General features: G+C 64.7%; 51 protein-coding genes and 1 pseudogene (2 of these 52 cut by a window edge). 22 read left to right on the top strand and 30 right to left on the bottom strand.

Annotated features, from left to right (window positions below; all coding sequences use genetic code 11):
- From FNV92_RS12235 to fliL, 5 genes and pseudogenes are all read right to left on the bottom strand, one after another.
- Window positions 1-1162 (bottom strand): annotated as a pseudogene (locus FNV92_RS12235) (tetratricopeptide repeat protein) (it extends 2572 nt beyond the left edge of the window).
- Between the two features lie 102 nt (window positions 1163-1264).
- Entirely contained in the window at window positions 1265-2020 is a 756-nt protein-coding gene (locus FNV92_RS12230) for a MotE family protein (RefSeq protein WP_143840781.1), read from the bottom strand.
- A 9-nt stretch (window positions 2021-2029) separates the two neighbouring features.
- Entirely contained in the window at window positions 2030-2479 is a 450-nt protein-coding gene (locus FNV92_RS12225; protein ID WP_015684962.1) for a DUF6468 domain-containing protein, read from the bottom strand.
- Window positions 2476-3678: a flagellar motor switch protein FliM gene (gene fliM / locus FNV92_RS12220; protein ID WP_015684961.1), complete on the bottom strand. Its 1203-nt coding sequence runs from the start codon at window positions 3676-3678 to the stop codon at window positions 2476-2478. Before fliM ends, FNV92_RS12225 begins: the two co-directional genes overlap by 4 nt.
- Window positions 3679-3697: 19 nt before the next feature.
- Window positions 3698-4198, bottom strand: coding sequence for a flagellar basal body-associated protein FliL (gene fliL, locus FNV92_RS12215; protein ID WP_015684960.1), 501 nt, complete (start codon window positions 4196-4198; stop codon window positions 3698-3700).
- Between the two features lie 381 nt (window positions 4199-4579).
- Here fliL and flgF point away from each other — a divergent pair, with 381 nt between their 5' ends.
- From flgF to flgH, 4 genes are read left to right on the top strand one after another with little or no spacing between them, the layout of a single operon-like run.
- Window positions 4580-5341, top strand: coding sequence for a flagellar basal-body rod protein FlgF (gene flgF, locus FNV92_RS12210; protein ID WP_015684959.1), 762 nt, complete (start codon window positions 4580-4582; stop codon window positions 5339-5341).
- A 17-nt stretch (window positions 5342-5358) separates the two neighbouring features.
- Window positions 5359-6147, top strand: coding sequence for a flagellar basal-body rod protein FlgG (gene flgG / locus FNV92_RS12205; RefSeq protein WP_015684958.1), 789 nt, complete (start codon window positions 5359-5361; stop codon window positions 6145-6147).
- Window positions 6148-6157: 10 nt separating this feature from the next.
- Window positions 6158-7297: a flagellar basal body P-ring formation chaperone FlgA gene (gene flgA, locus FNV92_RS12200; RefSeq protein ID WP_168213737.1), complete on the top strand. Its 1140-nt coding sequence runs from the start codon at window positions 6158-6160 to the stop codon at window positions 7295-7297.
- A gap of 3 nt (window positions 7298-7300) precedes the next feature.
- Complete coding sequence (gene flgH, locus FNV92_RS12195) at window positions 7301-8065, top strand: flagellar basal body L-ring protein FlgH (RefSeq protein ID WP_015684956.1); 765 nt, start codon at window positions 7301-7303, stop codon at window positions 8063-8065.
- Window positions 8066-8209: 144 nt separating this feature from the next.
- Here flgH and FNV92_RS12190 read toward each other — a convergent pair whose 3' ends face one another.
- A complete protein-coding gene (locus FNV92_RS12190) occupies window positions 8210-8989 on the bottom strand; it encodes a 2-keto-4-pentenoate hydratase (RefSeq protein WP_015684955.1) in 780 nt (259 codons plus the stop codon).
- Window positions 8990-9067: 78 nt separating this feature from the next.
- Complete coding sequence (locus FNV92_RS12185; protein ID WP_143840783.1) at window positions 9068-10096, bottom strand: SDR family oxidoreductase; 1029 nt, start codon at window positions 10094-10096, stop codon at window positions 9068-9070.
- A 95-nt stretch (window positions 10097-10191) separates the two neighbouring features.
- On the opposite strand from FNV92_RS12185, the gene FNV92_RS12180 reads away from it, so the two are divergent.
- Window positions 10192-10590, top strand: coding sequence for a winged helix-turn-helix transcriptional regulator (locus FNV92_RS12180; protein ID WP_186355491.1), 399 nt, complete (start codon window positions 10192-10194; stop codon window positions 10588-10590).
- A 280-nt stretch (window positions 10591-10870) separates the two neighbouring features.
- Here the strand turns inward: FNV92_RS12180 and dksA are convergent, their stop codons facing one another.
- Window positions 10871-11236, bottom strand: coding sequence for an RNA polymerase-binding protein DksA (gene dksA, locus FNV92_RS12175; protein WP_008554760.1), 366 nt, complete (start codon window positions 11234-11236; stop codon window positions 10871-10873).
- A 215-nt stretch (window positions 11237-11451) separates the two neighbouring features.
- A complete protein-coding gene (locus FNV92_RS12170) occupies window positions 11452-12063 on the bottom strand; it encodes an NAD(P)-dependent oxidoreductase (RefSeq protein WP_143840784.1) in 612 nt (203 codons plus the stop codon).
- A 140-nt stretch (window positions 12064-12203) separates the two neighbouring features.
- Between FNV92_RS12170 and FNV92_RS12165 the strand changes: the two genes are divergently transcribed.
- Window positions 12204-12575 carry a winged helix-turn-helix transcriptional regulator gene (locus tag FNV92_RS12165; protein WP_041748793.1) on the top strand — a complete coding sequence of 124 codons (372 nt, stop codon included), beginning with the start codon at window positions 12204-12206 and terminating at the stop codon, window positions 12573-12575.
- An 8-nt stretch (window positions 12576-12583) separates the two neighbouring features.
- On the opposite strand, the gene FNV92_RS12160 is transcribed toward FNV92_RS12165, so the two are convergent.
- Window positions 12584-12997: a flagellar assembly protein FliX gene (locus tag FNV92_RS12160; RefSeq protein ID WP_143840785.1), complete on the bottom strand. Its 414-nt coding sequence runs from the start codon at window positions 12995-12997 to the stop codon at window positions 12584-12586.
- Between the two features lie 281 nt (window positions 12998-13278).
- On the opposite strand from FNV92_RS12160, the gene FNV92_RS12155 reads away from it, so the two are divergent.
- The 4 genes from FNV92_RS12155 (at window position 13279) to FNV92_RS12140 (ending at window position 15796) form a co-directional block, all read left to right on the top strand.
- A complete protein-coding gene (locus FNV92_RS12155) occupies window positions 13279-14403 on the top strand; it encodes a flagellar basal body P-ring protein FlgI (protein ID WP_041748190.1) in 1125 nt (374 codons plus the stop codon).
- Complete coding sequence (gene flgJ / locus FNV92_RS12150; RefSeq protein WP_168213244.1) at window positions 14403-14771, top strand: flagellar assembly peptidoglycan hydrolase FlgJ; 369 nt, start codon at window positions 14403-14405, stop codon at window positions 14769-14771. Before FNV92_RS12155 ends, flgJ begins: the two co-directional genes overlap by 1 nt.
- 11 nt (window positions 14772-14782) lie before the next feature.
- Window positions 14783-15280 (top strand): hypothetical protein, encoded by a 498-nt coding sequence (locus FNV92_RS12145; protein WP_143840787.1) that lies wholly within the window; start codon window positions 14783-14785, stop codon window positions 15278-15280.
- A gap of 156 nt (window positions 15281-15436) precedes the next feature.
- Entirely contained in the window at window positions 15437-15796 is a 360-nt protein-coding gene (locus FNV92_RS12140; RefSeq protein ID WP_015684946.1) for a hypothetical protein, read from the top strand.
- 3 nt (window positions 15797-15799) lie between these two features.
- Here FNV92_RS12140 and FNV92_RS12135 read toward each other — a convergent pair whose 3' ends face one another.
- The 6 genes from FNV92_RS12135 to FNV92_RS12110 form a co-directional block, all read right to left on the bottom strand.
- A complete protein-coding gene (locus FNV92_RS12135) occupies window positions 15800-16168 on the bottom strand; it encodes a hypothetical protein (protein ID WP_143840788.1) in 369 nt (122 codons plus the stop codon).
- Between the two features lie 12 nt (window positions 16169-16180).
- Entirely contained in the window at window positions 16181-16549 is a 369-nt protein-coding gene (flaF, locus tag FNV92_RS12130) for a flagellar biosynthesis regulator FlaF (RefSeq protein WP_143840789.1), read from the bottom strand.
- Between the two features lie 289 nt (window positions 16550-16838).
- Window positions 16839-19121, bottom strand: coding sequence for a DUF1522 domain-containing protein (locus tag FNV92_RS12125; protein WP_143840790.1), 2283 nt, complete (start codon window positions 19119-19121; stop codon window positions 16839-16841).
- 231 nt (window positions 19122-19352) lie between these two features.
- The gene (locus FNV92_RS12120) at window positions 19353-21596 is read right to left on the bottom strand and encodes a DUF1522 domain-containing protein (RefSeq protein ID WP_143840791.1); all 2244 of its coding nucleotides are present in this window, start codon (window positions 21594-21596) and stop codon (window positions 19353-19355) included.
- A 338-nt stretch (window positions 21597-21934) separates the two neighbouring features.
- Window positions 21935-24181, bottom strand: a complete 2247-nt coding sequence (locus tag FNV92_RS12115) for a DUF1522 domain-containing protein (protein WP_143840792.1) — start codon at window positions 24179-24181, stop codon at window positions 21935-21937.
- A 373-nt stretch (window positions 24182-24554) separates the two neighbouring features.
- Entirely contained in the window at window positions 24555-26801 is a 2247-nt protein-coding gene (locus FNV92_RS12110) for a DUF1522 domain-containing protein (protein WP_143840793.1), read from the bottom strand.
- A 320-nt stretch (window positions 26802-27121) separates the two neighbouring features.
- On the opposite strand from FNV92_RS12110, the gene flbT reads away from it, so the two are divergent.
- Window positions 27122-27559 carry a flagellar biosynthesis repressor FlbT gene (gene flbT / locus FNV92_RS12105; RefSeq protein ID WP_143840794.1) on the top strand — a complete coding sequence of 146 codons (438 nt, stop codon included), beginning with the start codon at window positions 27122-27124 and terminating at the stop codon, window positions 27557-27559.
- Between the two features lie 83 nt (window positions 27560-27642).
- On the opposite strand, the gene FNV92_RS12100 is transcribed toward flbT, so the two are convergent.
- The 9 genes from FNV92_RS12100 to FNV92_RS12060 all read right to left on the bottom strand — a co-directional run bounded on the left by FNV92_RS12100 (window position 27643) and on the right by FNV92_RS12060 (window position 41255).
- A complete protein-coding gene (locus FNV92_RS12100; protein WP_143840795.1) occupies window positions 27643-29142 on the bottom strand; it encodes a pyridoxal phosphate-dependent decarboxylase family protein in 1500 nt (499 codons plus the stop codon).
- Entirely contained in the window at window positions 29139-30392 is a 1254-nt protein-coding gene (locus tag FNV92_RS12095; protein WP_168213245.1) for an ATP-grasp domain-containing protein, read from the bottom strand. The genes FNV92_RS12100 and FNV92_RS12095 overlap by 4 nt, the downstream gene beginning before the upstream one ends.
- A gap of 1 nt (window position 30393) precedes the next feature.
- The gene (locus FNV92_RS12090) at window positions 30394-32040 is read right to left on the bottom strand and encodes a hypothetical protein (RefSeq protein ID WP_168213246.1); all 1647 of its coding nucleotides are present in this window, start codon (window positions 32038-32040) and stop codon (window positions 30394-30396) included.
- The gene (locus FNV92_RS12085) at window positions 32030-32812 is read right to left on the bottom strand and encodes a hypothetical protein (RefSeq protein WP_143840796.1); all 783 of its coding nucleotides are present in this window, start codon (window positions 32810-32812) and stop codon (window positions 32030-32032) included. The genes FNV92_RS12090 and FNV92_RS12085 overlap by 11 nt, the downstream gene beginning before the upstream one ends.
- A gap of 71 nt (window positions 32813-32883) precedes the next feature.
- Window positions 32884-34767: a flagellar protein gene (locus FNV92_RS12080; protein WP_143840797.1), complete on the bottom strand. Its 1884-nt coding sequence runs from the start codon at window positions 34765-34767 to the stop codon at window positions 32884-32886.
- A gap of 20 nt (window positions 34768-34787) precedes the next feature.
- Complete coding sequence (gene flgK / locus FNV92_RS12075) at window positions 34788-36671, bottom strand: flagellar hook-associated protein FlgK (RefSeq protein WP_143840798.1); 1884 nt, start codon at window positions 36669-36671, stop codon at window positions 34788-34790.
- A gap of 36 nt (window positions 36672-36707) precedes the next feature.
- Window positions 36708-38960, bottom strand: a complete 2253-nt coding sequence (locus FNV92_RS12070; RefSeq protein WP_143840799.1) for a flagellar hook-basal body complex protein — start codon at window positions 38958-38960, stop codon at window positions 36708-36710.
- Window positions 38961-39196: 236 nt separating this feature from the next.
- The gene (msrB, locus tag FNV92_RS12065; RefSeq protein WP_143840800.1) at window positions 39197-39709 is read right to left on the bottom strand and encodes a peptide-methionine (R)-S-oxide reductase MsrB; all 513 of its coding nucleotides are present in this window, start codon (window positions 39707-39709) and stop codon (window positions 39197-39199) included.
- Between the two features lie 88 nt (window positions 39710-39797).
- Window positions 39798-41255 (bottom strand): NAD(P)/FAD-dependent oxidoreductase, encoded by a 1458-nt coding sequence (locus tag FNV92_RS12060; protein WP_143840801.1) that lies wholly within the window; start codon window positions 41253-41255, stop codon window positions 39798-39800.
- A 208-nt stretch (window positions 41256-41463) separates the two neighbouring features.
- On the opposite strand from FNV92_RS12060, the gene FNV92_RS12055 reads away from it, so the two are divergent.
- Both FNV92_RS12055 and FNV92_RS12050 read left to right on the top strand, forming a co-directional pair.
- Window positions 41464-41994 carry a SixA phosphatase family protein gene (locus FNV92_RS12055; protein WP_143840802.1) on the top strand — a complete coding sequence of 177 codons (531 nt, stop codon included), beginning with the start codon at window positions 41464-41466 and terminating at the stop codon, window positions 41992-41994.
- A gap of 75 nt (window positions 41995-42069) precedes the next feature.
- Window positions 42070-42495 carry a universal stress protein gene (locus FNV92_RS12050; protein ID WP_015684929.1) on the top strand — a complete coding sequence of 142 codons (426 nt, stop codon included), beginning with the start codon at window positions 42070-42072 and terminating at the stop codon, window positions 42493-42495.
- 1038 nt (window positions 42496-43533) lie between these two features.
- Here the strand turns inward: FNV92_RS12050 and FNV92_RS12045 are convergent.
- Entirely contained in the window at window positions 43534-43770 is a 237-nt protein-coding gene (locus FNV92_RS12045) for a DUF1127 domain-containing protein (protein WP_143840803.1), read from the bottom strand.
- A 184-nt stretch (window positions 43771-43954) separates the two neighbouring features.
- Between FNV92_RS12045 and FNV92_RS12040 the strand changes: the two genes are divergently transcribed.
- On the top strand, window positions 43955-45298 hold the full coding sequence (locus FNV92_RS12040; protein ID WP_143840804.1) for an aminotransferase-like domain-containing protein: 1344 nt from the start codon (window positions 43955-43957) through the stop codon (window positions 45296-45298).
- Window positions 45299-45300: 2 nt separating this feature from the next.
- Here FNV92_RS12040 and FNV92_RS12035 read toward each other — a convergent pair whose 3' ends face one another.
- On the bottom strand, window positions 45301-45888 hold the full coding sequence (locus FNV92_RS12035) for a hypothetical protein (protein ID WP_015684925.1): 588 nt from the start codon (window positions 45886-45888) through the stop codon (window positions 45301-45303).
- A 92-nt stretch (window positions 45889-45980) separates the two neighbouring features.
- On the opposite strand from FNV92_RS12035, the gene FNV92_RS12030 reads away from it, so the two are divergent.
- Window positions 45981-46415 carry a hypothetical protein gene (locus FNV92_RS12030; RefSeq protein WP_015684924.1) on the top strand — a complete coding sequence of 145 codons (435 nt, stop codon included), beginning with the start codon at window positions 45981-45983 and terminating at the stop codon, window positions 46413-46415.
- Window positions 46416-46468: 53 nt separating this feature from the next.
- Here FNV92_RS12030 and FNV92_RS12025 read toward each other — a convergent pair whose 3' ends face one another.
- Window positions 46469-46975, bottom strand: a complete 507-nt coding sequence (locus tag FNV92_RS12025) for a YciE/YciF ferroxidase family protein (RefSeq protein WP_015684923.1) — start codon at window positions 46973-46975, stop codon at window positions 46469-46471.
- A 425-nt stretch (window positions 46976-47400) separates the two neighbouring features.
- Here FNV92_RS12025 and FNV92_RS12020 point away from each other — a divergent pair, with 425 nt between their 5' ends.
- Together FNV92_RS12020 and FNV92_RS12015 are read left to right on the top strand one after the other, a co-directional pair.
- Window positions 47401-48483 (top strand): lysylphosphatidylglycerol synthase transmembrane domain-containing protein, encoded by a 1083-nt coding sequence (locus tag FNV92_RS12020; RefSeq protein WP_143840805.1) that lies wholly within the window; start codon window positions 47401-47403, stop codon window positions 48481-48483.
- Between the two features lie 87 nt (window positions 48484-48570).
- Entirely contained in the window at window positions 48571-50523 is a 1953-nt protein-coding gene (locus tag FNV92_RS12015) for an SGNH/GDSL hydrolase family protein (RefSeq protein WP_143840806.1), read from the top strand.
- A 36-nt stretch (window positions 50524-50559) separates the two neighbouring features.
- On the opposite strand, the gene FNV92_RS12010 is transcribed toward FNV92_RS12015, so the two are convergent.
- Window positions 50560-50799: a hypothetical protein gene (locus tag FNV92_RS12010; protein ID WP_143840807.1), complete on the bottom strand. Its 240-nt coding sequence runs from the start codon at window positions 50797-50799 to the stop codon at window positions 50560-50562.
- Between the two features lies 1 nt (window position 50800).
- Window positions 50801-50938 (bottom strand): hypothetical protein, encoded by a 138-nt coding sequence (locus tag FNV92_RS12005; protein WP_168213247.1) that lies wholly within the window; start codon window positions 50936-50938, stop codon window positions 50801-50803.
- Between the two features lie 66 nt (window positions 50939-51004).
- Here FNV92_RS12005 and FNV92_RS12000 point away from each other — a divergent pair, with 66 nt between their 5' ends.
- The 5 genes from FNV92_RS12000 to FNV92_RS11980 all read left to right on the top strand — a co-directional run.
- On the top strand, window positions 51005-51154 hold the full coding sequence (locus tag FNV92_RS12000; protein WP_168213216.1) for a hypothetical protein: 150 nt from the start codon (window positions 51005-51007) through the stop codon (window positions 51152-51154).
- 125 nt (window positions 51155-51279) lie between these two features.
- Window positions 51280-52185, top strand: coding sequence for a LysR family transcriptional regulator (locus FNV92_RS11995; RefSeq protein ID WP_143840808.1), 906 nt, complete (start codon window positions 51280-51282; stop codon window positions 52183-52185).
- A 123-nt stretch (window positions 52186-52308) separates the two neighbouring features.
- Window positions 52309-53253 (top strand): 5-dehydro-4-deoxyglucarate dehydratase, encoded by a 945-nt coding sequence (gene kdgD / locus FNV92_RS11990; protein ID WP_143840809.1) that lies wholly within the window; start codon window positions 52309-52311, stop codon window positions 53251-53253.
- 26 nt (window positions 53254-53279) lie between these two features.
- Window positions 53280-54623: a glucarate dehydratase gene (gene gudD, locus FNV92_RS11985; protein WP_143840810.1), complete on the top strand. Its 1344-nt coding sequence runs from the start codon at window positions 53280-53282 to the stop codon at window positions 54621-54623.
- Window positions 54624-54641: 18 nt separating this feature from the next.
- Window positions 54642-55608 carry the 5' portion of an aldehyde dehydrogenase family protein gene (locus tag FNV92_RS11980; protein WP_143840811.1) on the top strand. The gene runs 482 nt beyond the window's last position, so only the first 967 of its 1449 coding nucleotides appear in the window; it begins with the start codon at window positions 54642-54644; its stop codon lies beyond the right edge, outside the window.

Raw genomic sequence — 55608 nt, 5'->3', positions numbered from 1 at the left:
TTGACTGTTTCCTTGGGCGCTTCCGCAGCGGGCGGCGCTTCGACCACGGGAGCCGGCGCCGGCTTGGGTGCTTCCTTGAGTACTTCCTTGGGTGCTTCGCCGGGCGGCGCCGCGGCGGGTGCTTCCATCTTCGCCTCGGGCTTCACCTCGATCCTGGCTTCGCGGGCGATCGTCTCCGAGGTCGGCGGTGAGATCTCGCGCTGGGCCTCCCTCGGCTTCTCCGCCGCCGGCTTTTCCGGCGCCGGTGCACGAGCTTGGGCAGCAGGCTTCGCCTGCGCGAGCACGGATTCGGCGGTTGCGGCGGTCTTGCCCTTGTCCGGCTGGAAGGCGATGTCGACGACGTAGTTCTTCTCGTCGCGGAAGGAGTGCACGTCGGAATCACCGATCAGAGCGATCTCGACGCTGGTCTGGTCGACGTCGCCCTTCTGCTTGATCGAAGCGACGTTCGGGGGGCGGCGACGACGGCGTCCGCCAGATCGAAATTGAGGTTGGCGTTGAAGGCCAGCGTGAGCTTCTGCTCGTTGAGAACGGAGGACACACCGACGCCGTCGGGCATCTCGAACACGAAACGCACGAAGGTCGGCTGCACCGAAGCGCGAACGCGGATCGGCGGACGCTTCTTGCTCTCGACCGAGGCGCGCTGGGCGCGCAAGGCGCGCTCGGCCACGCGCGCGCGCTCGGCGAGTTCCTTGACCACGTCCATGGGCAGGCTCGGCGGCGGCCCCTTCCAGCCGTCCGGCAACAGATCGATGAAGGTGCGCTCGCCGGCATTCATGGTGTTGACGGTGACGCGCCGCGCCAGCGACAGCCGGATGGCACCGCCATCGGGATCGCGCCGGGCGGAATTGACGTAGTCGGGCGCGCCTTCCGGGACGCGGTCGACGGGAACGTCGACCGGCCGGTCGAAGCGGATGATGAGAATGGAGCCCGCCGTCGTGACCTCGGAGGGAACGTCCTCGCCAAGCTTGATGACCAGCCGGGCGAAGCCGCCCGCGGACGAGAAAATCGCCTCGCCCCGGACCGGGTCGGCCGCCCTGGCGGGCGCACTGAAGCCGATCAGCAGGCAGGCCGCCAGCGTGGCGGCCTTGCGGACATGGCGCGACGGCACCCGCGCCAAGGCGCGGGCTCGCGACACAAATCCGGCGGCAGCCTTCTGCGCCATTGGCGGCATTTCTTCCGGTTCGACGGTCCATGCCGGCACTGGCGCCGGCCCGTGCCGTCGATTGTAGGTTTTGCCAATTAAGGGCTTCTTAAGTATGAGCCCTCAGTTCGGTTTTTGCGTCGGCTTGCCGTCGATCTTGGGCAGATCGCCGGCCGAGGCCGATTGATCGCCGCCGCCATTGGCGCGGCGGGCCATCTCGACCGTCAGCCGCTCGGCGGCTTCCGGCGACATCAGGCCCATGATGTCCGACATCTTTCGCGGCGCGATGGCCGAGGCGATCTCGATCAGAACACCCATCTCGAGCCGGTCGAACACCCGCGCGGCGTCCTTGGGCTTCATGCCCTCATACATGGTCACGAGGCCCTTCATGCGCTGGGCTTCGGCGGCCTTCTGCTCGGCCTGGCCTGCGGAAATGCGGGATTCCACCGCCTTCATCTCGTCGACCTTGTTCTCGATGCGCTTTTCGGCCGACTTGAGCAGGCTCTCGCGAATGTCGATCTCGCGCTGGCGGGCCTCGATCTCCTGCCGGCGTGCCTGCAGCCGTTCCAGGATCGCGCGCTCCGAGGCCGAGATCTGCGGCTCATCGATTTTGATCGGGGTGCCCCCCTCCATCTTGGTCTCGGGAGCAGCGGGCTTCGGTGCCTCCTTCGGCGCGCCATGGGTCGAGCCGGTGATGTCGGGGTCTTCCCGTCCCGGAAAATTCAGATTCTCCTGCGCCCAGGATTTTTTGAGCTTGTTCGGCTGGTAGTCGAAGACATAGCCGCCATTGATCACGAGGCCCGCGACCTTGAGCGTGGTGAGGCCTGCGACGGCGACCAGGACGATCGGAATGACGCGGATGTTACGAAAGGACTTCATACCCTGACTTTATGCGGCAAGGCCGCCGTTGGATCGTCGGCGCTCGGAGAAGGCTTCGGCCGCGGCAGCCACCGCCTTCGCCGAGGATGGCTTGGCCACGGGTGCGGCAACCGTTTCCTGACCGGTCATGGGGCGCGCGGCGATCGCGATCTTGGACAGGCGCCGCACCACGTTGTCGGCTTCGCCGAGCTGCTTGTAGAGCTGGTCCGACATCTGTGTTGCCGCCGCGAGCTGGCTGCCGAGGTTCTCGTTGACGTCGCGCACCGCGAGCTTCAGCCCGCCGATCGCGCGCTCGGCGATCTCGGTCGCCGTGATCAGTTCACCGATGACCGCCTTCAGCGAATGCTCGTCCGCCTTCAGCCGCGTCAGCCGCTTGTTGAGCATGACGCAGTAGAAGATCGTCAGCATCAGCAGGATAGCCACCAGCGTCTCGATCGCCATTCCCAGGGAGTGGTTCATGGGGCCTCCATCATCTTGTTCTGCTCGTCGACCTTCTCGAACATGGCAAGTGTCGTACTTGGCTTGCGCAAGGGTTTCGTCACCCGAATCGCGACGCGATCGCCGACCCGGCCCATCCGCCCCTCGGTCAGGGTGACGTCGCCGCAGCGCACGGTCACGTTGGCATCCGCGCGCATGTCGAGCGGCAGGGTGTCGCCGACCTTGAGCCGCATCAGCTGCTTGAGCGGGATGTCGGCCTCGTAGAGCACGGCGTCGACCGAGATCTCGGCCTGGTTGATCTCGGTGGCGAAATGGCCCTCCCAGACCGTATCCCGGCCGAATTTCTCGCCCATGAACATCTGGAGCAGGACGCCCCGGATTGGCTCAATGGTCGCATAAGGCAGCAGCAGCTCGATATTGCCGCCGCGATCTTCCATGTCGATGCGCAGGCGCACCAGGATCGCGGCGTTGGCGGGGCGGCTGATCGCGGCGAAACGCGGATTGGTCTCGAGCCGGTCGATCGTGAAGGTCACCGGCGACAGCGGCCGGAACGCCTGCTCGGCGTCGGTCAGCACCACCTCGACCAGCCGCTTCACCAGTTCGGTCTCGATCGTGGTGTAGGGCCGGCCCTCGATGCGGAGCTGGCTCGAGCCGCGGCGGCCGCCGAGCAGCACGTCGATCATCGAATAGATCAGGCTGGAATCGACCACCGCCATGCCGAAGTTTTCCCACTCCTCGGCCTTGAACACCGTGAGCACGGCGGGCAGCGGGATCGAGTTCATGTAGTCGCCGAAGCGCACCGACGTGATGCGGTCGAGCGAGACTTCGACGTTGTCCGAGGTGAAATTGCGCAAGCTTGTCGTCAGCAACCGCACCAGGCGGTCGAAGACGATTTCGAGCATCGGCAGACGCTCGTAGGAGACCATCGCCGAATCGATGATCGCGCGAATGCCGGAATGATCGTCGAGCGTGACGTCGCCGACCGTGAAGCCGAGGAGGTTGTCGATCTCCTCCTGCGACAGCACCCGCTCGCCGGAGTTCTTGCCGGTGCCCAGATCGCGGCTGCCGTCCTCGACCATGGCCGCCCATTGCAGGGCCATGGTCTCGGATAGTTCGTTTTCGGCAGCAGCCTTCGCGGCCTCGGCGGGATCCTCGGAATCGAGCGAGGCCTCCCATTGGGCGGCAATTGCGTCCTGGTCTGGTTGGTCGGTGCCCGCCATGATCCCTAGCCCGCCATGCTCACTGGATCACGACTTCCTTGAACAGCACCGCGCTGACCTGGACCGGCGCGACCGCCGCGTTGACGCGCTTGGTCAGCTCTTCCTTGAGGCGGAAGATGCCGGCGGAACCGTTGAGGTCGGACGAGCGCAATTCGCGCACATAGGTCTGGAAGATGTCGGTGATGCGCGGCATCGTCGGCTTGATCGTCTCGATCTGCTTCTCTTCCTTCAGCTCCAGCACGACCTTCAGCTTCAGGTATTGCACGCGCTCACCGGGCGAGCCGGCAAGGTTGACCATGATGTCGGGCACCTCGACGAAGGCCGGCGGCTTCGGCGGGGGCGCCGCCTCGGCGTGATGCTCGTCCTCGCCATGGCGGAAGAACAGGAACCAGGTCGCAGCGCCGCCCCCGAGCAGGACGAGTGCGCCGACGATGATCAGGATCAGCTTGAACTTGCTCTTGGGGGCAGCGGCTTCCGCGCCTTCGGCGGCTGCGCCGCCTTCCGCTTCATTCTCTGCCATGGTCGATCAGGCTCGCTCATCTTAAACGGATCGAAAGAGCGAAGCCTCCTGGCAGACAATGACGCGATACAAATGCCCCAGCGCAATGCGCTCCTCTTGCTCGCAAACGCTACGGTAATAATGGTTAACGGAACCTTTCGATCGGGCCTGCACTAGGAAAAATCTGCCGGGCAAACATGGCTAACAGAACCTTTCTGCCGCCTTCCCGCGCCCTCGAAAAATCAACAAACCATTGAAATTTCAAAACTTCCCACGTTGGCACGGCTTTCGCTGAGACAGGGATGAGACCGGAGGGTTTGGGAGAACCTGACAGTCTCGATCACGGGGTCGGCCAAGGCGCTTGGGAGAGCGAGGTGGCGGCTCGCTCAGGGGAGATCTCCGATGCAGAACGCGCTTCTGATCGGCTTGTCACGGCAGATGACGTTGGAGCGGCAGATGGATGTCATCGCCAACAACGTTGCCAACGCCAACACCAACGGCTTCAAGGCCGACCATTCGCTGTTCGAGGAATTCCTCAATTCGAACGCGCGTGAGGACAATTTCATCGCCTCCGACCGCCGGGTCTCCTATGTGCAGGACCGCGGCACCTTCCGCGACGTCGGCCAGGGGCCGATGGAGCCGACCAACAATCCGCTCGACATGGCGATCGACGGCAACGCGTTTTTCGCTGTGCAGGCCGGCGGCGGCGAGCGCTACACCCGCGACGGCAAATTCTCGCTCAACAGCACCGGCCAGCTCGTCACCTCCGACGGCAACCTCGTGCTCGGCACCGGCGGCCCGATCACCTTCCAGCCGACCGACCACGACATCAACGTCGCCCCCGACGGCACCGTCACCGTGCTCGAGGGCACGGCCAGGACCGACTCGATCCGCGGCAAGATCCGCATGGCCTCGTTCGACGATCCGGCCAAGCTGACCAAGCTCGGCGCCAACCTCTATGACGCCGGCTCCGCCGTCATCCAGGCCGACGCCAAGTCCGTGGTCCGCCAGGGCTACATCGAGAAATCGAACGTCAACTCGGTCGGCGAGATGAGCCGCATGGTCGAAGTCATGCGCAGCTACACCGCCATCGCCAATCTGCTCCAGCAGCAGAGCGACCTCCACAAATCGGCGATCGAGAAGCTCGCCGACGTTCCGGCCTGATGTAAGGGATTACTGACATGCAAGCGCTCCACACCGCTGCGACCGGAATGGCGGCCCAGGAACTCAACGTCCAGGTCATCTCCAACAACATCGCCAACTTGCGCACCACCGGCTTCAAGAAGCAGACGGCGGCGTTCCAGGACCTGATCTACGAACACGTGCGCCGCGTCGGCGCACAGGCCTCGGACCAGGGCACCATCCTGCCCGTCGGCGTCGACGTCGGCGGCGGCGTCAAGACCGTCGGCACGCCGCGCAGCATGACGCAGGGCACCCTGTCGCAGACCGGCAACGACCTTGATCTCGCGATCTCGGGCGAAGGCTTCTTCAAGATCCTGATGCCCGACGGCACCTACCAGTACACCCGCGACGGCACCTTCCAGATGGACAATCAGGGCCGCATCGTCACGGCGCAGGGCAACCCTGTGCAGCCGACCATCACCATCCCGAACAACGCCTCTGGCATCGCGGTGAGCGAGCAGGGCCAGGTCTCGGTGACGCTGCCGGGCTCGTCGACCTCCTCGATCATCGGCCAGATCGGCGTGACCCGTTTCATCAACAAGGCCGGCCTGCAGCCGGTCGGCAGCAACCTGTTCACCGAAACGCCGGCCTCCGGCTCGCCGCAGGACGGCACGGCGAACTCCGAAGGCTACGGCAAGGTCACTCAGGGAAGCCTGGAGCAGGCCAATGTCGACGTCGTTTCGGAGATGAGCGATCTGATCGCCGCGCAGCGCGCCTATGAGATGAACGCCAAGGTCATCAGCGCCGCCGACCAGATGATGCAATCAACCACGGCGCTGTTCCGCTGAGGTCATGATGATGATCCGCACCACTCTTGCCACGATCTCCGTCCTCCTCGCGCTGGCGCTACCGGCGCGGGCCGCCGACGATTTCATCGCGGCGCCGACGCTGCGCGCCAGCGTCACCGTCACCTCGGACGTGGTGCGGGTCGGCGATCTCATCGACAATGCCGGCTCGGCCGCAATGATCCCGGTCTACCGCTCGCCCGATCTCGGCACCACCGGCGCACTGCCGGTCGCGCAGGTGCTGTCGGTGCTGCGCGGAAAACAGGTGATCGGCGTGATGACCGGCGACATCAAGGAAGTCCAGGTCACCCGCCTCGCCCGCACGCTCGTTCACAAGGACCTCGAAAACGCGGTCGCCTCGGCGCTGGAGCGCCGGTTCGGACTTGGGGACGCCGCCAACATCACCGTCACCTTCGACCGCGGCATCTCCGACATGCGGCTGGACGCTTCCAACAGCGGCGCGCTGCAGCCGGTCGCGACCCGCTACGACGCCCGCAGCGGCCGCTTCGACGTCGCCTTCGAGATCGTCAACGACAGCAATCCGACGCCGACCAAGCTGCGCTTCACCGGCAACGCGATCGAGACGGTGGAAGTGGCCGTGCTGGCGCGCGACATCGACCGCGCCGACATCCTGAAATCCTCCGACCTTGCGCTGGAGCGCCGGCCTAAGGCCGAGGTCGCCGGCGAGGCCGCCTCGCGCGACCGCGTCATCGGCATGCAGCTGCGCCGGCCGATGCGGGCGGGCACGCCGATCCGCGTCGCCGATATCGTCAAGCCCGACTTCGTGTCGCGCGACCAGAGCGTCACCGTGATCTACCAGGTTCCCGGGATCTACCTCACCACCCGCGGCAAGGCGCTCGAGAGCGGCGCCGAGGGCGACACCGTGAGCGTTCTCAATCTGCAGACCAAGCGCACGCTGACCGGGACCGTCACCGCCCGCGGCCAGATCACCGTCCAGGGCGCCAGCCAGTCCGCGCCGACGCCGGCTGCGGTCGAGCAGACCTCCTCGCTCAAGCGCGACGAAGCGCCCGCCCCCGTCGACACTGCTGCCCTGCTCCGGAACCTGGTCCAGGCCCCCGCGTCTCCGGCCCAGATCGCACAGGCCCAGATCCCGCAAGTTCGCGTCACGCAAGCTCCAGCCAAGTCAGAGTAAGTCATGTCCAGTTTCAGTTCGGCTTTCCGTCTTCGTCGCATAGCGATCTCTGCCCTGCTGCTGGCCACCTGCGCGCTGGCGAGCGGCTGCTCCTCGATCGACCGCCTGTCGCAGATCGGCGAGCAGCCGAAACTGTCGGCGATCGACAATCCGACGACGCAGCCCGGCTACAAGCCGGTGCAGATGCCGATGCCGAAGCCGGAAGTCGCCTCCTACAATCCGAACTCGCTGTGGCGCAACGGCAGCCGCGCCTTCTTCAAGGACCAGCGCGCCCACCAGATCGGCGACCTCCTGACCGTGACCGTGAACATCACCGACAAGGCCAACCTCTCCAACGAGACCCAGCGCAGCCGAACCGCCAAGGAAGATTCGGGAATTACCGACTTCATCGGCAGTCAGACCGTCACACAGCCGCTCAAGGTCCTGCCCGGTCGCCTTCTCACCACCGACTCGACGTCCTCCGCCGACGGCAAGGGTTCGGTCAATCGCACGGAAGCGTTGCAGACCAACGTCGCCGCGGTTGTCACCCAGGTGCTGCCGAACGGCAACCTCGTGGTCGAAGGTAAGCAGGAGATCCGCGTCAACTACGAGATCCGCGAGCTCGTGGTCGCCGGCATCGTCCGGCCCGAAGACATCCAGAGCGACAACACCATCGATTCCAGCAAGATCGCGCAAGCCCGCATCGCCTACGGCGGCCGCGGCCAGATCACGGACGTGCAGCAGCCGCGCTACGGCCAGCAAGTCATGGACGTTCTGCTGCCCTTCTAAGTCTCTCCCGAGCTCCCACATCGTGTTCGCGAACCTAGGCGCGAACGACGATGTACGACGCGGCCCTCGCTAGCTCCCCTGGCGAGGGCCGCATGTATTTTGGCGAAGGCGTTGCTCCGCGCTCGCAATGACGATGGAGTGAGTTTACGTAAACTCCGCCTCCACCACGCCCAGCCCGTCCAGCTCCATCCGCACCTTGTCGCCGGCCTTCAGCCACAGCGTCTTGACCAGGCTCCCGGTCAACACGAGCTGGCCGGCGTGCAGGCCCTTGCCCTCGGCGGCGAGATGGTTGGCGAGCCAGGCGAGCGCGTTGTGGGGATGGCCGAGCACGTCGGCGCCGGTGCCGTGGCTGACCTCCTCGCCGTTGACGATGGCGCGGCCCTTGACCGCCTTGAGGTCCGGCACCGATGAGCGCGGCACGGACGGCCCAAGCACGCAGCCGGCGGCGAAGAAGTCGTCGGCGATCAGCGTCGGCGCGCCCATCGTCTCCCACTTCACGTAGCGGTCGTCGACGATCTCGATCGCAGGATGATAGGCCTCGACGGCTTCGCCGACCCATTCGGCCGTGAACGGCGCCTCGCCGGCGGCAAGGTCGCGCTTCAGCCGCACCGCGATTTCGCATTCGACGCCGACGCGGACATAGTCGGCGGCCGCGAGCTTGACGCCGCTGTCGTGCACGCCCTTCTGGAACACGCCGCCGCCGCAGGGGTGCGGAATGCCGATATATTCCTGCATCACCGGGCTGGTGCAGCCGATCTTGTAGCCGACCAGCGGCCCGGCATGCGGCAGCAGCAGATCGTGCAGCGCGCGCTGGACTTCGTAGCCTTCGTCCTCGTCGGCGGGAGGAACCTCAAGCGCGGCAAGCGGCGCGTGGTTGCGCCGCGCCAGCGCGATCGCCTTTGCGGCTTTGAGAATATTGTCCATCGGCGCCGCCTCCCACGCAACACAATCGAGGACGGCACTTCAGCATTCCCGCCGGGGCGTGACAAGGACGGGGCGGCCTCACGCCTTGACGAGACCGAGCCGGATCAGGCTCTCGGCCGTCGCCAGGATCGCCTCTTCATTGGAGCGGGCCTGCCAGCCGAGCAGCGACCTTGCCTTGGCGCTGGTGGAATGCCTGACCTTGCCGAGCATCGGCACCACCGCACGCAGCAGCGGAATCCGGTTGGCGGCCAGCCGCACCAGCCAGTCCGGGGCCTGGAGCCGCGGAACCCGCCGCGCGGCCGGACCGAGTTCCCGCCGCAGCACCCTGGCGATGTCAAGGATCGACATCGCCTCGCCGGACACCGCGATGAAGCGCTCGCCTTTCGCCTCGGGCGCAATCATGGCCCGCAGATGCAGATCGGCGACGTCGCGCACGTCGACCACGCCGAAATAGACCCGCGGCACCGCCGGCATGGCACCGTCGAGCAGCGATTTGACGATCTCGATCGAGCCGGAGAAGTCTGGCCCCAGCACCGAACCGAAAATGCCAGCGGGATTGACCACCGACAGTTCCAGCCCGCCGCCCTCACGCGCGACGAAATCCCAGGCCGCCCGCTCGGCCAGCGTCTTGGACTTGATGTAGGGCTGCACGTCGGCGCCTTCGAGATTAGTCCAGTCGGTCTCGTCGAACGGCTTTTCGCGCGGCGAATGGCCATAGCCGATGGCGCCCAGCGAGGAGGTGATGACGACCCGCCTGACGCCGGCATCCCGCGCGGCACGCAACACCCGCAGCGTCCCGTCACGCGCCGGGATGATCATCTCGTTCTCCTCCTTGGGAACGCTGGTCGACAGGGGCGAGGCGACATGGAGCACGTAGTCGCAACCGGCAACCGCCTCGCGCCAGCCCGCGTCCCCGGTGAGGTCGGCGGTCAGGAAGGACAGGCTTTCCGGCGAAGTCACCCCACCCTCGCGCAGCATCGCCAACACGTCGTCCCTCCGGTCCGGCCGGCGCACCGTCGTCCGCACCGCGTGACCGGCGGCCAGAAGTTGCAGGACGACGTGGCTGCCGACGAAGCCGGACCCGCCGGTGACCAGAACGGTGCTCATTGCCAAATTCCCCTTCGCTGCGCGGCCAGGCGAATGGGTTCCGCCGGCCCTGCTCAAGGCCGCATCTGGTCACTATCTCCCGGGGGACAAGTAGAATGGATTTCGAGACCGGTATGGAAAACCTGACCAGCATTTGCGAGGGCGACTGCGATTGCAGCCCCGACCCCGCCCTACTCACCGACTTCAAGCGGGCGATCCACGCGCTCGGCGGCAAGTGGAAACTGGAGATCCTGTTCGCGCTGATGAACGGCGCAGTTCGCTTCGGCGCCTTGCGGCGATCGATTGGCGGCATCACCCAGCACATGCTGACCACGCAACTGCGCGAACTCGAGCAGGATGGCCTGGTGTCGCGCACCGTCTTCGCGGAGAAACCGCTGCGGGTGGAGTACGAGCTGACGGATGCGGCCTACGGCCTGCTGCCGGCGTTTAAGGAAATATTGAGCTGGTCCAGGCTTTATGGGGATGCGCGCCTCGTGGCGTCGCAGCAGGCCTGATTGCAGCGATGTGTGATGCTGCTGGATCGGTGTCTCAGCATCCGGGTCGATCCCGTTGATGCGACTCGCAAAAAGTCCCGCACCTGAAGTGAAGGCTTTTTCTCATCCGAACTCACGTGAGCTCGGAGGAGTCGAGTCTAGCCCATTGATCGCGATTCACTTTTCGCGATCATAGCCGCGCGTTGAAGCGCGGCGGCAAGCGACAGGCAATATGCTGATCACAGCGCGAAGCGGCGCCTTTCGTCCAAAAACAAAGAGCCGCATCGCTGCGGCTCGAACTCTATTCGTCGCGATAGACCTTCTCGCGTTTCTCGTGGCGCTCCTGCGCTTCCACCGAGAGCGTCGCGATGGGCCGGGCTTCGAGCCGCTTCAAAGAGATCGGCTCGCCGGTATCCTCGCAATAGCCGTAGGTGTTGTCCTCGATGCGCTGAAGCGCGGCGTCGATCTTGGCGATCAACTTGCGCTGGCGGTCGCGGGCGCGGAGTTCGATGGCGCGGTCGGTTTCGGACGATGCCCGATCGGCGAGATCGGGGTGGTTGACGTTCTCCTCCTGCAGCGCTTGCAGGGTGAGCTTGGACTCTTTGAGGATCTCATCCTTCCAGGCGAGGAGCTTCAAACGGAAGTACTCCTTCTGCCGGTCGTTCATGAAAGGCTCTTTTTCGGTCGGTCGGTAGTTTTTCAACTTTTCCAAGGGCGGCCTATCTTCTTAAGCAACGACTCGTGAACGGAACGACGTCCGTTGAGCCGGGGCTTATATAGCGACCTCCTGTGACAGACAATATTTCCTTAATCGCTGGGTTACCGCCCCCAAACCCTTGCACAGGAAGGTTTATCCTGGAGGGTCCGGAGGCGGCCAAAAGCCTAGTAACCGACCGTGAAACGCTGCCGCGCATGGGCCGGCCGCTCGATCTCGTCGGCGAGCGCGATGGCGTAGTCGGCGAAGCTGATCCAGCTCTTCCCGCTCGCATCTGCGAGAAGCTGGTCGGTCCCGAGCCGGAACTTACCGGTCCGCTCCCCCTCGATGAACAGGGCCGAAGGCGAGATGAAGGTCCAGTTCAGGTCCTTCTCCTGCCGCAGCAGGTCGAGGAATGCCCCGCCTTTTTCCGCTTCCGCCTTGTATTCGGCCGGAAAACCGGGGGTTGTAACCAATTTCACGCCCGGAGCGACTTCCAGGCTGCCGGCTCCGCCGACGACGAGGTAGCGGCCGACCTTGGATTCCTTTGCCGCGCCGATCAGCCTGAGCGGGTCGCTGGCCAGGAAGTGCACGGAACTCACGGCCGCGTCGTGTCCGGCCCACAGCTTGGCAAGGCCCGCCTGGTCGAGCACGTCGCCCTTGGTGGGCGTGACATTCGGCAGGGCCGCAATGTTCTCGGGGTTCCGGGCGATGGCCGTAACCGTGTGGCCACGACGGGCCAGTTCCTTGGTAATTTCCGACCCGGCCCGGCCGGAGGCGCCGGCGACTGCGATCTTCATGGAAGGCTTCCTTTGCTTCTGTGGTAACTAATGGTGACTAGATATCGCAAAGGATGCTGGTGTTAAGAGAGCACTTTGTGCTTACCTGCTTACACAGGAGTAACCGGCAAGCGGCCAACATGGATCGTGAGGACCCGACGATGAAGCCAGACGTCTATGCAGCGAACTGCCCCACACGCCAGATCCTCGATCGCGTCGGCGACAAATGGGCGGTGCTGATCCTGCTGCTGCTGCGCGAGGAGCCGATGCGCTTCAATCAGTTGCGCCGCACGATTGAAGGCATTTCGCAGAAGATGCTGAGCCAGGTTCTCAAATCACTCGAGCGCGACGGATTGATCAAGCGTCACGCCATCGCAACCGTTCCGGTGACGGTAGAATATTCGATCACGCAACTCGGCGTGACGCTCGCCGCCGCGGTCGATCCGCTGCGCGACTGGGCCGAGCAGAATTTGAAAGACGTGCTCGCTGCCCAGCGCCGTTACGACTCGCAGCTGAAGGATGTGGCGGCGTAGCGCAGACGCTACGCCTGCCCTGCCTTGGCGAGTTCGACCTCGACGCGCAGCTCGATCTCGGACAGCACGGAATCGAGACCGGGATCACCGGAGGACGATTTCAGATTCGTCGCGGCATCCCGCAGCCGCATCACCGTCGACGCGTCCAGATTGCCGGACAGCAGACCCATCTTGAGATCGTCGAGCACGTCGAGCGCGGTCCTGCCGCGGGCGACCGAGCGCTTGCGGCGCTCGACCGGATCCTCCTCGATGCCCTGCAGTGCGAGCAGCGCATCGATGTTGGCGGCGGCCTTCGGTGCGGCAGCGCTCCGCGTCTCCTGAGCCGACGAGGCGTCGGGCAGGACGAAGGTGCCGGAGCCCGTCCGCTTGGCCTGGCTGGCCGGCGTTCCAAGCGTTGTGCCGTTCGGTCCGTAGATGCGCATCGCAGCAATCCGGGTGATCGATGCGCCACATTCGCCGTCTTATGGTTAACGGCGCGTAAACAGCCCGGCAAAATCTGCCGAGGGGCGGCAGTTTCGCTCCTCAGAGAGAACGCCGGCTGACACCGGTCGAAACAGGTTTATTCAACCTATTCAATCGCCTACCCCGTTATCCCGTGTTGGCACAGCGCTCGCAAGGACAGCGTCAGACCAGCTCGTCATGGGAGTGTCAAGTTTGGTCCGAGATTTGAGGAGGCTTTCTCGGGAGCCTTGGGGAGCAGAGGATGCCAGGCGTTCGTTGGGTAAGGATTCTTGGGGTGGCTTGCGCCGCGCTGTCAGCGCTGGCGCTCTCGGTCGCGCCCGCAAGCGCGACGTCGCGCATCAAGGATCTCGCCAATATCGAGGGCGTGCGGCAGAACCAGCTCATCGGCTACGGCCTCGTCGTCGGCCTCAACGGCACCGGCGACACGCTCAACAACATCCCCTTCACGAAGCAGTCGCTGCAGGCGATGCTCGAGCGCATGGGCGTCAACATCCGCGGCGCCACCATCCGCACCGGCAACGTCGCAGCCGTGATGGTGACGGGCAATCTGCCGGCCTTCGCCACCCAGGGCACGCGCATGGATGTCACGGTTTCCGCGCTCGGCGACGCCAAGGATCTGCGCGGCGGCACGCTGCTGGTCACGCCGCTGCTCGGCGCCGACGGCAACGTCTACGCGGTCGCACAGGGCTCGGTCGCGATCTCCGGCTTCCAGGCCGAAGGTGAAGCGGCCAAGATCGTGCGCGGCGTCCCGACCGTGGGCCGCATCGTCAACGGCGCCATCATCGAGCGCGAGATCGAGTTCGCGCTTAATCGGCTGCCGACCGTCCGGCTGGCGCTGCGCAACGCCGATTTCACCACGGCCAAGCGGATCGCGGCCGCGATCAACGACTATCTCGGCCTCAAGACCGCCGAGCCGATCGACCCTTCGACGGTGCAGTTGTCGATCCCGCCGGACTTCAAGGGCAACGTCGTCGCCTTCCTCACCGAGATCGAGCAGCTCCAGGTCGATCCCGACCTCGCCGCCAAGATCATCATCGACGAGCGCAGCGGCATCATCGTGATGGGCCGCGACGTCCGCGTCGCCACCGTCGCGGTGGCGCAGGGCAACCTGACCGTCACCATCTCCGAGAGCCCGCAGGTCAGCCAGCCCAACCCGCTGTCACGCGGCCGTACCGTAGTCACGCCACGCACCGGCGTCAGCGTCACCGAGGACGGCAAGAAACTCGCCGTCGTCAAGGACGGCGTCTCGCTGCAACAGCTCGTCGACGGCCTCAACGGCCTCGGCATCGGCCCCCGCGACCTCATCAGCATCCTGCAGGCGATCAAGGCCGCCGGCGCGATCGAAGCCGACATCGAGGTGATGTGATGCAGACCGGCATGATCAATACCCCGCACGTCGCGACGTCCCCAGCGTTCTCCGTCGAGAGCCGTAACGGCCGCCCCGACTTCGAGCTCGCCGCCGCGCTGCAAAAAGTTCCGCCGAAGCAACAGGCGAAGGCGCAGAAGACCGCCACCGATTTCGAGGCGATGTTCCTCAACAGCATGTTCTCGCAGATGACCTCGGGCCTGAAGGGTGAAGGTCCGTTCGGCGACACGACGGGCACCGGCGTGTGGCGCTCGATGCTGACCGAGCAATATTCCAGGAACTTCGCCAAGGCCGGCGGCGTCGGCGTCGCAACCGAGGTCTACCGCACCCTCATCATGCAGCAGGCGAAAACCATCCGCACGGCATAAGGTCAAACGAGATGAACCACTTCAATGCCTCACGACAGCCGGTGCAAGCGCAGCGCCCGAACCCTGCTCCCGGCAATGCCGAAGGGCGCAAGGTCGCCGAGCAGTTGATGGACGCGATGAGCGCCTTGCTCGGACTGATCGAGCGCGAGACCGAGCTCGTTCGCGCCGGCAAGGTCCGGGAGGCGATGACCTTCGAGAGCAAGAAGCAGGAGCTGTCGCGGAACTATGTCAGTGCCGTCAGCGCATTGAAGGCGAACCAGCCCCAGCTCGCCAAATCCGCGCCCGAGCTGCTCTCGACGCTGCATCGGCACCACGATGCGTTCCGCGCGATGCTCCAGGTCAATCTCACCGTGCTCGCGACCGCACATGCGGTCTCCGAGAGCGTCGTGCGCGGCGTCAATGCCGAGATCCAGAAGCGCAACGTGCCGAACACCTATACGGCCGCGGGCCGCCGCGCCACGCCGGGCCCGCGCCACATCACCCCGCTCGCGGTCAGCCGCTCGCTCTGAGCGCACGCAAAAACCAGCGACAATTTTACGAAAAACCGCGCCGCGATCTCGCCGCGCGGTTAGGCACGTTTCCTTACCCGATGTTCAAACCTGGTGTTCCATGGTTGCGTATCGAGAGGGGTTGGGATTTGACTCACGTGAGGCCAGGAGGCTGCCATGAGTACAGATTTCAGCATCAGGCCGGTGGGGATACCGGCCCCCGTGCAGACCGTAACGACGTCGAATTCGGCGGCGAACGAGGCCGTGCAAACTGATTTGCCGGTGAGCCAGACGGTGGCCGCAAGCGATACCAGTGCGGCCGTGCGCAGTGATCTGCCGAAGAACGAGAACGTCTCGCGTCAGGTCGTGTTCGACCAGGCCGCCGCATCTTTCGTCTTTCAGGTGGTCAACGACAAGACCGACGCGGTGGTCAACCAGTTCCCCGACGAAGCGATGCTGCGCCGGCGGGCCTATTTCCATGCAGAGGATTTGAAGTCCCAGCCCTCGCGTCCGCTCAATACGGACGTCAGCGCCTGAGCATCAGGTGTCGAGCGTGGCTTGCGCGGTATCGAGATAGGTCGAGCCGGTCGCGGGATCGGTGACGACGTTCTTGACTTGCGCCTTGCCGACATCTGTCAGCGTGAACTTGGTATTCCCGAAGCGGAACGAACCGTCCTTGATCAGCACCTGCTGGTACTGTGACGTGCCTTCGCTCTGGTAGTGGACCTGCGCGCGGAAGCCGCTGACCTGCGAGACGTTCAACGAGAACTTCTTGCCGTCCGGATAGCTGCCGGTCCAGCTGCCCTGATAGAGCGATGAATCGACTGAAACATATTTCGATGAGCCCGATGTGCTCGACAGCACGTTCGACTTGTACGCGGTCGACAGGATGCTCATGATGTCGGCCATGACGGGTTTCCGTCAGGGACGACCGGACAGACCGGCGGCGATATTGCGGTTGATCTCGATCAGCGGACGGAAGTGATCGAACTGCGGGCTCATCTGGAGCGCCGCGGTCTGGCTCAACACGAACACGCTGATGTTGGCGATCTTCTGCCGGACGTCCAGCGGCTGCGGATTGTTGTCGCGCATCGCCTCGCTGAGGAAGATCGTCCAGAGCTTGCGGTTGAACATCAGCGCGTGTGTGGTCTGCTCGCTGAACGGGTCGGCGCTGTTGATCGCGTCCTGCAGCTTGTTGGCGGCCTTGAGCAGGGTCTGCGCCTCGACGTCGCGAGGAGATGCGGTGGTCGTTGCAACACGCGCGTAAGCCGAGGCAGCGGAATTCGACATCAATCACACCTTGGAGGTTACCTAGCCCGTTGAACGCGCTTAAGGATTTCTTTCCCGACCCTAGGCAGCACCGCTTAAGATTTGCTTACGTGTGTGCTTGGAAGGCACTCCGGATTATTACGGGGCTCGGAGCTCTTCTCAGCGCAATGCTAGATGCACACACGCACGCTGTAAACTTGCTTGGGATGATGCGTGTCGGTCTCAGCTAATCCTGCCTTAGCGATCTCCCTCAAAACAACGGCGGAGCATTAGCCCCGCCGCGACGTCTTAGCGATCTTGCGTTGGGAAATTAGCGCAGCAGCTGCAGCACGCTCTGCTGCGACTGGTTGGCGAGCGATAGCGCGGAGACCGCGATCGACTGGCGGGTCGACAGCGCCTGGCTGTTGGCCGCTTCCTCGTTGGTGTCGGCGAGCGTCAGGTTGGACGAGCCGGTCTGCAGCACGTTGATCAGGTTCTTGGAGAAGTCCTGACGCACCTGCACGATCGAGAGGTTCGAACCGAGCGCCGAGCCTTCCGAGCGCAGCGTGCTCGAGGCGGCATTCAGGCTCTGCAGCACCTTGTTGGTGGCGCCGTTGTCGATGAAGTCCGTGCCCGGGACGAGATTGCTGAGGCCGAGACCCGCCGCGTTGAAGACTACGCCGTTGATGCCGAGCGTCGAGCTGCCGGTCTCGTTGAACACCAGCTTCAGCGTGTCGCCGTTCAGCAGGTTGACGCCGTTAAAGGACGAGTCCTGAGACGTGGTGTCGATCTGCGCCAGGATGTTGTTGAACTGGCTGACCAGGCCGGAGCGTGCCGTCTGCGCGACCGGATCTTGAATCGGCGGCTGCGCGGTCGTGAAGGCCAGCACACCCGTGAGCGTGCCGCCAACCGCGCCGCCCGCTGCAGTTGAACCGAGGGTCGAAGAGGCGTACTCGTTGACCGTGGTCACCGTGAGCACGCCGTTGGCGTCGATCGTTGCCGTTAGGTGGTTGGCCTGAAGCTGCACATTGAGCTGATCCAGCGTCTTGACGGTCCCGTTGGTACCGTCACCGAAGGTAACATTCACCGGCGTTCCGCCGTTGAACGAGCTGAAGGTGAGCGTCTTGCCGCTGACGCCGCCGACGCCCGAGGTGCGCGCCGCGCTGAATGCCGTCGCCGTTCCTGTGTTGCCGCTGAGACCGAACGCGGACAGCGCGTTGCCGGTGCCGGTAATCGAGAGATCGGCGTTGATGCCGGTCGAAAGCGCCAGCTGACCGCTGGAATTCACAGACGATGGGATCTGGCCCGCGGTGGTCGAAAGAGTCGCGGCGCCAAGGAAGATGCTGGCGGTCTTCACGCCGGTGGCAAGGTCGATCGAGTTGAGCAGATCGGTCAACGTCGCGCTCTGGAGATAGACCGTCGAGTTGCCGTTGCCGTCGGTGACGATGTTGCCGTTGACGCCACCGGAGGTCACGCTCGTCGCCGATTGCGGCGTCTCGGCGTTCTTGAAGGTGATGGTGTGGCCGTCGATGTTCAGCGTCGAGCCATCCTTGACCAGGCTGCCGAGCGAACCCGCGGTGGTCTGCCGGTTGGCGCTGATGCTGGCATTGCCAGCGCCGGTCGCCGAGGTCAGGCCGAGCGCCTTCAGGAAGTCGGCCTTGCCCGTCACGTTCAGATCGGAACCGGTTGAGCTCTTCAGCGTAACGGCGCCCGCGGTAATCGACGATGGCGTCTGGACCGTACCAACAGTCGCGCCGCTCGTCGCGATCGTCGCTGCGCCTGCACTGATCGTCGCCGTCTTGACCCCGCTGGCAAGATCGACCGCGCTGAGGAGGTCGTCGACGGTGGCCGTGGGAGCAGCGGTTGTGCCCATGTAGATAATGGAATTGCCGTTGCCGTCCGTGGCGATGTGCCCGCTGGCGTTGAGACCCCAGCCAGTCGGTTGCGCGCTAGGAGCCGCGCCGGTTCGGAAGGTCACGGTTTTGCCGTTGACGGTAATCGAGTCGCCATCTGCCGGCGACGCTCCGAACGTGGTCGCGGGGGTCGCGCCGATCAGCGTATTGGTGCCGGCGAGGTTAGTGGTGGTGTCGGCTGCTTTGGCCACCGAGCCGGTCAGCGTGCCGGCAGTCGAACCGAGCGACGCGCCGAGCGATGCACCCGAGGTCACCGGGGTCACGCCGCCGGCCGCACCGGTATAAAGCACGTTGCTGTTGGCGGTCGCGCTCGCATAAGAGGTCGTGCCGCGCAGGTCCGCCGGGCTCGCACCCGGAATCGTGGTCGAGACGTTGGACTTGGTCGAGTAGCCGACCGTGGTCTGCAGCGCCTGGTTGGCGATCGATTTCGCGCTGTCGATCAGCTTCTGCAGCGAGGTGATGCCGGTGTTGGCGGCCTGGAGCACCTGGACACCGTTGTTGATGCCGTCGAGCAGGTTGCTGATGTCGCTCGCCCTGTTGTCCAACCCCTGTGCGGTGAAGAAGTTGGTGGGATTGTCGAGCGCCGTGTTGACCTTTTTGCCGGTCGACAGCCGCTCCTGCGTCGTGGCCAGCAAATCGGCCGTCGACTGCAGCGACAACAGGTTCTGGCGAACTGACGCCGAGAGAACGATGTTGGACATTGGCGAGACTTCCTCTTGAACCGGATACGAATCGGCCGCGCGGTTTGGAAAGCGGGCTTTTGTCCAGTCTTAGGGGCTGTCCTTTAAAGTATGGTTAACGGCGGTTTAAGGGATAGGGTTAATGGGGGGTTAGCACCCCCTTCCCCGGTTTGACACGGGCTCCGAGCCAATAAAAAAGCGGCGGGGCCGAAGCCCCGCCGCCGTGTTTTCTATCGTAATTTCAGACGCTTATTAGCGAAGCAGCTGGAGCACGCTCTGCTGCGAGGTGTTGGCCAGCGACAGCGCGGAGACCGCGATCGACTGGCGGGTCGACAGCGCCTGGCTGTTGGCCGCTTCGACGTTGGTGTCGGCCAGAGTCAGGTTCGATGAGCCGGTCTGCAGCACGTTGATCAGGTTCTTGTTGAAGTCCTGACGGATCTGCACGACCGAGAGGTTCGAACCGAGAGCCGAGGCTTCCGACCGCAGCGTGCTAGACGCCGAGTTCAAATTGGTCAGAACCCTGTTGGTGGCGGCGTTGTCGATGAAGTCGAGACCGACTGTCAGCGACGCCAGGCCCAGCCCCTTGGAGTTGTAGGTCACGCCGGTGATGTTGAGGCTGGACTTGCCGGTTTCGTCGAACACCAGCTTGAGCTGGTCGCCGTTCAGCAGGTTGACGCCGTTGAACGAGGAGTCCACCGAGGTCGTGTCGATCTGGTTCAGGATGTTGTTGTACTGCGATACCAGATTTGCACGGGACGACTGAGCCACCACGTCCTGGACCGGCGTGGAGGCGGTCGTGAACGTGAGCGCGCTGGTGATGGTGCCGCCGATCGCGCCGCCGGCTGTCGTCGAACCGATCGTCGAAGACGCGTAGTCGTTGGAGGCAGTGATGGTGAGCTGGCCGTTGGCGTCGATGGTCGCGGACAGGTTGTTGGCCTGGAGCTGCGAATTGAGCTGATCGAGCGTCTTGACCGTGCCGTTGGTGCCGTCGCCGAAGGTGACGTTGACCGCTGTACCGCTGTTAAAGGCAGTGAAGGTCAGGGTCTTGCCGGCAATGCCGCCGATGCCGGAGGTACGGGCCGCGGTGAAGGCCGAGGCCGTCCCGGTGTTACCGGCGAGACCGAACACCGACAGGGCATTGCCGGTGCCGGTGATCGACAGATCGGCGTTGACGCCGGTCGAGATCTTGAGCTGGCCGGAGGTGTTGATCGACGAGGCGGTCTGACCCGAGGCGGTCGCGAGCGTACCGCTGCCGCTGCCGTTGAGCGTGAAGGTCTGAACGCCCGTGGCGAAGTCGATCGCCTTCAGCACATCGGCGATCGTTCCGGACTGCAGATACACCGTCGAGTTGCCGTTGCCGTCGGTGACGACGTTGCCGGACACGCCCTGAGTGGCGGCCAGCGAAGCAGCGGACGGTGTCGGGGCGTCCTTGAAGGTGATGACATGGCCATCGACGTTCAGCGTCGAACCCGACGAGACGAGCGACGACACCGTCGTCGAGCTCGTGGTGCGGGCTGCCGTTGTCGTGACGCTGCCGGCACCGGTGGCGGAGGTCAGGCCAAGAGCCTTCAGGATGTCGGCCTTTCCGGTCAGGGTCAGATCGGAGCCAGTCGTGCTCTTCAACACGAGCGCGCCGCTGCCGTTGACCGTCGAGGGAGTCTGGCCCGCATTGCCGGTGAGGGTACCGGCAACATTGCTCTGCACCCCGCTCGCCAGATCGACCGCCGTCAGCACGTCGCCGATCGAGGCCTTCGTCGCGGAGCCGAGATAGATCGACACGTTGCCGCTGGCGTCCGTGTAGACGTTACCGGTCGTGACGCCGGCAGATGCGGCAACCTGGGTGAGACCTGTAGGAACCGTTGTCGGCTGGTCGCCCGCAACGAACGTGATAGTCTTGCCGTTGACGGTGAGCGTATCACCCGCCGCAACGCCGGCGTTGGCATCGCCCGCGGCTACGCCATTCAAGAGCTTGGCGGCAGTTGTTGCAGCGTTGATGACAGTTCCCGTGTCGGTTCCTGCAATGCCGCCCAGCGTCGCGCCGGACGTCGCGGCGGTCACGCCGCCTGCAGCACCGCTGTAGAGCACGTTGCTGTTCGCAACCGCGCTAGCGAAGCTCGTGGTGCCGCGCAGGTCGGCAGCCGTCGCACCGGAGATCGTGGTCGAGACGCTGGACTTGGAGGAATATCCGACGGTGGTCTGCAGCGCCTGGTTGGCGATCGACTTGGCGCTGTCGATCAGCTTCTGCAGCGAGGTCAGGCCGGTGTTGGCGGCCTGCAGAACCTGCACGCCGTTGGCGATGCCGTCGAGCAGATTGTTGATGTCGCTGGCGCGGTTGTCGAGCGACTGTGCGGTGAAAAAGTTGGTGGGATTGTCCAGGGCCGAATTGACGCTCTTGCCGGTCGACAGACGGTTCTGTGTGGTGGCGAGGAGGTCGGCGGTGGACTGGAGAGACAGCAGGTTCTGGCGAACCGACGCAGAGAGAACAATACCGGACATAACTCTTACCCTTCTGGTTTACGCGTCTTCGTTCGATCGCTTCGGATCGAGTGACGGGGACAGCGTGCCGCGACATGGCTAACAAAGGGTGAAATGAGACGAGCCGGCATAAGCGCCGGTACACCATAAGCCGGCGGGAGAAACGGGCACCCTCCGAAATCCGGCTGAATTTACTGGCGATTTTCCGTGCTTACGCTCCATTAACCATAACCGCGGGTTACTTTTCGGAAGCGTGATCGGGACTGGACGCAAACACGGACGAAAAAGAAAGCGGCGGGGCCGAAGCCCCGCCGCGATGTCTTGCTTAACGATGTCTTGCTTGCGATACCGTCCGCGACCTAGCGGAGCAGCTGCAGCACGCTCTGCTGCGACTGGTTGGCGAGCGACAGCGCTGAGACCGCGATCGACTGGCGGGTCGACAGCGCCTGGCTGTTGGCCGCTTCGACGTTGGTGTCGGCCAGCGTCAGGTTGGACGAACCGGTCTGCAGCACGTTGATCAGGTTCTTGTTGAAATCCTGACGTACCTGCACGATCGTGAGGTTCGAACCGAGTGCCGAGGCTTCCGAACGCAGCGTGCTGGACGCCGAATTCAGGTTGGTCAACACCTTGTTGGTCGCGGCGTTGTCGATGAAATCCGCTCCCTGAGTCAGCGCGGCGAGGCCCAGACCCTTGGAGTTGTAGGTCACGCCGGTGATGTTGAGGCTGGACTTGCCGGTTTCGTCGAACACCAGCTTAAGCTGGTCGCCGTTCAGCAGGTTGACGCCGTTGAACGAGGAGTCCTGAGAGGTCGAGTCGATCTGCAGGAGGATATTGTTGTACTGATTGACGAGGTTCGAGCGAGACGTCTGGGCAACGCTGTCAGCGACGGGGCTGGAGGCCGTCGAGAAGGTCAGCGAGGTCGTCAGCGTGCCGCCGATCGCACCACCTGCAACCGACGAACCAAGCGTCGAGGATGCGTAGTCGTTGGTGGTCGAGATCGTCAGCAGGCCGTTGGCGTCGATCGTCGCAGACAGGTTGTTGGCCTGCAGCTGCGTGTTGAGCTGATCGAGCGTCTTGACCGTGCCGTTGGTGCCGTCGCCGAAGGTGACGTTGACCGCCGAACCACCATTGAAGGAGGTGAAGGTCAAGGTCTTGCCGTTGATACCGCCGGTGCCGGAGGTACGAGCCGCGGTGAACGCCGAGGACGTGCCCGTGTTGCCGGCGAGACCGAGGGTCTGCAGCGCGTTGCCGGTGCCGGTGATCGACAGATCGGCATTGACGCCGGTCGAGATCTTGAGCTGGCCGGAGGCGTTGATCGACGAGGCAGTCTGGCCTGAGGCGGTTGCGAGCGTGCCGCCGCCGCTGCCGTTGAGCGCGAAGGTCTGAACGCCCGTGGCGAAGTCGACCGCCTTCAGAACGTCGGCGATCGTCGAGCTCTGCAGGTACACCGTCGAATTGCCGTTACCGTCGGTGACGACGTTACCGGACACGCCCTGGGTCGAACCCAGCGACGAAGCACCGGGCGTCGGACCGTCCTTGAAGGTGATGACATGGCCATCGACGTTCAGCGTCGAACCAGACGAGATGAACGACGACAACGTCGCCGCGCTCGTGGTGCGGGTCGCGGAGACGGTGACGTTGCCGGCACCGGTCGCGGTGGTCAGCTTGAGGGCCTTCAGGATGTCGGCCTTGCCGGTGACGCTCAGGTCGGCACCGGTCGAACTCTGCAGCACGAGCGCGCCGCCGCCGCTGACCGTCGAGGGGGTCTGGCCGGCGTTCGCCGTGAGAGTGCCCGCGACGTTGCTCTGCACGCCGCTGGCGAGGTCGACGGCGGTCAGCAGGTCACCCACCGAAGCCTTGGTGGTCGAGCCGAGGTAGACGGTGACGTTGCCGGTGGTGTCGGTATAGACGTTGCCAGTGGTCACGCCCGCAGAGGCCGCAACCTGGGTCAGGCCGGTCGGCGCCGTGGCCGGCTGGTCGCCCGCAGCAAACGTGACGGTCTTGCCGTTGACGGTGAGCGTGTCACCAGCCGCGATGCCGGCGTTGGCGTCACCCGCCGTGGCTGTGCCGTTGAGCAGGCTCGTCGCGGTCGTCGCCGCGTTGATCACCGTACCCGTGAAGGCGCCTGCAACGCCGCCCAGCGTGGTGCCGGAAGCAGCAGCGGTGGTGCCGCCCGCGGTGCCCTTGTACAGCACGTTGCTCAGCGCATCCGCGCTGGTGTAGGTAGTTGTGCCGCGCAGGTCCGAAGCCGTCGCACCAGAGATCGTGGTGGAGACGTTGGACTTCGAGGAATAACCGACCGTGGTCTGCAGTGCCTGGTTGGCGATCGACTTGGCGCTGTCGATCAGCTTCTGCAGCGAGGTGATGCCGGTGTTGGCGGCCTGCAGCACCTGCACGCCGTTGGCGATGCCGTCGAGCAGATTGTTGATGTCGCTGGCGCGGTTGTCGAGCGACTGTGCGGTGAAGAAGTTGGTGGGATTGTCCAGGGCCGAGTTGACGCTCTTGCCGGTCGACAAGCGGCTCTGCGTGGTGGCGAGAAGATCAGCGGTGGACTGGAGGGAGAGCAGGTTCTGACGAACCGAGGACGAGAGAACAATACCGGACATAAGCTGTTACCCTTCTGGTACGCAACGCAACAAACTTCGATTAGGATTAATCGATGCCGGGACGGTGAACTTAGGTGGCTAACAAAGCATGAAGTGCGTCGCGCCAGTCCTTGCGCGGATTCACCATAGCAGCTCACCAGGCCAGATCGCTCCCTTGTGTATCGCTATGATCGAATGATGCTTTTCCTTGCAGCGGCGGTGTGTTTGCTACTTGTCAACCATAACTCAGAGTCGGCAAACGGCCGCGTTTGGATGCATCGTCTTCATCATCGCGCGACATCCTCCGATACCGGCACAAAAAGAAAGCGGCGGGGCCGAAGCCCCGCCGCGATGTCTTGCTTAGCGATGTCTTGCTTGCGATACCGTCCGCGACCTAGCGGAGCAGCTGCAGCACGCTCTGCTGCGACTGGTTGGCGAGCGACAGCGCGGAGACCGCGATCGACTGGCGGGTCGACAGCGCCTGGCTGTTGGCCGCTTCGACGTTGGTGTCGGCCAGCGTCAGGTTGGACGAACCGGTCTGCAGTACGTTGATCAGGTTCTTGTTGAAGTCCTGACGCACCTGCACCACCGAGAGGTTCGAACCAAGGCTGGAGGCTTCCGAACGCAGCGTGCTGGACGCCGAGTTCAGGTTGGCCAGCACCTTGTTGGTCGCGGCGTTGTCGATAAAGTCCGAGCCGCTCACCAACGAGGCTAGGCCCAGACCCTTGGAGTTGTAGGTCACGCCGGTGATGTTGAGGCTGGACTTGCCGGTTTCGTCGAACACCAGCTTGAGCTGGTCGCCGTTCAGCAGGTTGACGCCGTTGAACGAGGAGTCCTGAGAGGTCGAGTCGATCTGGCTCAAGATGTTGTTGTACTGCGAAACCAGATTGGCACGCGTCGTCTGGGCAACGCTGTCAGCGACGGGGCTGGAGGCCGTCGAGAAGGTCAGCGAGGTCGTCAGCGTGCCGCCGATCGCACCACCTGCAGCCGACGAACCAAGCGTCGAGGATGCGTAGTCGTTGGTGGTCGAGATCGTCAGCAGGCCGTTGGCATCGATCGTCGCAGACAGGTTGTTGGCCTGCAGCTGCGTGTTGAGCTGATCGAGCGTCTTGACCGTGCCGTTGGTGCCGTCGCCGAAGGTGACGTTGACCGCCGAACCACCATTGAAGGAGGTGAAGGTCAAGGTCTTGCCGTTGATACCGCCGGTGCCGGAGGTACGAGCCGCGGTGAACGCCGAGGACGTGCCCGTGTTGCCGGCGAGACCGAGGGTCTGCAGCGCGTTGCCGGTGCCGGTGATCGACAGATCGGCATTGACGCCGGTCGAGATCTTGAGCTGGCCGGAGGCGTTGATCGACGAGGCAGTCTGGCCTGAGGCGGTTGCGAGCGTGCCGCCGCCGCTGCCGTTGAGCGCGAAGGTCTGAACGCCCGTGGCGAAGTCGACCGCCTTCAGAACGTCGGCGATCGTCGAGCTCTGCAGGTACACCGTCGAATTGCCGTTACCGTCGGTGACGACGTTACCGGACACGCCCTGGGTCGAACCCAGCGACGAAGCACCGGGCGTCGGACCGTCCTTGAAGGTGATGACATGGCCATCGACGTTCAGCGTCGAACCAGACGAGATGAACGACGACAACGTCGCCGCGCTCGTGGTGCGGGTCGCGGAGACGGTGACGTTGCCGGCACCGGTCGCGGTGGTCAGCTTGAGGGCCTTCAGGATGTCGGCCTTGCCGGTGACGCTCAGGTCGGCACCGGTCGAACTCTGCAGCACGAGCGCGCCGCCGCCGCTGACCGTCGAGGGGGTCTGGCCGGCGTTCGCCGTGAGAGTGCCCGCGACGTTGCTCTGCACGCCGCTGGCGAGGTCGACGGCGGTCAGCAGGTCACCCACCGAAGCCTTGGTGGTCGAGCCGAGGTAGACGGTGACGTTGCCGGTGGTGTCGGTATAGACGTTGCCAGTGGTCACGCCCGCAGAGGCCGCAACCTGGGTCAGGCCGGTCGGCGCCGTGGCCGGCTGGTCGCCCGCAGCAAACGTGACGGTCTTGCCGTTGACGGTGAGCGTGTCACCAGCCGCGATGCCGGCGTTGGCGTCACCCGCCGTGGCTGTGCCGTTGAGCAGGCTCGTCGCGGTCGTCGCCGCGTTGATCACCGTACCCGTGAAGGCGCCTGCAACGCCGCCCAGCGTGGTGCCGGAAGCAGCAGCGGTGGTGCCGCCCGCGGTGCCCTTGTACAGCACGTTGCTCAGCGCATCCGCGCTGGTGTAGGTAGTCGTGCCGCGCAGGTCCGAAGCCGTCGCACCAGAGATCGTGGTGGAGACGTTGGACTTAGTGGAATAACCGACCGTGGTCTGCAGTGCCTGGTTGGCGATCGACTTGGCGCTGTCGACGAGCTTCTGCAGCGAGGTGATGCCGGTGTTGGCGGCCTGCAGCACCTGCACGCCGTTACCGATATTGTCGAGCAGGTTGTTGATGTCGCTGGCGCGGTTGTCGAGCGACTGTGCGGTGAAGAAGTTGGTGGGATTGTCCAGGGCCGAGTTGACGCTCTTGCCCGTCGACAGACGGTTCTGCGTGGTGGCGAGAAGATCAGCGGTGGACTGGAGGGAGAGCAGGTTCTGACGAACCGATGCGGAGAGAACAATACCGGACATAAGCTGTTACCCTTCTGGTAAACGACGCTTACTGTTACGCGTCTGCATGGATCGAGAGTGACCCAGCGACCGGCGGACCGTGGCGCCGAGAATCTAACGAAGCATGAAATGAAACCGCCGCTTTTGCCGAGCCGCGGGATGATTCGGCAGGGCGAGCGCAGTCCGCCACCGCGCTACCGCTCGATTCAGCCATTGAAATGATTGGTGTTTTTCTCGAAAAAACCGGAGATTCACAACTCGTTAACTAGTCTTGATGGAGTATTGCGCCCTGATCCGCCGCAACACACGCTCGGTTACGAAAGCGTTGATGGAGAACTGGCATGGCCCTCAAGGTCGAGCTGAAACCGCACGAACGCATCATCGTCGGTAACTGCGTAATAACCAACACCGACCAGCGCGCGCGCCTTCTGATCGACGGCGAGAACGTGCCGATCCTGCGCGAGCGCGACATTCTCACGCCGGAGACCGCCGATACGGCGGCCAAGCTCGTCTATCTGGCGGTGCAGCTGATGTACATCTCGCCCGATCCGCAGAGCCAGCACGGCACCTACTTCAACCTGGTGCGCGACATCGTCACCGCCGTGCCGAGCGCATGGCCGATCATCGAGAGCATCAACAACAACATCATGAGCGGCGATCTCTACCGGGCTCTGAAGGACGCCCGCAAGCTGATCGCCTATGAAGACAAGCTGCGCGAGCAGTTCGAGTCGACCCATCCCAAGGACGGCGTCGCGGCTGACGTCAGCTCGGCCGCCTGAGCGCCTCGCACATCTGAAACGAAAACGCCCCGGACCAGGTCCGGGGCGTTTTTGTTTTCAACGTATCAGAACAAATCCTGAGGTCACTGCGCCGCGAGCGGCGGCGCTTCGACCTCGATCACCGCGCCGGCGTTGCGGCGTTCGCCGACCTCCAGCACCGCAGCCAAGAGCGCGTCGATGTCCCTCTCGTCGGTACGGTGATTGACGATGGCCGCGCGGATCGCGAACTTGCCGTCCAGCGTCGTGCTCGACGGCGCCGCGATGCCGGACTCCTGGACATCGGCGACGATCTCGCGGTTGACCGCATCGTCGGCTCGGTAGCGGAAGCAAACGATATTGAGGTTGACCGGCGCGAGCAGCTCCAGTCGCGGCTCGGCGAGAACGCGCGCCTCCAGATATTTCGCAAGCGCGCAGCTTCGCGCGATCACCGCGCCCAGCCGTTCGGTCCCGAACGTTTTCAATGTGAACCAGGTCTTCAGCGCGCGGAAGCCGCGCGACAGATCGGGACCGAGATCGCAGGGCCAGACCGCGCCGGTTGCAAGCCCTCTCGCCTCGCGGCTCAGATACGCCGCCGGCTGCGCGAAGGCCTGCCGATGCTGCTCGCCGTCGCGCACCAGCAGGAAGCCTGCATCGTAAGGCACCTGTCCCCATTTGTGGAAATCGAGTGCAATGGAATCGGCAAGCTCGATGCCGTCCAGCAATGATGCAAGCTCGGGCGAGAATATCGCAAGTGCACCAAAGGCGCCGTCGACGTGAAACCAAATCCCGTGCTCGCGGCACAGCTCCGCGATCGCCTTGAGATCGTCGATTGCGCCGATATCGACAGTGCCGGCGGAGGCGACCACCAGGAACGGCTTGAAGCCGACCGCGCGATCCGCCTCGATTTGCGCGCGCAGTGCGGCCACGTCGATGCGATGATCGGAATCGACATCGATCATGCGCAGCGCATCGGTGCCGAGCCCGGCAATGTCCATCGCCCTGGAGACACAGCCATGCGCGACCCGCGAGGTGTAAGCCGTGAGCAGCGCGCCATCGTTGCCGATGCCGTGCTGCCGCGCCAGCGCACCGAGCGCGGCTGTGCGAGCCACCAGCACGGCCATCAGATTGGCCATCGACGTGCCCGTGACGAAGATGCCGCTGGCGCTCTCCGGGAACGCGAACAGATCGCGCATCCAGGCGACGATCTGGCGCTCGACCTCGATAGGCATGTGGTCGCGCCCGCCGAGATTGGCGTTGAGGCCGGCTGCGAGCATTTCCGCGAGCATGCCGACAGCAGTCCCGCCGCCATGCACCCAGCCCATGAAGCCGGGATGAACGTTGCCGGTCGCATAGGGCGCAACATGCTCGGAGAATTCGCGATAGACATCGGCAAGATCGCTGGATTCGCGCGGCACGCCGGCCTTCATCGCCGCACGAACGTCATCGGGAATCGGCTGCCACACGGGACGCGCACGAACATTGGCGATACCGTCGATCGCATCGTCCAGCATGCGGTGGGCGAGCGCGCGAAATCCGCTCCAGTCCTGCGGATCGAGCGAGGTGTGCGTGACGGCGCTTTGCGCGTTGCGGATGATCTCGTTCATGCGGCCCTCCCCACGCCGTTCCTGGCGTGCCGCGACAGCATCGCCGTGAACGCGGCAAAGATCTTGTGCATCTGCGGCGGCTTGTACGGAAACACGGCGGGTGGATCCATGTTGTGCACGACGGCGGTGTTGTCCGCCTCGAACACCAGCAGCTCGCCGTTCTGGTTTTCGGCGCAATCGACGATGAAATAATCGAGACCAACGCGCCTGCTCATCTCGTCGAGCGCAGCTTTATGCCGTGCAGCGAAGGCGTGATCGAAGTCCTGCATCCAGATGGCTTCTTCTGCCCGCTTCTCCTCGCTGAACGCCATATACGCGTTGAGATACCAGATGTCCCAGCGATCGGCGATCGCCATGTGGCAGGCGTAAGGCTTGCCGTCGACCATGGTGAGACGGTACTTGCGGTAAAGCCCGTCCGGGCTCACATAGTCGACGAAGCGCGCGACGAAGAAGTCCTGCTCCTGCCGCTCCGCAAGATAAGCCTGCAGCGCCGCAGCGTCGTCGACCTTCGCGAGCCCGACGCCGGCATGCGTGCCGCGCGGCCGCACGATCATCGGAAAGCGCAGCTCCCCCGTGATGCTCTCGCAGCCGATCTTCCCTTCCGAAAGCTCAGACAATTGCGCGCGCGCCGCGTGGGCGGTCACGGGAATGTCCAGACCGGAGATGCCGGCCAGCAACCGGAACAGCTTGTCGCGATCGAGATTGCCGATGAGCTCGGGACGATTGAGCAGCGGCCGCGGCCAGCGTGGCGCGGCCCGTTCGATCACGGCGAGTGTCTCGCGGCACTCTTCGGAATCGGAGGCGACCACGATGGCGACGTCGTGATCGGGCAATGTCTCGGGAAGGCCGACGCCCTTGACCACATAAAGCGTCAGCAGCTCGATGTCGGAGCCTTCGAGCAGGAATTCGATCGGGGTGTTGCCGCCCATGTCGATATCGGCCGCGAGCGCGAGCACGCGCAGGCGGGGTTTCGGAACTGCGCATGGGGTCCGAAACAATTGATGGAAGGAGAGTACCTCGCTCTGGATCACGAGCCCCGCTTCTTTCTCACCAAGAAGCTGAGCAATCAGCGACAGATCCAGGCCTTCGCCCGCCTCGGCCGTTCCATCCGCGATCCGTGCGAGCAGATGCTCGCGGAGCGGATGCAGATCGCCGCCCTCGAAGGCGCGGCGCGTTAATTGCGCAAAGCCGATGCGATCGGAATAGTTCGGCGTGGTCACGCTGTCAGGCGCGGAAACAGGATGCAGCATCTTAGGCCTCGTCGAGCACAAAATTCCCCGGCGCAGCCGCGGCACGATCAAGCAGCAGTTCGATCTTCGTCGCGACATGGGCGATGCGATCGAGAATGTGCTGCAAATTGCGTTGCGCCTGCGCGGCGTCCGCCGACCAGGCTTCGGTGACCAGCCGTGCGCCGACACAGAGGCGCAATACGGCCTGCGGCGCCGCGTCCGGTTGCTCCAGCCGGACCGGCTGGCCGATCAGGCAACGCTGCGCGGCGACCTTCCGGTCCGCCACGCTGCCGCTGATCACCTCGCTCATATCCCGCGCCAGCGCCCGGTGAACGGCGACTGTCTCGGCGATAGAGACCGGCTTGCCATCGCGCTGCAGCGTGAAGGGAAAGATCGTGGCGTGCGCAAATTCCTCGTCGTCCGGACCGGTCGTCCGGGCCCCGGTCGAAACGCGGCGAAGCGATGGCGACAACGCAATCATGCTGTCGATGCCCGCGGCAAGCTCGCCCAGCACTCTCGCTCGAAAAGCCCCAGGCACGGCGTAGTAGCTGCCTATCTCCGCGAGCGCCGCCTCCCAGCGCAGCCATTGACCGAAATTCGGCCGGCGCTCGAAGCGCGAGCGCAATGCCGTCCAGTCCATCGGCCAATCGCAGCGGCCGGCGTAGTCGAACAAGCCCGGCGCGATCTCACCCACCCGATCGACGACGCGAGACAATCCCTTCGGAACCAGCAGCGCGCCACTGAAGGCGGGTCCGCCGAAGAACTTCGACCCCGTCATCAGCACCATGTAGCCGCGATCGAGATAGAGGCGCAGGCGCCGGCGCCCGAGTCGCGTCTGGCAGGCATCAACCACAATCTGCACCTGGCCATTCCAGCGCTTGGCAATCTCGTCGAGGCAGGCCTCGCTTGGGGCGCGCCAGCCGAGCTTTGACGAATCCATGATGTGCAACAAAACGCGCCGGCCTTGCGCGAGGCTGTCCTGGATAGCGCGCATGACAGCAGCATCCGGATCCCGGCGCATCGCCATGTCGGAGGCATCATCGAGCAAAGACACCGCGACGCTGTCGCCGGCAAGACCCGCGACCGGGCCATTCTTGCGCACGGCAAAGCCGCTGGCCGTCAGGGAGCTGAAATGGTGGCCGCGCGCGGTGTGGACCGTGCCGCTGCCGGTCTGGTCGGCGCCGACCACGATCGTCACTGGAGCTGCGCCGAGCACCGCGCGTGCCAGGAACAGCGCGTGGAGCTGGGAGTCCGTACCCGAAGGCGAGAACACGATGTCGACGCGCGCCGGGAGCTGGAGATGTCCGCGCAATTCCTCGCGCATGTCCTCGCAGCGCGCATCGAAGGCGACCTCGACCTCGTCGAACAGGCACTTGTGCATCAGCTCCTCGCGCGCCAGCGCGGCGCGGTCATAAGCCGATCGCGAGATCGTCGAGGCGGTCGACGAGGCGAAATTCCAGAGCTCCGGCTCCGGCGAGGCCGCACAGCCATAGGCGTTGAGGCGGCCGTTCGGATCGAGCGCCAGCCGCGGATCTCCGCCGGAGACGAGCAGCGTGTCCAGTGGCGTGAAGAGATCGCGCAGACGGTAGCGCGAGCCGTCGTCGGGCGTGCGCTCGGGGGCCGACAGACGGGATGCGCCGGCGCTCATCCCGGGAGGCTCACGCCGCATCGGCCACAGCCGCAGGCGCCGCTGCGAATTGCGAAGCGATGTCGCCGTGGAACACCGACGGCCCGACGTGATCGAGCGAGCTCTGGATGTCGGCCCATATCTCGCCACCCATGTCGGTCCAGCGTTTGCAGAAGGCGAAGTCCTCGGACAGATACGTGCCTGTCGCCGGGTCGATCATGCACTCGAACAGCGCGAAGCGGTTCTGGCTCGCCGCCAGCGTATCGTGCGAATGCTCGCGGAAGAATTGCAGGTTGGCGTAACCGGGGTGGCGACACATCGCCTCCAGCACGTGGCGGCGGATCATCAGGAAGCCGGTGCCGGCGTAGCGCACGCGGGTGAAGCCGTTGACCACCACGATGCGATCGGGGTCCTCGATCTCGAGCACGTAGTCGAGCGAGGCGGCCGGCACGTCATCCCGGCCGGACTGGATCGCCCGCTTCGCCTTGTCCCAGTTGACCCGCTTGATCGGATAGCAGCCGGCGACGACATCCGCGCCGCTCTCGATCAGCCGAAACACCTGCTCGGGCTTGAACCCGATGTCGGCGTCGATGAACAGGAAGTGCGTCGCGTTGGGATCGTCCAGGAACATCGCGGCCAGATTGGCCCGCGCCCGCGTGATCAGCGCGTCACCGTCGCGCATCAGCACCTTGAGCTCGAGATTGGACATGCCGTGCACGGCACGCTGCAGCGCGAAGATCGAGCTCGCATAAATGCTCGACACCTGCCCGCCGAAGCACGGCGTGGCCACCACCAGCTGCATCTTGTCCGACATTACGGCTCCGCCCCCGCTCTAATCCTCACCAAGAGGTAAAGAGGCATGGTTAACGGCGCCTTAATGCCGCCCTACAGGAACTTGACGAGCGAGAGCTGCGAGAGATTCGAGGTAACCTGGTAAGACGCCTGAAGCGCGTTCTGCAGCGCCAGGATCTCGCTGGCGACCTGGTCCGGCGAAGCCGACTCCGCCTGGTCGATGATGGACTGGAGCTGCGCCTTGGCCTGGGTCTGACGCGTGGAGGCGTCCTTCATCGTGCTCTGGGCCATCGCGATGTCGGTCTGGATGTCCTCGATGCGCTGCTCGCCGGGCTGCTTCGTTAGCGCCTGGGTCGTGCGCAGGCTCAGCGCCGCGACCTGGCCGCCGGCATATTGTCCGGTCGGCGAGGTCGAGAACGTCCCGAACACGGCGACCGCCTGCAATTGGCGACGGATCGCGTCCTCGTCGGCCTGCGCGCCATATTGCACCGTGATAGAATCGTCGACCCGCGCCACCGCGGTCGAGCGCGGCGAGCCGGGGCCGTCATTGCCGGTGTACCATTTCACGGTATTGGCCGAGCCGTTGACCAGCGTCGTCGCCGAGCTTGCCGGCGACGAGCCGACACGCAGCGGCGGCTGTGTGGCGGTGACCGGCGTCGAGCCGAAACCGAGCGAACCCAGCGCACCGGTATTCGAGGTCGTGATGCTCAGGCTTGCTGCATCGTCCGTGTTGATCGCGATAGAGCCGCCATGGATCGTCGACGGCTTCGAGGTGCCGGTGATCGCGTCGATCTTGCTCATCAGGGTCTGGATGCTGTCCCCGACATTGAGCTGGTTGCCGGTCGCGCCGGAATTGACGAAGGACAGCGTGGTCCCGTTGACGGTGATGGTGTCGCCGGCGACGAAGCCGGGCGAGATCGAGTCCGACGGGCTCGCGCCGGACAGTGCCGTCGCGCCCGTGATCGGCGCAGGCGTCGCCGCCTGGTTGTTGACGGACGCGCCGATCGCTGAGCTCGCGGTGTTGAAGAAATTGTCGCCCGCAGTGACGGCGGATGCCGCCACCAGCGAGGTGTTGGCGAGCTTCGTGATCGCGGTGTTCAGCGCCGTGTTGAGGTTAGTGGCGGTATTGTTAGGGTTGACCGGGACGCTCCCGTCGATCGCAAAGCTGCCGAGCGGCGTCGGCGTCGCCGACGATGCCGTCAGGTCGATCTGCTCGGTCGAGCCGTCCGGCAGCGTGAACTGGACGCTCAGCTTGTCGCCATTGCTCGGATTGATCCCGTTCAGATCGACCGAGAACGACACCGGCGAGCCGCTCGGGCCGGTCACGGTGGCTCCCGTCAGGGTCGAGGACACCGCCGCGATCTTGAGCCCGAACGGCGATCCGGCGACGTCCTCGGCCACCTGCACCGAGCTCGGCGTCGGCTGGGTCTGCACCAGCCGGCCCATGCCGTTGGCGCCGAGGTCGGCGGCCTGACGCTCCGCCATCACGGTCTTCAGGCCCGCCTGCGTCGTGGTGCCGTTGATGATGTCGCCGGCATTGGCGACCGACTGCGTGTTGAACGCCGTCCCGGAGAACAAATAGCGGTTGCCCGACTGCGTGTTGAGGACGCCGACCATCGAGCCGAATTGCGCCGCGGCGGTGTTCTGCGCGACGGTCTGTCCGTTGACGTTGAGATCCTGCGCGGAGGTGGCCGATCCGGTCTGCACCGTGTTGCGGATCGTCGTCAGCGACTGCAGTGCCGTGTTGGCGAGGTTGATGTTGACGTTGACGTTGGTGATCGTGTCGGTATAGGCGGCGATGTTGGCGAGTTGCGAGCGCCCGGCGATCGCAAAGCCCTCGTTGGTGCCCATGCCGGAATAGTTCTGCGACAGCTTGCCGGTCGAGAGCTGCGTCGACAGGTCGGTGAGCTGCTGGTTGATATTGCGGATCTGCGAGCCGAGAATCGACGAAGAGTAATTGATGCTGCTGATCGACATGGTTCAGGGCCCTGTACTGGTTACACTTGCGCCTGGAGCAACGTATTCATCATGCTCTGCACCACCGACATGACGTGGGCGTTGGCAGCATAGGCATTCTGGAGCTGGATCAGGTTCGACATCTCCGAGTCGAGGTTGACACTGGAGGTCGAGTTGAACTTCGCCTGGAGCGTCGAGACCACGACGCTCTGGCCCTGCTGGAGCTGGGTCGCCTGCGTCGCGGCATTGCCCTGAACGCTCAGAAACTGCTGTAGGTAGTTCGAGACGCTGCCGGTGAAGGGCTGGTTCGCCGAGCCGAGCCCGGTCTGCGGCGAATAGGAGAACACCGCATTGGTAAGCTGCGAATAGAGATAGTCCGAGCGCGTTGTGTCGCCCGTGGGCGTCACCGGCGAGGTGTTGTAGACCGACAGTCTGGTTGGATCGGTGACCAGCTGCGTGTTCACGGCGATGCGCCCGGCAAGGCCGGTCATCTGCGAGCCCGACGCCGTGATCGCGCCGGTGTAGAGCGCTTGCCCGCCATCGGTGAACAGCGGCAGTTGCGGATTGCCTGAGGTCAGCGACGAGATCGTCTTGGTCACCGAGGATGAATTGACCTTGGCAAGGCCGGTGCTGTCGTCGGTGATGCGCAGCGTCGTGGCCGTCGCCGGCGAAGGGGCGGCGGCGAATGTCAGATGCGCGCCTGACAGCGCGGTGTTGAGCGCGGAGGCGATCGCGCCCATGCCGCCGTTGAAGTTCACGCCAATCTGCATCGGGTTGGCGTTGGTGGCGTTCTGGAGCGGCAAGGCGGCCGGATCGGTCACGTTGACGAGCGTGATCTGGCGCTGGGTGTTGGTGGTCGTGTCGGTATAGCTGATGTTGACGGTGTTGCCCGGCTGCGCGCCGGCAAGATCGATGTCGAAACCGGCAGGCGGGCCGGAGACGGTGCTGCCGGCCGTGGTCTTGTCCGACAGCGCGCTCGACATCGTGGCGGCGAGCTGGTCGATCTGGTTCTGCGCCTGCACCAGCGTCTGGTCGCGCAGCTTCAGATCGGCCGCGATCTGCCCGGAGGACACCACGTTGTTGGCGACGACGTCGACCATCGAGCCGTTCGGAAGCTTGATGTTGAACGCGCCGACGCCGGACTTGGCCGGATCGATGTTGTATTGCGAGGTCGCCGTCAGGGCGCCGGCCGACGAGAACGAGAACTCCGAGGCGAGCCCCGCGCCGACGAGTTGGATGCCGGTGGTGGTGTAGATGTTGGCCTGGTTCGAACCGTCGGTGGTGACGCGGACGTCGACATATTTCGACAGCGTGTTGATGGCCTGGTCGCGCTGGTCCATCAGCGTCGCGGCGGACGGATCGTTTGACGAGAGGCCCTGGAGCTTGGTGTTGATGTCGGCGATCTGCTTCATCGCCAGGTTTGCCTGCTGCGCCGAATTGCCGAGGTCCTGCTCGACGTTGGAGCGCAGCGACTGGATGCCCTTGGTGGTGACGTTGAGCTGCTGCGCCAGCGTCTGCGCCGCGCCGACGGCAACCGTCTGCGCCGACGACGAGCCCGCGCTCGTCGACAGCGCCTGCAGCGCGGTGGTGAAATTGTTCAGCGCGGTTTCGAGCGTGCCGCTGTTGCCCGGCGTGCCATAGACATTCTGAAGCTGCTTCAGGATGCTGGCCATCTGGTCGGCATAGCCGCTGCCGCCGGTCTCGGTGCGCAGCTGGTTCAGCACATAAGTGTCGAGCTCCCGGCTGACGCCGGTCGTCATCACCGTCGAGCCGAAATCGCCGGTGGTGACCTCGATCTGGTTCGGCGTCTGGACGACGTAACCCGGCGTCTGCGAGTTGGCGACGTTCGATGAGACGATCGAGAGCGCGGCCTGGTTGGCACGCAGTCCGCTCATCGCACTGGCAAGGGCTGAACTCAAACCCATGTGTACTTACCCGCCTTTGGTTACGTCACGCGCCGGTCAGCGCAATACGTTGAGGAGGTCCTGCACCATCGAATTCGCCGTCGTGATCACCTTGGTGTTGGCCGAATAGGCCTGCTGGGTCACGATCAGCTTGGTGAACTCGTCGGCGATGTCGGTGTTCGAGCCTTCCAGCGACGAGCCGCTGATGCTGCCGGAGGCGCCGTCGATGGCGGTTCCCGACTGTTCGGTCGCGGCGTAAGCGCCGCCGTCCATCGCCTTCAGGTAGTTGGTGCCGTTGAAGTGCGACAGCGTCACCTGGGCGAGGTTGAGGTTCTGGCCGTTGGAGAACGTTCCGACCACGAGGCCGCTGTTGTTGACGGCGACCGAGCGGAGCTGACCGGCGGCGTAGCCGTTCTGCGTGATAGTGTTGATGGTCACCGCGCCGCTGGTGCTGGCATATTGCGTCAGCCCGCCCGTGGAGATGTTGAAGGCGACCGAGCCCAGCGATTGACCGCTGACGGAGACGTTGTTGATGGTGATGCCCGATCCGCTCGGCGAGGTCAGCGAGCCGTCGCTGCCAAAGGTGAAAGCCTGTCCGGTGTTGACCCAGCCGACCGTCGTGCCGGTCGCATCCGGATCGGTCTGGTAGAACATGTTCCAGGTGTCGGCATGCCCCGCACCCAGCGAGGCGCTATCGGTCTTGGCCCAGCGCAATTGCAGATTCACGGGCGTGCCGGCGGCGTTGTAGGCCGTGACCGCACCGCCGCTGATCGATTCCTTGGTGAAGGTCGAGATGTCGTTGCCGATCACGCCGCCGGTGCCGGCGGTGCCGCCGCCATTGCGGTTCTTGGTGATGGTCGAGGTGAAGCCGAGCGCGGCGAAGGCGGCGCTGTTGGAGCTGGACACCGACAGATTGGCTGCCGTGCCGGTGTTCAGCGTGATCACGCCGCCACTGCTGACCGACGATCCCGAGGCGCCGGCGAGAGCATCGATCTTGCCGAGCAGGGTCGTGACGTTATCGGTGATGTTGATCTGGTTCGGGCCAGACGCGCCCGAGGCCATGAAGGTCAGCGTCTGGCCGTCGACCGTGATGGTGTCACCGGCACCGAAGCCGGACGAAAGCACCTGGGCGCCGCCGGCCGTCGCGGAGCCGCTCAGCACCGTGGCGCCCGAGATCGCCGGCGAGGACAGGACGTTGCCGCCGCGCGTCACGCTGGTGATGCCAAGGGCCGTTGCTGCCGTGCCGCTGTTGACCGCCACGTCGGTGCCGGTGCCGCTCGATATCACGATGTTGCCGCTGGCGCTCAGCGACGCCGTGACGCCAGCGCCGCCGGCGGTCTGAATCGCGCCCAGGATGTCGGCAACCGTTGCCGTCGTGCCCGCGCCGAGACCGATCGTGGTGTTGCTGCCGGCCGTCGTGACCGTGGTGCCGGCATTGAAGGTGATCGTGTTGCCGTTGATCGTGAGCGTCTGGCCGCTCAGCGCGGTGAGGATGCTGGAGGCGAGATGCGTGCCCACGGAGTTGTCGAGGGACGTGGTGGTCGAGGCCACGGCCGAGGAGTTGTTCTGGAGTGCAGTCGTGCCCGTCGCCGTCGTCGATGAATAGGCAGAGCGGATATTGCCGGTGGCGGCTGCACCGGACGCCGTCGCGTTGGTGTAGGGCGCGGGCGGCGTGCCCACCGGCAACGGGTTGGCCGCGAAATCAGATGGGTTCAGGCCACCTTCCGCCAGCAGCGTGCCGCTCGCCGCCGTCGTGCTCGCCGAGGTGTTCGGCTGGGTCGGCAGGTTCGCCGCGTACTGGATCGAGGTGGTCGCCTGTGCCGGGATGAAGTTGTTCTGGAATTTCAGCACCGTCGACACGCTGCCGGTCGGGTTGCCGGTCTTGGAGTCGACCGCGACGCCCATCAGATAGTAGCCGGCGCCGTTGACCAGATTGCCGTTGGCATTGAGCTGGAAGTCGCCGCGACGGGTGTAGTAGGTGACGCCGCTGAACACCGGCACGTTGTCGACGGTGCCGGTCGCCTTCTGGATCGAGAAGAAGCCGTCGCCGGTGATCGCCATGTTGGTGGCGACGCTGGAGCCCGAGATGGTGCCTTGCGTTGTGATGGTGGCCTTGGCATTGGCCGTCACGCCACCTGCGACCTGCTTGCTCGGCGTGGAGGAGTCGGGGATGAGATCGACGAAGCTGGTGCCGATGCCCTTGTAACCGGTGGTGGATGAGTTCGCGATGTTGCCGGAAATGTTCTGAAGCGCGTAGGACTGCGCCTGCAGGCCACCCACCGAGGTGTTCATTGCATCGAAGATACCCATAACTTTGTCTCCAAATCCGATCTCGGCGGCCGGTCGACCAGGGCCGCAGTCGAAGGAGACAGTCGCAAGGGCTATGCCAATGCGGGTATTTTCATGAAATCAATGACTTAAACGGACGAGCCCCGGTCGAATGACCGGGTCACAATTGCCGGGGCGGCAACAATTGCCGGGCCCCAAATGCGTTTTCGAGCGAACTGACGACCGGTTCGCGTGACGAAAACGCGTCAAACAAGAAGCTACGTGGCGGAGGCTGCCGCAGGGTGGAAGACCAGCCCGAAACCGTCTATACAATAGCGCAAACCGGTCGGTTTCGGGCCGTCGTCGAAGACGTGGCCGAGATGGCCGCCGCAGCGACGGCAATGCACCTCGGTGCGAAGCATGCCGTAGGTGCGGTCCTCGGTCTTGCCGACATTGCCTTCGATCGGCTGGTAAAAGCTCGGCCAGCCGGTGCCGCTCTCGAACTTGGTGTCTGACGAAAACAGCGGCAGGTCGCAGCCGGCGCAGGCGAAGACGCCCTTGCGGTGTTCCTTCAGCAGCGGGCTGGAGCCCGGCCGTTCGGTGCCCTCCTTGCGGAGAATTTCATATTGCTGCGGCGTGAGCTGGGCGCGCCACTCGGCGTCCGTCTTCTCGATCTCGAATTTCTGCGCGGCCTTCTCGCCGGCCTCGGCAGGGGTTCCTCTCAGCCAGCGGAAGGCCGAAAGGCCGAACAGGCCGGCGACTGTCGTTAGCAGGATGCGGCGGTCAAACATCTCATTCTCCGTGCGCGGGGAGTCTCACGTCCTGAGATACGGGCTCTAACGGCCGACGTTACACTTCCGGGCGGAATTTTTCGCAGGATTATTGCGAGACGCCGCCGTCGTGCGAGGCGGGTTCCACCTCCGCGGCCGCAGGTTTCGGCGGCGGGGCCGGTCGCGGCCGGACGCCGGGAGGCGGACGGCGCGGACCGGTTCCGGCAGCCCGGTTGGCTTCGGCCAGCCGCGCCTCGCGCTCGCGGTCCTTGATCCTGGCACGCTCGCGGTAGCGGGCGAGCGAGCCCGCGGCGGCGGAACTCGCCCTGCCCCAGATCCCGACCAGCTGGCCCGCGACCCGCCCGGTCGCGCCCCCGGCCCAGACCAGCTCGAACGGCGAAAACAGCTTCCAGCGCTCGTCGCCCCACAGGATGCTGCGCGCGATCAGCTGTCCGGCCATCGCCGAGGTGTTCATGCCCTGCCGGCCGAACCCGCTCGCCACCCACAGGCCTTTGCGCAACTGGCCGATCTGCGGCATGCCGTGCACGGTCTGGCCGGTGGCGCCGCCGAACATATCGGTGATCTCGACAGGACCGAGCTCAGGGAAGATCGATCGGATCCGCCGCCTGACGCTGCCTGCAAAGCGCTGCGGCCGCGCCGCCCAGGTGGTCTCCGGGCTTTCCCACATCAGCCGGTCGCCCTCGACGATGCGGAAATGGTCGATGCCGTCGGAATCCATCACCGATCCCTTGAAGGCGATGATCTGGTGCAGACGCTCGCCGAGAGGCGCGGTGATGCCGGCATAGCGCCAGACCGGCAGCAGCGTCTCCGACAGGCGCCTCAGCGGCGCGCCGAGATGGATGTTGCCGGCCAGCACGATGTGCGTGGCGCGCAGTCGCGCCGAGGGCGTGACGATGCGCTTGCGGATGCCGGAATGATCGATGCTGACGACCGGCGTATCCTCGAAGATGCGGGCGCCTGCCCGCCGCGCCAGCGCCGCAAGGCCATGCACATATTTGCGGCCGTCGACCTGGAATGCCTGGGGATAGTAGACGCCGTGGAAGTAACGGTCGGTCTTGAGCGCCTCGCGGACCCGATCGACCTGCCAGCCTTCGACCTCGGTGTCGAAATCCTCGTGGAGCATCTGCAGCCGGCTGATCAGCCGGTCGCCGGCATCGACATTGGAGACCTCCAGCACCCCGTCGCTAGGCCCGATCCCCGGCATGTTCGCCTCGGTGGCGTTGGCCCGGACGAACTCGGCGCCCTCCTTCGACATCGCCCACAATTCGCGTGCGTCCTCGAAGCCGATGCGCTCGATCAGGTCGGTCAGCGGCAGCGCGAAGCCCGGCATCACGGTGCCGAGCTGGTTGCCGGAGGCGTTCCAGCCGATATGGCGGCCCTCCAGCACCGCGACGCTGGCCCCGAGCCGGGCCGCCTCCAGCGCGATCGAGAGCCCGGCGAGCCCAGCCCCGATGACGCAGATGTCGGCATCGAGATCGAACGACAGCCGCGCGCGGTCGCGAAAGCCGGCTTCTTCCTGGGCTACGCTTGTGAAAGTCTCGCTCATGTCGTTTTCTTAGAGCATGATCCGGAAAAGTGTGCAGCGGTTTTCCGAAAAGATCATGCTCCAAACGAAAAATTTAAGCGCGATGAGGATTTGTCCTAGTCTCGTCGCGCTTTAGAGGACCGTGCGGGCCGTTGTCACCTTGCCCTCAGCCGGCGCCTGTAGATGATCCATTTAACCTATCCTGGACTTGTAACGATTCGAGAATGCCATGCGCCGTTTGATGCTGCTGCGTCACGCCAAGACCGAGACCGACGCGCCGAGCGGTCGTGACCAGGATCGCCGCCTCGACGACCGCGGCCACAAGGACGCGGCCAGGATCGGCGACTGGATCGCCACCCATCCCCCCTTCCCCGATGCCGTGCTGGTGTCGCACGCCGTCCGTGCCAGGCAGACTTGGGACGCGGCCTGGGAGACGATGAAGGACCGCGTCGCGGCGCCGCAGGTCGAGGTCCTGCCGGAACTCTACGGCGCCGATCCCGCACAGATCCTTGAATCCATTCGCACCGCAACCGCCCCGGCCGACCCGAAGCAATTGCTTCTGATCGCCCACAATCCCGGCATGCACGAGGCCGCCTTGATGCTGATGGGCAGCGGCGATCCGGCTGGCGCCAAGGCGCTGGCCGACAACCTGCCCACCGCGGGGCTTGCGATCTTCGACTTTGACGTCAAGGATTGGAGCGACGTGGCCTACCGCCGCGGCAAGCTGGTGCTGTTCGTGAGCCCAAAGCTGCTTCGATAACGCGAGGCTGCTTCGATCGGGCTGATCGCGCGACGTGCCGGCGGGACGTCCTGACCGGAAGATTTGGAGGCGCAGATGTTCAAGTCCATTCTCGTGCCCATCGACCTCGCCGACACGGACCTCGCCAAGCCTGCGATCGCGACCGCGGCAACGCTGTCGCAGACCTGGAGCGGCGTGGTGCGCCTGCTCAACGTGCTGCCGATGACGCCGGTGATGCTGGCCGAATACGTACCTGCCGATTTCGACGAACAGCAGCGCCAGACCTCGGAAGAAGCCCTCGCCATCGTCGCGCGCGAATCCGGCATCGACCCTGCGCGCATCTCCAGCGTGGTGCGGCAGGGCGGCATCTATCACGAGATCCTCGAGGAAGCCGTGCACATGAAGGCCGATTTGATCGTGATGACCTCGCATCGGCCGGCGATGCGCACCTATTTCCTCGGCTCCAACGCCGGCCACGTCGTGCGCTACGCCAAATGTTCGGTGCTGGTGGTCAGGCACTAGCCAGAAACGAACTCCGCTCTCGTGCCCTGGACGCAGCGCAGCACCACCGGCGATGCGACGCATCGTTCGGTGTGACGCGCTGCAGAGCCGGGGCCCATGCATCGGCGAATACCGCGGCCTGTTGGGCCTAAGCTACAAGATATCGCGTTGCCCGGCGGGCAAAACACCCAAACCATCGGTCAATCCGCGCGCCCGAAATATTCGCCTTTACAGAATTTCGGAATAGGCGGATATTGCGCGCACTCCGGCCCAAGGAAGAGGGGCGTATCGCGATCGTCACGAACGCGGGCCGGACGGCGGTGGACGTGGGCCACACTGGTGCGACGGTGATCGCAGGGCGGGAAACCGTGAGCGAGGCACATCGCACGCACGACCGGTGTGATCTGCGTACGGCAAAATCGTGTGGTCCTGGCGCCCGCAGGCTGGCGTCAAGCGTTGCGGTGATGTGGCGGCCCGACCGGGCGCGCGCATCGTTAGCCGCAAGGCGACGGGGGCAAGAGTGCATCGCTCCCCGAGGAGAGTACGACATAAGCCGTCAAACCACTGCGCAGGGAAGGCCGGATGTTTTGGCTTCACCTGTATGCCGCTGTGCAGATTCTTGTTGCCACCTTTCGCACAGTGGACCGTGGGTGTCCGGCCGGCACCCGGTCTTCCCTGCGCCCTCTTTCATTTGAGGGTGATGCGACCAGCCAAAGCTCGGGCGAAACACGCCGCGAGAAGGCGAAGCTGTGTCTAACGCTTCAGCAAGCCGCAGGATGGGTAGCACTTGCCTATCACCGTCACCCCCGCGCAACGGCGTAGCCGTTGTCGCTGGAGGTGCTCGCCTCTTCGGCGAGCCTCGAAGGGCGACGGCCCGGCTGCATCTCGGCTGTTCATCCTTCGAGGCTCCCGGCGCGATGCTTGGCATCGCGCCACTCGCACCTCAGGATGACGGAATGGGCATCGTCGCTGCGGCGAGATTCTGGCTGCGCCCGCAATGCCGATGTGGAAACATTTTGCGTCACCACGCCCGGCCCCGCCGGGCGTCGCGACAGTCGCTTACAGATACCGCGTCAGCTCGGCCTTGAACTGGCCGTACACCGCGTCCTCGATCTGGCTGCGTGTGATCCCGATGTCGCGCAGGGCGCGGTCGTCGAGCTCGTTCAGCGTCTTGACCGCCGTGCGGTGCTCCAGACGATCGAACAGGGCATAGGCGGCGTTGACGAGCGTGCTGAAAAATCCGCTCGACGAGGCTGGGCGTAAACTCCGCCCGGCAGTTTGGGAAATCGTGGTCATGTTTCTTCTCCGGCCTGTGGTCTACGCGGCGAGGCGGATGCCGTTGGCGCAGACGCCTGAGCGCTTGCACCTCATTTGCCGTCGGATTGCTCTCGCTCTCCTCGGCTCAATCGCGGACCTTGATGGAACTTAAATGCTCCAGTACATTACTCGGAGCAAGTAAAACATTGCTCTCGGTGCAATAATGTCCAAGTTCGAGTACGTGAAGCTTGCCGATGCTATTGCCTCGGATATTTCTAACGGCACGTTAAGGCCGGGCGACCGGCTGCCGCCGCAGCGCAATTTTGCCTATGACCGTGGCATTGCGGTCTCGACCGCGAGCCGTGTTTATACGGAGTTGCTCCGCCGCGGCCTCGTCGTCGGCGAGGTCGGCCGCGGCACCTTCATCTCCGGCGACATCAGGCGCGAGGTCGAGGCGCTGAGCGAGCCGCGCGACGCGCGGATCGACTTCGAGGTCAATTACCCGCTGCTGCCGCAACAATGGGCGATGATCGCCAAGAGCCTGGCCGGGCTCGAGCGCGTCGACGCACTCGAATCCGCGCTGCGCGTCTCGACCAGCACCGGCACCAAGAGCGCGCGCAATGCGGCCGCCGCCTATCTCGCGCGCAAGGATTTTGCGCCGCAGGCCGAGCAGATCGTCTTCACCGCCAACGGCAAGCAATCGCTCGCGGCCGCGCTCGCGGCACTCGTCCCCACCGGCGGCCGCTGCGGCGTCGAGGCGCTGACCTACCCCTACGTCAAGAGCATCGCGGCGCGACTAGGCGTAACGCTCGTTCCGATTCCGATGGACGAATTCGGCGCGCGCCCCGATGCGATTCAGAAGGCGCATCGCGAAGCGCATCTGTCGGCGCTGTATCTGCAACCGATCATCCAGAACCCGCTCGGCGTCACCATGAACGCGACGCGGCGCGCCGACATCATGCGCGTTGCCGAGAAGCTCAATCTCACCATCATCGAGGACGCCGTCTATGGCTTCCTCGCCGACGACACGCCGTTGGCCGCGCTCGGGCCCGACCGCTGCATCGTGATCGACAGCCTGTCCAAGAAGGTCGCGCCCGGACTTGCGCTCGGCATCATGGTCGCGCCGCCGCACCTGCGCGAGAGCGTGATGGGCGCCGTCCGCACCGGCGGCTGGATCGCCTCGGGCCACGCGCTCGCCTCCGGGCAGCGGCTGATGGCTGACGGCACCGTCGCCGAGCTGACGCGGCTGAAGCGGATCGACGCCACGCGCCGCCAGCACACCGCGGCACGGCTGCTCGCCGGCTACCAGCTCGCGGCCGATCCGCGCTCCTATCATCTGTGGCTGACGCTGCCGCCGCACTGGCGCTCGCAGACCTTCGTCGCCGCGGCCGCCCGGCGCGGCATTGCACTGACGCCGTCCTCGACCTTCGCCATCGCGCATGGACACGCGCCGAACGCAGTGCGGCTCGCGCTCGCCCCGCCCTCGCCCGAGCAACTCGATTCCGGCCTGCGCACGCTCGTCTCGCTGCTCGGCACCAAGGAAGAGGATTTCGACTCGACGGAGTAGCGCTAAGGCAGCAAAGCCTTCGGCACGCGATCGAAGCTGTAGCTTTGCGGCTGGTTGCGCCGGACGAAGCCGCCGACCTGCCAGGTGAACAGCGCGGCAAAACCGAGGATGAACAGCGCGCCGGCGAACTCGCCGATCATGAGCGCGCGGATCAGCAGGCCCGTCATCGCCACCGCCAGCACAGCCAGGAACGCCAGCACCGCGGCGTAGGTGGTGCGGCCGAGGCCTGCCGTGAGTGTCGCACGGCTGCCGGCCTTCGCCATCCGCGCGTGCAGGGCGACGATGAAATCGCGAAATCCATTGTCCTGCGGCGCCACCAGCGCCGGGCTCTGCCAGCTCGTCGACAGGATCCTGATGCGGCCGCCACCGGCATGGCTGACATCGGCGCGAAAGCGGTGCTGCTGCATCGACACCGGGCGGAACGACAACCGGATCGCGCTGATCTCGTCATAGCGCCACAGGCCGGAGCGGCCGGAGATGTGCCAGGACAGCCCCTCGTCCGTCAGCTCGAAGCGATGCGCCGAGCCGATCAGCGACGCCTTGTAGGCGTAGCTCTCACCCGAAGGCACCTCAGCTTCCGAAACCTGCATCTCGACGATCAATCCCCTGCGCGCAATCCCGTACCGCAATCCCGTCCGCGATCCGCTTGCACGATCGCCCTCGCCCATCCTACAAGCAGGACATGGCTGAGACGACCTTTTTTCCGCGACGCCTGATTCTCGGCGCCGCCGTGATCTCCGGCGTGCTGCTCGCGCTCGCGGTGCACATGCTGGGCGCGCGCTACGGCCTCGACCTCGGCGGCCTCTGGCACTCCGACACGCATGAGTTCATTCCCGCGGGCGCGGCGATCGCCTGGTGGCTGATCGCCACGGTCGGTTTTTCCGGCGGCTATTTCACCGCGACGTTGATGCAGAGCGCCGCCGACGGCCAGATCCCGCAGCGCATGCGGCAGTTTCTGATCGCGGTCGGCGTGCTCCTGCTCGCGGGTGCGGGCCAAGTGGCCTCGGCGCCAAGCCCGATCCCGACCGTCTCCGGCGTGCTCGCCGGGCTGGCCGCGCTCTGCCTTGGCGCGGTGATGGCGTTCTGCGGCGCGCATTTCGCACTGCGCCGCGGCTGAACGCGAAAACGCCGCGCGAAGAACCGCGCGGCGTTTCAGGCAGCAGCTTCGCGTTAGCTGGCGGCGCGCAGATTCACCTTGCTCTCGGCGAGCGTGGTGAGTTTCTTGTCAGTCGCCTTCTCCTCCTCGAGCGTCTTGGCGAGCACGGCCGCGCAATCGGTGCGGCCAAGCTGCTTGGCCCAGGCGATCAGGCTGCCGTAACGGACGATCTCGTAATGCTCCGCTGCCTGCGCCGCGTTGATCAGCGCCGCGTCGAGCACCGCCTTGTCGGCGACTTCGCCGGCGGTCTCCTCGGCTTCCTCGATGATGCCGTCGATCGCCGGGCAGTCCACCGCCTTCACTTGCGTCCCGTGCATCTTGAACACTTCCTCGAGGCGCTTGACGTGCTGCTTGGTTTCCTCGAGGTGCGTCAAAAAGCCCTGCTTCAGCTGCGGATCGGTGGCCTTGTCCGCCATTTTCGGCAGCGCCTTGGTGAGCTGCTGTTCGGCGTAGTAGATGTCCTGCAACTGGTGCACGAACAAATCGTCCATGGTCTTGATGTCCTTGGTGAACAGTCCCATCGTTCCGATCCTTTCGGGTTTCGGGAACACGACGGCACCGGCTCACAAGAAAACCCGCCTATTCCGCCATGTTCGATTGCTGATGAGGCGCTAACCAGCGCACGGCACCGACGTTCCTAAAAGTCCGCAAGCTCTTGCGCTGGAACAATGCCGGTGATGATCGGATTTGCGATCATGGCAACTGACGGACGCACGGTGTGCCAGCATTCTCGCGACTCATATGCTTAACGCGCCGGATGTGAACCACATATGACAAAAGCGGTCGCCGAACGTAGAACCTATCCTTGTCAAGGGCTGCACAAGTCGCTGTTTTTGCCTTAAATGAGCTACATCATGCCTAGCGATCGACGCCCAGTTCGGGCACTGATCGTACCCGACCGGCCAATGTCTGGCCCGGTCGGTCTTGCCCCCCGCCGGGAGGATGAATGCACGGACTGCTGCCCGCGCTGAAACGCGGCTTCAAGAGATGGATTGGCTGGCGACGGCTCGGCATTGCCGCGAGCGTCTTCATCATCGCCTTCGCGGTCACCACGCTGGTGCGGACCCTCAAGGGGATCGATACCGGCGTCATCCTGACCGCGCTGACCGAAATCCCCCGCGCCAATATCGGGCTGGCGGCGCTCTGCGTCGTCTTCGCGTTTTGTACGCTGACCTTCTACGACTTTTTTGCACTGCGAACGATCGGCAAGAAGCACGTGCCCTATCGCATCGCAGCACTTTCCAGCTTCACGTCCTATTCGATCGGCCACAACATCGGCGCCACCGTGTTTACCGGCGGCGCGATCCGTTTCCGGATCTATTCGGATTACGGGCTGAACGCGATCGACGTTGCCAAGATCTGCTTCCTGTCCGGCCTGACCTTCTGGCTCGGTAACATCTTCGTGCTCTCGATCGGCATGGTCATTCATCCGGATGCGGCCACCTACATGGATCAGCTGCCGCCGTCGATCAACCGGCTGATCGGGTTCGGGGGCCTGGCCTCGATCGGCGCCTATCTAGCCTGGCTGTGCATGGGCGAGAAGCGCCGCGAGCTCGGCCAGAAGGGCTGGAAGGTGGTGCTGCCGTCGGCGCCGCTGACGCTGGTGCAGATCCTGATCGGCGTGGTCGATCTCGGCTTCTGCGCGCTGGCGATGTACCTGCTTGTGCCGGCCAATCCGCACATCGATTTCCTGTCGCTCTCCGTCGTCTTCATCCTGGCGACGCTGCTCGGCTTTGCCAGCCACGCCCCGGGCTCGCTCGGCGTGTTCGACGCCGCCATGCTGGTGGCGCTGCCCGAATTCGGCCGCGAGCAGTTGCTGGCGACCTTGCTGGTGTTCCGCATCCTCTATTTCGTGATCCCATTCGGTCTGGCCATCTCCATCATGGGCACGCGCGAGCTCTGGATGAACGTGGTCGAGCCCTGGCAGGAGCGACGGCGGCTGGCGGAGGCCTGCGCCCAGGCAAACCTGCCCAAGCAGGTGGCAGCGATGGAGCGCGAGCGGTCGCTGCGGCAGGCCAGCAAGCGTTAAGAGGCTGGACGGTCCAAACAAGGGTTGCAGGCGGCGGAGCAATCCTCTCTTATTTCCGCCTCAACTTTGCCGTTGAACACGCGGGCCATGATCCCTTTATCCTTTCGTACCCTCTCCGCAGGCGCTCTGCTGCTTGTCGGAATTCTGACGTCTTTGCCGCTCCAGCAAGCCGCCGCGCAGGACGCCGGCGCCATGCAGATCAATTGGGAGGTGCGCAACCGCTTTCGCCTCTTTCGCGAAGAGCGCGACTTCCTACTCCATGTCGAGAACGCGCGTAACCGCAGCATTCTTGCCGCCGAGCAGTCGCTGGAGCTGCAGAGCGAGGGCCGCGGCTGGGCCCGCAACATGGTCAACCGGCTCTGCATCGACCTGCAGGGCCGCGTCAACCAGCCCTGCACCCGCGACAACGTCAAAGAGAACTACATCACCCCGATCGACCATCCCGTCACGGTGCGGCTGACCGGCGCGGTGCCGGTCGGCGCCACCTGCGCCTGGTCGTTCGACGATGGCGACGGGCCACAACAATCGACCTTCGACTGCGCCGAGCCGATCAATCTGCGGGTCCGCTACGGCAAGCAGACGGTCGCGAGCGTGGACGTCTCCTCCGGCTCCGATCCGACCCAACGCGTCCAGACCGAGATCCAGGTTCGCGACATCTTCGTTGCCGGACTCGGGGACAGCATCGCCTCGGGCGAAGGCAATCCGGACCGGCCGCTGGCGCTGTCCGACGAAGGCTTCTGCTTCCGCTCCTATCTCGGCACCGCCGGTGCGCAGTACTACCGGCCGAGCCGCGCCGGCTACAAGGGCGGCCGCGCCTGCGAGGCGCCGGATACGCTCGCCAACTGGCAGCGCTACGGCGCGCTCTGGTTCAACTCGCCCTGCCACCGTTCGCTCTACAGCTACCAGGCCCGCACGGCGCTCGCGCTCGCGGTCCGCTACACCCACATCGCGGTGACCTTCCTGCCGCTCGCCTGCACCGGCGCCAGCATCAGCGATGGTCTGCTCGGATCGCAGCGTGCCCGCGAATGCCCGCCCGGCAAAACCGGCGTCTGCAACACCAGTGTGAACGCGCAGGTCGCCGAGCTGCGCGAAGCGCTCACCGCCGCGAAGAAGCGCCAGCCCGACCGCAACCTCGACCTCGTGCTGCTTTCGGTCGGCGCCAACGATGTCTATTTCTCCGGCCTCGTTGCCGACGTCATCGTCGAGACCGCGACCGAACGCGCTATTTTCCGCCGCTCCGGCGTGATGGCGAGCGTCGACGATTCCCGCGATGCGCTCGCGCGCGAACTGCCGCAGAATTTCGTCAAGCTGCGCGAGGCGTTGAAGCCGCTGGTCGGCGGCGACCTCTCGCGCGTGGTCTATGTCTCCTACGCAAACCCGGCGCTCGCCGACGGCGGCGTGCCGTGCCGCGGCGGCCGCGCCGGCTTCGACATCCATCCGTCCTTCAACGCCGACCCGCAGCGTATCGCTCGCGTCTCGACTTTCGTCGACACCGAGTTCCTGCCGCAGCTCAAGGGCCTCGCCACCTGCACGCGCGGCGCGCTGTGCCGCGATCCCGAAGCCGACCGCATGACCTTCGTCGATTCGCATCAGGCCGCGTTCGCCGATCACGGCTTCTGCGCCCATGCCGGCAACGATCCCGAATTCGACCGCACGTGCTTCGCCGAGAACGGCCAGAGCTTCAATCCGGATATCGTCAGCGCGGCGAGCCAGCCGATGCTGTGCGGTCGCGGCGCCTCCGAATATCGCGCCTACCTGCCCCGCGCCCGCTGGATCCGCGACGCCAATGACAGCTATTTCGCCGCGATGACCTATCCCCAGGGCCTGCCGGCCGCGAGCCAGCCGACCGACATCCACGACGCGACCTGGGGCGTGCTGTCAGCGGTCTATGGCGGCGCCGTGCATCCGAGCGCCGAGGGCCACGCCGCAATGGCGGATGCCACACTGCCGGCCGCGAGCGCGGTGCTCGGGCTCGACGCTGTGCCACCGGGCGTAACGCGCGGCCTGCTCTCGCCGCTGCTGCCGGGCGCGCAGCAGTAGCTGCGAACACCGTTGCTCCACGGAACGGCCGGGAGGTCAGCCGGAGATGAAATCGTGGTCGACGCCCCGGCTGCGCCAGTATCGCATCTGCAGGCGCGGCGCGATTTCCCAAGCGATCGTGACTGAGGCAATTGCACTCACGACGATCATGACCGGGATGTAAAACGAGGCATCATCACGAAGGGGACTGAGCAGGATCCCCAGCATGCCAGCACCAAACAGCACAGCCTGCGCCATCATGAACACCATGGTCGAAATTTGAAAACGAGCGGACATCTCAATCACCGTGCTGTTTCGACGTCAGGTAAATCCGGCGGGCAAAGAGATGTTCCGAGGCGCGGCAGAGCTGACCGCCGTCGCCATCCAGCGGCCGCTCCATCAATCCAAAAACGGCATCAATCGATACTCCCTTCAACTTTGACACCTTGCCGCGCGCGCCTCTAGGAGTCGTCGTGAGACATTCGAGTTCCAAGGAGGCCTGATGAGCGCAGTAGTGTCCGCAGCGGACGCGGCGACCGGCTCCTTCAACGGCACGCTCGTCTTTGTCGGCGCCAACGCGCTGGTGGCCGATTTCGCCTCTCTCGTGGTGGTCGGCAGGATCCAGCGGGTGGTGCTCAAACGTTCCTCCTGAGCGCTCCAAGTGATCGGAGCGGGACAGGCAACTCAACGGCGGCTCAAAAGCCGCCGTCTTTGTTTCGGGGATGATCGATGCTAGAAGTTCCGACGAAGCGCCTTATCCATCTAAGACATGCATCGATGTTCGACCTCAACCAGCTCCGCTGTTTCGTCACTGTGGCCGAAGAACTGCATTTCGGCCGCGCCGCTGCGCGGCTGAACATGACCCAGCCGCCGCTGTCGCGGCAGATCCAGGTGCTCGAGCACATCATCGATGCGCCGCTGCTGGAGCGGACCAGCCGCTCGGTGCGGCTGACGCCGGCCGGGCGCAGCTTCCTGCCGGAAGCACGCCGGATCCTGAAGCTTGCGGAGAGCGCTTCGCAGGTCGCCCGCCGCATCGCGCTCGGCAAGACCGGCTCGTTGAAGATCGGCTTTACGGCCGCCGCCGCCTACGGCTTCCTCCCCGAGTTGGTGGCGGCTTGCCGCGCCAAGCTGCCGGAGGTGGATTTTTCGCTGAAGGAGATGGTCTCGGGCGACCAGTTCGAGGCGCTCAGTTCCGGCCAGATCGACGCCGGCCTGCTTCGCCCGCCGATCGCGCGCCCCGAAGTGGCGAGCCGCCGCGTCGTCGCCGAACCCCTGCTCGCCGCGATCCCGAAGAAGCATCCACTGGCGAACGCCGAAAGCATCACCATCAAGGACTTCGACGACCAGCCCTTCGTGATGTATTCGCCCTATGAGAGCCGCTACTTCCACGATCTCCTGGTCGCGCTGTTCACCCGCGCCGACGTGTTGCCGCGCTACGTCCAGCATCTCAGCCAGATCCACTCGATCCTCGCCATGGTCCGCGCCGGCCTCGGCCTTGCCATCGTGCCGGCCGCGGCTGCCGGGCTGAAGATCTCCGACGTCCGCCTGCGTCCCCTGAAGCTGCGCACGCGCCTTCCGGTGGAGTTGTTCATGGTCTGGCGCCGCGACGACGAAAATCCGCTTCTGTCGGCACTGGTCAAAATCGCCGGTGAATTGTCCTGCGCGGACCCGATGGAAGATTGATGCTGATTTCGCATTGGTCGATATAGGCTTTGGCTTGGACGCGCATCGAACGGTCTCCTAAACCACGGCGCATGGACGCGCAGGCTTGCGTCCTCCACAACACTGGACAAGGGAGCCGCGCCCATGAGCAAGATGACCCCGCAGGAAATGGCCCAGAAGATCGGATCGGGCCTCCTGTCCTTCCCCGTCACACCATTCAAAGCGGACTATTCCTTCGACGAGGCGACCTACCGCGCCAACATGGACTGGCTGTGCGGCTATGATGTTGCAGGTCTGTTCGCCGCCGGCGGCACCGGTGAGTTCTTCTCGCTGACGGCGAGCGAAGTGCCGGAGATCGTCAAGATCGCCGTGGACGAGACCAAAGGCCGCGTGCCCGTGCTCGCCGGCACCGGCTACGGTACCGCCACCGCCCGCGAGATCGCTATTGGCGCAGAGAAGGCCGGCGCCGACGGCCTGTTGCTGCTGCCGCCCTATCTCACCCATTCGGAGCAGGACGGTCTTGCCGCCCATGTCGAGGCAGTCTGCGCCTCCGTGAAGATCGGCGTCATCGTCTACAACCGCGACAACGCCATCCTCCAGCCCGACACGCTCGCCCGGCTCGCCGAGCGCTGTCCGAACCTCGTCGGCTACAAGGACGGCATCGGCGACATCGAGCTGATGACCCGCGTCTACACCAAGCTCGGCGACCGCCTGACCTATATCGGCGGCCTGCCGACCGCGGAGACCTTCGCGCTGCCCTATCTCGACATGGGCGTGACGACCTACTCCTCGGCCGTGTTCAACTTCGTTCCGGAATTCGCCACCAACTTCTACGCCGCGGTGCGCAAGCGCGACCATGCGACCATCCACGCCGGGCTGAAGGACTTCATCCTGCCGCTGATCGCGATCCGCAACCGCAAGAAGGGTTATACGGTTTCGATCATCAAGGCCGGCATGAAGGTGATCGGCCGCGATTCCGGTCCGGTCCGCCCTCCGCTGACCGATCTCACCGAGCAGGAGATCGCGGAGCTGGCTGCGCTGGTGAAGAATCTGCCCGCCATTCGATCGTCACAACAGGCTGCAGAATAACAGACGACAACAGCGAGGAGCGTGCGATGGCCGAAACCAACATGTCTGGTGCACCGGTCGTTACGTCGATGCAGGTGATCCCGGTCGCCGGCCGTGACAGCATGCTCCTCAACCTCAGCGGCGCGCATGCGCCGTTCTTCACCCGCAACATCGTCATCCTAACCGACAATGCCGGTCACACCGGCGTCGGCGAGGTGCCGGGGGGCGAGAAGATCCGGCAGACGCTCCAGGACGCCCGAGATCTCGTGATCGGCAAGACCGTCGGCGCGATGAACAATATCCTCGCCGACGTCCGCACCGCCTTCGCCGACCGCGATGCCGCCGGCCGCGGCAAGCAGACGTTCGACCTGCGCGTGATGATCCACGCGGTCACGGGAATCGAATCCGCGCTGCTCGACCTGCTCGGCCAGCATCTCAATCTGCCCGTTGCCGCCCTGCTCGGCGAAGGCCAGCAGCGCAACAGCGTCGAGACGCTCGGCTATCTCTTCTTCGTCGGCGACCGCCGCAAGAGCAAACTCGACTACGTCAAGGGCGAGACCGGCAAGGCGGAATGGTTCAATCTCCGCCATCAGGAGGCGATGACGCCGGAAACCGTGGTGCGGCTCGCGGAAGCCACCCAGGATCACTACGGTTTCGCGGACTTCAAGCTCAAGGGCGGCGTCTTGCGCGGCGAGCAGGAGATCGAGGCCGCCACCGCGATCGCCAAGCGCTTTCCGAACGCGCGCGTCACGCTGGACCCGAACGGTGCCTGGTCGCTGGATGAGGCGATCCGGCTCTGCAAGGACGTGCACGGCATCCTCGCCTATGCCGAGGACCCCTGCGGCGCCGAGGCCGGCTTCTCCGGCCGCGAGATCATGGCCGAGTTTCGCCGCGCAACTGGCCTGCCGACCGCCAGCAACATGATCGCGACCGACTGGCGCCAGCTCTCCCATGCGCTGCGCTTGGGTGCGGTAGACATTCCGCTTGCCGATCCCCACTTCTGGACCATGCAGGGCTCGGTGCGCGTCGCCCAGACCTGCCGTGACAACGGCCTGACCTGGGGCTCCCACTCCAACAACCATTTTGACATTTCACTCGCGATGTTCACCCACGTTGGCGCCGCCGCCCCCGGCAAGGTCACGGCGATCGACACCCACTGGATCTGGCAGGACGGCCAGGCGCTGACGAAAGAGCCGCTCCGGATCAGGGGCGGCAAGATCGCGGTGCCGGAACGTCCGGGCCTCGGCATCGAGATCGACCGCGCGGCCGTCGAGGCCGCCCATGAGCTCTACAAACAGCATGGACTTGGCGCCCGTGATGACGCTATTGCCATGCAGGACTTGATCCCCGGCTGGACGTTTGACGACAAACGTCCCTGCCTCGTGCGCTAAGAAACTCTGGAGGAAGCTATGACTGCGATCCTGAAAAACTTCATCGGCGGCGAATGGGTCGATGGCTCCGGCGTCACCAGGAACATCAACCCCTCCAACACCAACGATCTGGTCGGCGAATACGCCAAGGCCGACAAGGCGCAGACCGAGAAGGCGATCGCGGCGGCCAAGGCCGCCTTTCCTGCCTGGGCGCAATCGACGCCCCAACAGCGCTATGACGCGCTGAACAAGGTCTCTCTCGAAATTCTCGCCCGCAAGGACGAACTCGGCCGCCTGCTGGCGCGCGAGGAAGGCAAGACGTTGCCGGAAGGCGTCGGCGAGGTCGCGCGTGCCGGCCAGATCTTCGCGTTCTTCGCCGGCGAGGCCCTGCGGCTGATCGGCGAAAAGGGCGCCTCCGTGCGTCCCGGTCTCGACGTCGAGCTCACGCGCGAGCCGGTCGGCGTCATCGGCATGATCACGCCCTGGAATTTCCCGATCGCGATCCCGGCCTGGAAGATCGCGCCGGCGCTCTGCTACGGCAATTCGGTGGTTTTCAAGCCGGCTGAGCTGGTGCCGGGCTCCGCGCATGCGCTGTCCGAGATCATCACCCGCTCCGGCATTCCCGCCGGTGTGTTCAATCTCCTGATCGGCTCCGGCTCCGTTGTCGGTCAGACCCTGCTCGAACATCCGGACGTCGCCGCGATCTCCTTCACCGGGTCGGTGCAGACCGGACGCAAGATCGCGCAGGCCTGCGTGCTGTCGAACCCGATGAAGAAGTTCCAGCTCGAGATGGGCGGCAAGAATCCGCTGGTCGTGCTCGACGACGCCGACCTGAAGACCGCCGTCGAGGTCGCCATCAACGGCTCCTATTTCTCCACGGGACAGCGCTGCACCGCCTCCTCGCGCCTGATCGTGACCGAAGGCATCCACGACCGCTTCGTCGCCGCGATGGCAGAACGGATGAAGGGCCTCTCGGTCGACGACGCGCTCAAGGCCGGCGTGCATA

It is taken from the genome of Bradyrhizobium cosmicum, assembly GCF_007290395.2.
GTDB lineage: Bacteria > Pseudomonadota > Alphaproteobacteria > Rhizobiales > Xanthobacteraceae > Bradyrhizobium > Bradyrhizobium cosmicum.
Note: the sequence above shows the minus strand (reverse complement) of the source record. Positions and strands in the feature narration are given on the sequence as shown.

What these genes read in the sequence shown, in the direction of transcription:
- FNV92_RS12230 (WP_143840781.1), bottom strand. Translation starts at nt 2,020, where the DNA reads ATGAAGTCCTTTCGTAACATCCGCGTCATTCCGATCGTCCTGGTCGCC.
- FNV92_RS12225 (WP_015684962.1), bottom strand. Translation starts at nt 2,479, where the DNA reads ATGAACCACTCCCTGGGAATGGCGATCGAGACGCTGGTGGCTATCCTG.
- fliM (WP_015684961.1), bottom strand. Translation starts at nt 3,678, where the DNA reads ATGGCGGGCACCGACCAACCAGACCAGGACGCAATTGCCGCCCAATGG.
- fliL (WP_015684960.1), bottom strand. Translation starts at nt 4,198, where the DNA reads ATGGCAGAGAATGAAGCGGAAGGCGGCGCAGCCGCCGAAGGCGCGGAA.
- flgF (WP_015684959.1), top strand. Translation starts at nt 4,580, where the DNA reads ATGCAGAACGCGCTTCTGATCGGCTTGTCACGGCAGATGACGTTGGAG.
- flgG (WP_015684958.1), top strand. Translation starts at nt 5,359, where the DNA reads ATGCAAGCGCTCCACACCGCTGCGACCGGAATGGCGGCCCAGGAACTC.
- flgA (WP_168213737.1), top strand. Translation starts at nt 6,158, where the DNA reads ATGATCCGCACCACTCTTGCCACGATCTCCGTCCTCCTCGCGCTGGCG.
- flgH (WP_015684956.1), top strand. Translation starts at nt 7,301, where the DNA reads ATGTCCAGTTTCAGTTCGGCTTTCCGTCTTCGTCGCATAGCGATCTCT.
- FNV92_RS12190 (WP_015684955.1), bottom strand. Translation starts at nt 8,989, where the DNA reads ATGGACAATATTCTCAAAGCCGCAAAGGCGATCGCGCTGGCGCGGCGC.
- FNV92_RS12185 (WP_143840783.1), bottom strand. Translation starts at nt 10,096, where the DNA reads ATGAGCACCGTTCTGGTCACCGGCGGGTCCGGCTTCGTCGGCAGCCAC.
- FNV92_RS12180 (WP_186355491.1), top strand. Translation starts at nt 10,192, where the DNA reads ATGGATTTCGAGACCGGTATGGAAAACCTGACCAGCATTTGCGAGGGC.
- dksA (WP_008554760.1), bottom strand. Translation starts at nt 11,236, where the DNA reads ATGAACGACCGGCAGAAGGAGTACTTCCGTTTGAAGCTCCTCGCCTGG.
- FNV92_RS12170 (WP_143840784.1), bottom strand. Translation starts at nt 12,063, where the DNA reads ATGAAGATCGCAGTCGCCGGCGCCTCCGGCCGGGCCGGGTCGGAAATT.
- FNV92_RS12165 (WP_041748793.1), top strand. Translation starts at nt 12,204, where the DNA reads ATGAAGCCAGACGTCTATGCAGCGAACTGCCCCACACGCCAGATCCTC.
- FNV92_RS12160 (WP_143840785.1), bottom strand. Translation starts at nt 12,997, where the DNA reads ATGCGCATCTACGGACCGAACGGCACAACGCTTGGAACGCCGGCCAGC.
- FNV92_RS12155 (WP_041748190.1), top strand. Translation starts at nt 13,279, where the DNA reads ATGCCAGGCGTTCGTTGGGTAAGGATTCTTGGGGTGGCTTGCGCCGCG.
- flgJ (WP_168213244.1), top strand. Translation starts at nt 14,403, where the DNA reads ATGCAGACCGGCATGATCAATACCCCGCACGTCGCGACGTCCCCAGCG.
- FNV92_RS12145 (WP_143840787.1), top strand. Translation starts at nt 14,783, where the DNA reads ATGAACCACTTCAATGCCTCACGACAGCCGGTGCAAGCGCAGCGCCCG.
- FNV92_RS12140 (WP_015684946.1), top strand. Translation starts at nt 15,437, where the DNA reads ATGAGTACAGATTTCAGCATCAGGCCGGTGGGGATACCGGCCCCCGTG.
- FNV92_RS12135 (WP_143840788.1), bottom strand. Translation starts at nt 16,168, where the DNA reads ATGGCCGACATCATGAGCATCCTGTCGACCGCGTACAAGTCGAACGTG.
- flaF (WP_143840789.1), bottom strand. Translation starts at nt 16,549, where the DNA reads ATGTCGAATTCCGCTGCCTCGGCTTACGCGCGTGTTGCAACGACCACC.
- FNV92_RS12125 (WP_143840790.1), bottom strand. Translation starts at nt 19,121, where the DNA reads ATGTCCAACATCGTTCTCTCGGCGTCAGTTCGCCAGAACCTGTTGTCG.
- FNV92_RS12120 (WP_143840791.1), bottom strand. Translation starts at nt 21,596, where the DNA reads ATGTCCGGTATTGTTCTCTCTGCGTCGGTTCGCCAGAACCTGCTGTCT.
- FNV92_RS12115 (WP_143840792.1), bottom strand. Translation starts at nt 24,181, where the DNA reads ATGTCCGGTATTGTTCTCTCGTCCTCGGTTCGTCAGAACCTGCTCTCC.
- FNV92_RS12110 (WP_143840793.1), bottom strand. Translation starts at nt 26,801, where the DNA reads ATGTCCGGTATTGTTCTCTCCGCATCGGTTCGTCAGAACCTGCTCTCC.
- flbT (WP_143840794.1), top strand. Translation starts at nt 27,122, where the DNA reads ATGGCCCTCAAGGTCGAGCTGAAACCGCACGAACGCATCATCGTCGGT.
- FNV92_RS12100 (WP_143840795.1), bottom strand. Translation starts at nt 29,142, where the DNA reads ATGAACGAGATCATCCGCAACGCGCAAAGCGCCGTCACGCACACCTCG.
- FNV92_RS12095 (WP_168213245.1), bottom strand. Translation starts at nt 30,392, where the DNA reads ATGCTGCATCCTGTTTCCGCGCCTGACAGCGTGACCACGCCGAACTAT.
- FNV92_RS12090 (WP_168213246.1), bottom strand. Translation starts at nt 32,040, where the DNA reads ATGCGGCGTGAGCCTCCCGGGATGAGCGCCGGCGCATCCCGTCTGTCG.
- FNV92_RS12085 (WP_143840796.1), bottom strand. Translation starts at nt 32,812, where the DNA reads ATGTCGGACAAGATGCAGCTGGTGGTGGCCACGCCGTGCTTCGGCGGG.
- FNV92_RS12080 (WP_143840797.1), bottom strand. Translation starts at nt 34,767, where the DNA reads ATGTCGATCAGCAGCATCAATTACTCTTCGTCGATTCTCGGCTCGCAG.
- flgK (WP_143840798.1), bottom strand. Translation starts at nt 36,671, where the DNA reads ATGGGTTTGAGTTCAGCCCTTGCCAGTGCGATGAGCGGACTGCGTGCC.
- FNV92_RS12070 (WP_143840799.1), bottom strand. Translation starts at nt 38,960, where the DNA reads ATGGGTATCTTCGATGCAATGAACACCTCGGTGGGTGGCCTGCAGGCG.
- msrB (WP_143840800.1), bottom strand. Translation starts at nt 39,709, where the DNA reads ATGTTTGACCGCCGCATCCTGCTAACGACAGTCGCCGGCCTGTTCGGC.
- FNV92_RS12060 (WP_143840801.1), bottom strand. Translation starts at nt 41,255, where the DNA reads ATGAGCGAGACTTTCACAAGCGTAGCCCAGGAAGAAGCCGGCTTTCGC.
- FNV92_RS12055 (WP_143840802.1), top strand. Translation starts at nt 41,464, where the DNA reads ATGCGCCGTTTGATGCTGCTGCGTCACGCCAAGACCGAGACCGACGCG.
- FNV92_RS12050 (WP_015684929.1), top strand. Translation starts at nt 42,070, where the DNA reads ATGTTCAAGTCCATTCTCGTGCCCATCGACCTCGCCGACACGGACCTC.
- FNV92_RS12045 (WP_143840803.1), bottom strand. Translation starts at nt 43,770, where the DNA reads ATGACCACGATTTCCCAAACTGCCGGGCGGAGTTTACGCCCAGCCTCG.
- FNV92_RS12040 (WP_143840804.1), top strand. Translation starts at nt 43,955, where the DNA reads ATGTCCAAGTTCGAGTACGTGAAGCTTGCCGATGCTATTGCCTCGGAT.
- FNV92_RS12035 (WP_015684925.1), bottom strand. Translation starts at nt 45,888, where the DNA reads ATGCAGGTTTCGGAAGCTGAGGTGCCTTCGGGTGAGAGCTACGCCTAC.
- FNV92_RS12030 (WP_015684924.1), top strand. Translation starts at nt 45,981, where the DNA reads ATGGCTGAGACGACCTTTTTTCCGCGACGCCTGATTCTCGGCGCCGCC.
- FNV92_RS12025 (WP_015684923.1), bottom strand. Translation starts at nt 46,975, where the DNA reads ATGGGACTGTTCACCAAGGACATCAAGACCATGGACGATTTGTTCGTG.
- FNV92_RS12020 (WP_143840805.1), top strand. Translation starts at nt 47,401, where the DNA reads ATGCACGGACTGCTGCCCGCGCTGAAACGCGGCTTCAAGAGATGGATT.
- FNV92_RS12015 (WP_143840806.1), top strand. Translation starts at nt 48,571, where the DNA reads ATGATCCCTTTATCCTTTCGTACCCTCTCCGCAGGCGCTCTGCTGCTT.
- FNV92_RS12010 (WP_143840807.1), bottom strand. Translation starts at nt 50,799, where the DNA reads ATGTCCGCTCGTTTTCAAATTTCGACCATGGTGTTCATGATGGCGCAG.
- FNV92_RS12000 (WP_168213216.1), top strand. Translation starts at nt 51,005, where the DNA reads ATGAGCGCAGTAGTGTCCGCAGCGGACGCGGCGACCGGCTCCTTCAAC.
- FNV92_RS11995 (WP_143840808.1), top strand. Translation starts at nt 51,280, where the DNA reads ATGTTCGACCTCAACCAGCTCCGCTGTTTCGTCACTGTGGCCGAAGAA.
- kdgD (WP_143840809.1), top strand. Translation starts at nt 52,309, where the DNA reads ATGAGCAAGATGACCCCGCAGGAAATGGCCCAGAAGATCGGATCGGGC.
- gudD (WP_143840810.1), top strand. Translation starts at nt 53,280, where the DNA reads ATGGCCGAAACCAACATGTCTGGTGCACCGGTCGTTACGTCGATGCAG.